General features: G+C 72.7%; 56 protein-coding genes and 1 riboswitch (1 of these 57 only partly in view). Of the genes, 28 read left to right on the top strand and 28 right to left on the bottom strand.

Features of this window, described 5'->3' with window-relative positions; all coding sequences use genetic code 11:
* Positions 1-40: 40 nt before the first annotated feature.
* Together IE311_RS25800 and IE311_RS25795 are read left to right on the top strand one after the other, a co-directional pair.
* Complete coding sequence (locus tag IE311_RS25800; RefSeq protein ID WP_189834195.1) at positions 41-862, top strand: DeoR/GlpR family DNA-binding transcription regulator; 822 nt, start codon at positions 41-43, stop codon at positions 860-862.
* A gap of 178 nt (positions 863-1,040) precedes the next feature.
* Positions 1,041-3,065: a phosphocholine-specific phospholipase C gene (locus IE311_RS25795; RefSeq protein ID WP_189834194.1), complete on the top strand. Its 2,025-nt coding sequence runs from the start codon at positions 1,041-1,043 to the stop codon at positions 3,063-3,065.
* 60 nt (positions 3,066-3,125) lie between these two features.
* Here the strand turns inward: IE311_RS25795 and IE311_RS25790 are convergent, their stop codons facing one another.
* On the bottom strand, positions 3,126-3,794 hold the full coding sequence (locus IE311_RS25790) for a DUF6197 family protein (protein WP_189834193.1): 669 nt from the start codon (positions 3,792-3,794) through the stop codon (positions 3,126-3,128).
* 342 nt (positions 3,795-4,136) lie between these two features.
* A riboswitch (cyclic di-AMP (ydaO/yuaA leader) is annotated at positions 4,137-4,320 on the top strand.
* Between the two features lie 4 nt (positions 4,321-4,324).
* Here IE311_RS25790 and IE311_RS25785 point away from each other — a divergent pair.
* Entirely contained in the window at positions 4,325-5,215 is an 891-nt protein-coding gene (locus IE311_RS25785; RefSeq protein ID WP_189834192.1) for a LysM peptidoglycan-binding domain-containing protein, read from the top strand.
* On the opposite strand, the gene IE311_RS25780 is transcribed toward IE311_RS25785, so the two are convergent.
* The 3 genes from IE311_RS25780 to IE311_RS25770 all read right to left on the bottom strand — a co-directional run bounded on the left by IE311_RS25780 (position 5,209) and on the right by IE311_RS25770 (position 8,137).
* A complete protein-coding gene (locus IE311_RS25780) occupies positions 5,209-6,498 on the bottom strand; it encodes an alpha/beta family hydrolase (RefSeq protein ID WP_189834191.1) in 1,290 nt (429 codons plus the stop codon). The two genes, IE311_RS25785 and IE311_RS25780, sit on opposite strands and share 7 nt — an antisense overlap.
* A gap of 93 nt (positions 6,499-6,591) precedes the next feature.
* Positions 6,592-7,188 (bottom strand): LURP-one-related/scramblase family protein, encoded by a 597-nt coding sequence (locus IE311_RS25775; RefSeq protein ID WP_189834190.1) that lies wholly within the window; start codon positions 7,186-7,188, stop codon positions 6,592-6,594.
* A 184-nt stretch (positions 7,189-7,372) separates the two neighbouring features.
* Positions 7,373-8,137 (bottom strand): alpha/beta fold hydrolase, encoded by a 765-nt coding sequence (locus IE311_RS25770; RefSeq protein ID WP_189834189.1) that lies wholly within the window; start codon positions 8,135-8,137, stop codon positions 7,373-7,375.
* A gap of 249 nt (positions 8,138-8,386) precedes the next feature.
* Between IE311_RS25770 and IE311_RS25765 the strand changes: the two genes are divergently transcribed.
* From IE311_RS25765 to IE311_RS25755, 3 genes are all read left to right on the top strand, one after another.
* A complete protein-coding gene (locus tag IE311_RS25765) occupies positions 8,387-10,939 on the top strand; it encodes a SpoIIE family protein phosphatase (protein WP_229902160.1) in 2,553 nt (850 codons plus the stop codon).
* A 111-nt stretch (positions 10,940-11,050) separates the two neighbouring features.
* On the top strand, positions 11,051-11,299 hold the full coding sequence (locus IE311_RS25760) for a type B 50S ribosomal protein L31 (protein WP_189834187.1): 249 nt from the start codon (positions 11,051-11,053) through the stop codon (positions 11,297-11,299).
* A gap of 130 nt (positions 11,300-11,429) precedes the next feature.
* A complete protein-coding gene (locus IE311_RS25755) occupies positions 11,430-12,266 on the top strand; it encodes an NAD(P)H-binding protein (RefSeq protein ID WP_189834186.1) in 837 nt (278 codons plus the stop codon).
* Positions 12,267-12,452: 186 nt separating this feature from the next.
* Here the strand turns inward: IE311_RS25755 and IE311_RS25750 are convergent, their stop codons facing one another.
* Together IE311_RS25750 and IE311_RS25745 are read right to left on the bottom strand one after the other, a co-directional pair.
* Positions 12,453-12,950 carry a peptidylprolyl isomerase gene (locus IE311_RS25750; protein WP_189834185.1) on the bottom strand — a complete coding sequence of 166 codons (498 nt, stop codon included), beginning with the start codon at positions 12,948-12,950 and terminating at the stop codon, positions 12,453-12,455.
* A 122-nt stretch (positions 12,951-13,072) separates the two neighbouring features.
* Positions 13,073-13,288, bottom strand: coding sequence for a hypothetical protein (locus tag IE311_RS25745; protein WP_229902159.1), 216 nt, complete (start codon positions 13,286-13,288; stop codon positions 13,073-13,075).
* 257 nt (positions 13,289-13,545) lie between these two features.
* Here IE311_RS25745 and IE311_RS25740 point away from each other — a divergent pair, with 257 nt between their 5' ends.
* A complete protein-coding gene (locus tag IE311_RS25740) occupies positions 13,546-14,067 on the top strand; it encodes an AMIN-like domain-containing (lipo)protein (protein WP_189834218.1) in 522 nt (173 codons plus the stop codon).
* Between the two features lie 56 nt (positions 14,068-14,123).
* On the opposite strand, the gene IE311_RS25735 is transcribed toward IE311_RS25740, so the two are convergent.
* From IE311_RS25735 to IE311_RS25715, 5 genes are all read right to left on the bottom strand, one after another.
* The gene (locus tag IE311_RS25735) at positions 14,124-14,633 is read right to left on the bottom strand and encodes an NUDIX domain-containing protein (protein ID WP_189834184.1); all 510 of its coding nucleotides are present in this window, start codon (positions 14,631-14,633) and stop codon (positions 14,124-14,126) included.
* 160 nt (positions 14,634-14,793) lie between these two features.
* Positions 14,794-15,474, bottom strand: coding sequence for a response regulator (locus IE311_RS25730; RefSeq protein WP_189834183.1), 681 nt, complete (start codon positions 15,472-15,474; stop codon positions 14,794-14,796).
* Positions 15,471-16,766, bottom strand: coding sequence for a sensor histidine kinase (locus IE311_RS25725; RefSeq protein WP_189834182.1), 1,296 nt, complete (start codon positions 16,764-16,766; stop codon positions 15,471-15,473). The genes IE311_RS25730 and IE311_RS25725 overlap by 4 nt, the downstream gene beginning before the upstream one ends.
* Before the next feature lie 73 nt (positions 16,767-16,839).
* Entirely contained in the window at positions 16,840-17,727 is an 888-nt protein-coding gene (locus tag IE311_RS25720; protein ID WP_189834181.1) for a YhjD/YihY/BrkB family envelope integrity protein, read from the bottom strand.
* 106 nt (positions 17,728-17,833) lie between these two features.
* Positions 17,834-18,307 carry a winged helix-turn-helix transcriptional regulator gene (locus IE311_RS25715; RefSeq protein ID WP_189834180.1) on the bottom strand — a complete coding sequence of 158 codons (474 nt, stop codon included), beginning with the start codon at positions 18,305-18,307 and terminating at the stop codon, positions 17,834-17,836.
* Positions 18,308-18,419: 112 nt separating this feature from the next.
* Between IE311_RS25715 and IE311_RS25710 the strand changes: the two genes are divergently transcribed.
* Entirely contained in the window at positions 18,420-18,947 is a 528-nt protein-coding gene (locus IE311_RS25710) for a PaaI family thioesterase (protein WP_189834179.1), read from the top strand.
* A 13-nt stretch (positions 18,948-18,960) separates the two neighbouring features.
* Here IE311_RS25710 and IE311_RS25705 read toward each other — a convergent pair whose 3' ends face one another.
* Positions 18,961-19,329 (bottom strand): luciferase domain-containing protein, encoded by a 369-nt coding sequence (locus IE311_RS25705; protein ID WP_229902158.1) that lies wholly within the window; start codon positions 19,327-19,329, stop codon positions 18,961-18,963.
* A 137-nt stretch (positions 19,330-19,466) separates the two neighbouring features.
* Positions 19,467-20,633, bottom strand: coding sequence for a PP2C family protein-serine/threonine phosphatase (locus tag IE311_RS25700; protein WP_229902157.1), 1,167 nt, complete (start codon positions 20,631-20,633; stop codon positions 19,467-19,469).
* 182 nt (positions 20,634-20,815) lie between these two features.
* Here IE311_RS25700 and IE311_RS25695 point away from each other — a divergent pair, with 182 nt between their 5' ends.
* From IE311_RS25695 to IE311_RS25680, 4 genes are all read left to right on the top strand, one after another.
* Positions 20,816-21,685, top strand: a complete 870-nt coding sequence (locus IE311_RS25695; RefSeq protein WP_189834177.1) for an AAA family ATPase — start codon at positions 20,816-20,818, stop codon at positions 21,683-21,685.
* Positions 21,686-21,828: 143 nt separating this feature from the next.
* Positions 21,829-23,163 (top strand): VWA domain-containing protein, encoded by a 1,335-nt coding sequence (locus IE311_RS25690; protein ID WP_189834216.1) that lies wholly within the window; start codon positions 21,829-21,831, stop codon positions 23,161-23,163.
* A gap of 147 nt (positions 23,164-23,310) precedes the next feature.
* Complete coding sequence (locus IE311_RS25685) at positions 23,311-23,520, top strand: DNA-binding protein (protein ID WP_073905549.1); 210 nt, start codon at positions 23,311-23,313, stop codon at positions 23,518-23,520.
* Between the two features lie 55 nt (positions 23,521-23,575).
* On the top strand, positions 23,576-24,160 hold the full coding sequence (locus IE311_RS25680) for a nucleosidase (protein WP_189834176.1): 585 nt from the start codon (positions 23,576-23,578) through the stop codon (positions 24,158-24,160).
* A 65-nt stretch (positions 24,161-24,225) separates the two neighbouring features.
* Here IE311_RS25680 and IE311_RS25675 read toward each other — a convergent pair whose 3' ends face one another.
* Positions 24,226-25,479 carry an alpha/beta hydrolase family protein gene (locus IE311_RS25675; protein ID WP_189834175.1) on the bottom strand — a complete coding sequence of 418 codons (1,254 nt, stop codon included), beginning with the start codon at positions 25,477-25,479 and terminating at the stop codon, positions 24,226-24,228.
* Between the two features lie 374 nt (positions 25,480-25,853).
* Between IE311_RS25675 and IE311_RS25670 the strand changes: the two genes are divergently transcribed.
* The 3 genes from IE311_RS25670 (at position 25,854) to IE311_RS25660 (ending at position 28,603) form a co-directional block, all read left to right on the top strand.
* Complete coding sequence (locus IE311_RS25670; protein WP_189834174.1) at positions 25,854-25,994, top strand: putative leader peptide; 141 nt, start codon at positions 25,854-25,856, stop codon at positions 25,992-25,994.
* A 114-nt stretch (positions 25,995-26,108) separates the two neighbouring features.
* Positions 26,109-27,239, top strand: coding sequence for an LLM class flavin-dependent oxidoreductase (locus tag IE311_RS25665; RefSeq protein ID WP_189834173.1), 1,131 nt, complete (start codon positions 26,109-26,111; stop codon positions 27,237-27,239).
* Complete coding sequence (locus IE311_RS25660; RefSeq protein WP_189834172.1) at positions 27,236-28,603, top strand: NtaA/DmoA family FMN-dependent monooxygenase; 1,368 nt, start codon at positions 27,236-27,238, stop codon at positions 28,601-28,603. Before IE311_RS25665 ends, IE311_RS25660 begins: the two co-directional genes overlap by 4 nt.
* A 63-nt stretch (positions 28,604-28,666) precedes the next feature.
* On the opposite strand, the gene IE311_RS25655 is transcribed toward IE311_RS25660, so the two are convergent.
* From IE311_RS25655 to IE311_RS25640, 4 genes are all read right to left on the bottom strand, one after another.
* Positions 28,667-30,586, bottom strand: coding sequence for a CocE/NonD family hydrolase C-terminal non-catalytic domain-containing protein (locus IE311_RS25655; RefSeq protein WP_229902156.1), 1,920 nt, complete (start codon positions 30,584-30,586; stop codon positions 28,667-28,669).
* 237 nt (positions 30,587-30,823) lie between these two features.
* On the bottom strand, positions 30,824-31,939 hold the full coding sequence (locus tag IE311_RS25650) for a PP2C family protein-serine/threonine phosphatase (RefSeq protein ID WP_189834171.1): 1,116 nt from the start codon (positions 31,937-31,939) through the stop codon (positions 30,824-30,826).
* A gap of 1 nt (position 31,940) precedes the next feature.
* A complete protein-coding gene (locus tag IE311_RS25645) occupies positions 31,941-33,410 on the bottom strand; it encodes an MFS transporter (protein WP_189834170.1) in 1,470 nt (489 codons plus the stop codon).
* Complete coding sequence (locus tag IE311_RS25640) at positions 33,407-34,027, bottom strand: TetR/AcrR family transcriptional regulator (RefSeq protein ID WP_189834169.1); 621 nt, start codon at positions 34,025-34,027, stop codon at positions 33,407-33,409. Before IE311_RS25640 ends, IE311_RS25645 begins: the two co-directional genes overlap by 4 nt.
* 298 nt (positions 34,028-34,325) lie before the next feature.
* Here IE311_RS25640 and IE311_RS25635 point away from each other — a divergent pair, with 298 nt between their 5' ends.
* The 3 genes from IE311_RS25635 (at position 34,326) to IE311_RS25625 (ending at position 37,102) form a co-directional block, all read left to right on the top strand.
* The gene (locus IE311_RS25635; RefSeq protein ID WP_189834168.1) at positions 34,326-34,910 is read left to right on the top strand and encodes a TMEM165/GDT1 family protein; all 585 of its coding nucleotides are present in this window, start codon (positions 34,326-34,328) and stop codon (positions 34,908-34,910) included.
* 166 nt (positions 34,911-35,076) lie between these two features.
* Positions 35,077-35,655 (top strand): suppressor of fused domain protein, encoded by a 579-nt coding sequence (locus IE311_RS25630; protein ID WP_189834167.1) that lies wholly within the window; start codon positions 35,077-35,079, stop codon positions 35,653-35,655.
* A gap of 97 nt (positions 35,656-35,752) precedes the next feature.
* Positions 35,753-37,102, top strand: coding sequence for a M20 metallopeptidase family protein (locus IE311_RS25625; protein ID WP_229902155.1), 1,350 nt, complete (start codon positions 35,753-35,755; stop codon positions 37,100-37,102).
* 115 nt (positions 37,103-37,217) lie between these two features.
* On the opposite strand, the gene IE311_RS25620 is transcribed toward IE311_RS25625, so the two are convergent.
* Positions 37,218-38,105: a LysR family transcriptional regulator gene (locus tag IE311_RS25620; RefSeq protein ID WP_189834166.1), complete on the bottom strand. Its 888-nt coding sequence runs from the start codon at positions 38,103-38,105 to the stop codon at positions 37,218-37,220.
* A 123-nt stretch (positions 38,106-38,228) separates the two neighbouring features.
* Between IE311_RS25620 and IE311_RS25615 the strand changes: the two genes are divergently transcribed.
* Together IE311_RS25615 and IE311_RS25610 are read left to right on the top strand one after the other, a co-directional pair.
* Complete coding sequence (locus IE311_RS25615) at positions 38,229-39,497, top strand: MFS transporter (protein WP_189834165.1); 1,269 nt, start codon at positions 38,229-38,231, stop codon at positions 39,495-39,497.
* Complete coding sequence (locus IE311_RS25610; protein WP_189834164.1) at positions 39,490-39,816, top strand: cupin domain-containing protein; 327 nt, start codon at positions 39,490-39,492, stop codon at positions 39,814-39,816. The genes IE311_RS25615 and IE311_RS25610 overlap by 8 nt, the downstream gene beginning before the upstream one ends.
* A 154-nt stretch (positions 39,817-39,970) precedes the next feature.
* Here the strand turns inward: IE311_RS25610 and IE311_RS25605 are convergent, their stop codons facing one another.
* Entirely contained in the window at positions 39,971-40,522 is a 552-nt protein-coding gene (locus IE311_RS25605) for a tetratricopeptide repeat protein (RefSeq protein WP_189834163.1), read from the bottom strand.
* Positions 40,523-40,691: 169 nt separating this feature from the next.
* On the opposite strand from IE311_RS25605, the gene IE311_RS25600 reads away from it, so the two are divergent.
* Positions 40,692-42,356, top strand: a complete 1,665-nt coding sequence (locus IE311_RS25600) for an extracellular catalytic domain type 2 short-chain-length polyhydroxyalkanoate depolymerase (protein WP_229902154.1) — start codon at positions 40,692-40,694, stop codon at positions 42,354-42,356.
* A gap of 45 nt (positions 42,357-42,401) precedes the next feature.
* Here IE311_RS25600 and IE311_RS25595 read toward each other — a convergent pair whose 3' ends face one another.
* From IE311_RS25595 to IE311_RS25585, 3 genes are all read right to left on the bottom strand, one after another.
* Positions 42,402-42,710, bottom strand: coding sequence for a CU044_2847 family protein (locus IE311_RS25595; RefSeq protein WP_189834161.1), 309 nt, complete (start codon positions 42,708-42,710; stop codon positions 42,402-42,404).
* A gap of 16 nt (positions 42,711-42,726) precedes the next feature.
* Positions 42,727-43,965 (bottom strand): L,D-transpeptidase, encoded by a 1,239-nt coding sequence (locus tag IE311_RS25590; RefSeq protein WP_373313968.1) that lies wholly within the window; start codon positions 43,963-43,965, stop codon positions 42,727-42,729.
* 248 nt (positions 43,966-44,213) lie between these two features.
* Complete coding sequence (locus IE311_RS25585; RefSeq protein WP_189834159.1) at positions 44,214-44,699, bottom strand: SRPBCC family protein; 486 nt, start codon at positions 44,697-44,699, stop codon at positions 44,214-44,216.
* A 147-nt stretch (positions 44,700-44,846) separates the two neighbouring features.
* On the opposite strand from IE311_RS25585, the gene IE311_RS25580 reads away from it, so the two are divergent.
* The 7 genes from IE311_RS25580 to IE311_RS25550 all read left to right on the top strand — a co-directional run bounded on the left by IE311_RS25580 (position 44,847) and on the right by IE311_RS25550 (position 50,285).
* The gene (locus tag IE311_RS25580) at positions 44,847-45,458 is read left to right on the top strand and encodes a PadR family transcriptional regulator (protein ID WP_189834158.1); all 612 of its coding nucleotides are present in this window, start codon (positions 44,847-44,849) and stop codon (positions 45,456-45,458) included.
* A gap of 121 nt (positions 45,459-45,579) precedes the next feature.
* Entirely contained in the window at positions 45,580-46,029 is a 450-nt protein-coding gene (locus IE311_RS25575; RefSeq protein WP_189834157.1) for a peroxiredoxin, read from the top strand.
* 233 nt (positions 46,030-46,262) lie between these two features.
* A complete protein-coding gene (locus tag IE311_RS25570) occupies positions 46,263-46,664 on the top strand; it encodes an SHOCT domain-containing protein (protein WP_189834156.1) in 402 nt (133 codons plus the stop codon).
* A gap of 37 nt (positions 46,665-46,701) precedes the next feature.
* Entirely contained in the window at positions 46,702-47,634 is a 933-nt protein-coding gene (locus IE311_RS25565) for a hypothetical protein (RefSeq protein ID WP_189834155.1), read from the top strand.
* 36 nt (positions 47,635-47,670) lie between these two features.
* Complete coding sequence (locus IE311_RS25560; protein WP_189834154.1) at positions 47,671-48,114, top strand: RrF2 family transcriptional regulator; 444 nt, start codon at positions 47,671-47,673, stop codon at positions 48,112-48,114.
* Positions 48,115-48,208: 94 nt separating this feature from the next.
* A complete protein-coding gene (locus IE311_RS25555; protein ID WP_189834153.1) occupies positions 48,209-49,396 on the top strand; it encodes a globin domain-containing protein in 1,188 nt (395 codons plus the stop codon).
* 121 nt (positions 49,397-49,517) lie between these two features.
* Positions 49,518-50,285: a rod shape-determining protein gene (locus tag IE311_RS25550; protein WP_189834152.1), complete on the top strand. Its 768-nt coding sequence runs from the start codon at positions 49,518-49,520 to the stop codon at positions 50,283-50,285.
* 106 nt (positions 50,286-50,391) lie between these two features.
* Here IE311_RS25550 and IE311_RS25545 read toward each other — a convergent pair whose 3' ends face one another.
* From IE311_RS25545 to IE311_RS25525, 5 genes are all read right to left on the bottom strand, one after another.
* Positions 50,392-50,763: a peptidase inhibitor family I36 protein gene (locus IE311_RS25545; RefSeq protein WP_189834151.1), complete on the bottom strand. Its 372-nt coding sequence runs from the start codon at positions 50,761-50,763 to the stop codon at positions 50,392-50,394.
* Entirely contained in the window at positions 50,760-51,503 is a 744-nt protein-coding gene (locus IE311_RS25540; RefSeq protein WP_189834150.1) for a hypothetical protein, read from the bottom strand. Before IE311_RS25540 ends, IE311_RS25545 begins: the two co-directional genes overlap by 4 nt.
* Positions 51,504-51,924: 421 nt before the next feature.
* Positions 51,925-52,710 carry a polysaccharide deacetylase family protein gene (locus IE311_RS25535; RefSeq protein WP_189834149.1) on the bottom strand — a complete coding sequence of 262 codons (786 nt, stop codon included), beginning with the start codon at positions 52,708-52,710 and terminating at the stop codon, positions 51,925-51,927.
* 317 nt (positions 52,711-53,027) lie between these two features.
* Positions 53,028-53,441 (bottom strand): hypothetical protein, encoded by a 414-nt coding sequence (locus IE311_RS25530; RefSeq protein ID WP_229902152.1) that lies wholly within the window; start codon positions 53,439-53,441, stop codon positions 53,028-53,030.
* 50 nt (positions 53,442-53,491) lie between these two features.
* Positions 53,492-53,927, bottom strand: partial view of an ATP-dependent DNA ligase gene (locus IE311_RS25525; RefSeq protein ID WP_189834148.1) — the final stretch only. The gene runs 1,136 nt beyond the window's last position; only the last 436 of its 1,572 coding nucleotides appear in the window; its start codon lies beyond the right edge, outside the window — the gene reads right to left on this strand; its stop codon occupies positions 53,492-53,494.

Genomic DNA, 53,927 nt, shown 5'->3' with positions numbered 1-53,927 from the left:
ATAGAATCGGACGCGCGCACGAGCCCCCGGGAGGGACCCCATGTCCAAGCACGAGCGATGGAACACGCTCCTTGAACTTCTGGCCGCCTCGGGGAAGCTGGAGGTCGAGGAGGCGGCGACCGCCCTCGACGTCTCCGCCGCCACGATCCGCCGGGACCTCGACGAGCTCGCCGAGCAGCAGCTGTTGATACGGACGCGGGGCGGGGCGGTCGCACACGGGGTCTCGTACGAGCTGCCCCTGCGCTACAAGTCGACTCGGCACGCGGCGGAGAAGCGGCGGATCGCGGAGGCGGCGGCCGATCTGATCGCACCCGGCGAGGTCGTGGGTCTCAACGGCGGCACGACGACGACGGAGGTGGCGCGCGCCCTCGCACTGCGCTTCGCGAGCGGCCGGGCCGATACGGCGGGAACGGCCGGGACGGCTGGTACCGCACCCTCGGGGCCCGCGCTGACCGTGGTCACCAACGCGCTCAACATCGCGGGCGAACTGGCGGTGCGCCCGCAGATCAAGATCGTCACCACCGGCGGGGTCGCCCGCCCCCAGACGTACGAACTGGTGGGCCCGCTGACGGTCGGGGTGCTCAACGAGGTCGTTCTCGACGTGGTGGTGCTGGGGGTCGACGGGGTCGACGCCGGGCTCGGCGTGATGGCCCACCAGGAGGACGAGGCGAGCATCAGCCGGCTCTTCGCGGAGCGGGCGAGCCGGGTCGTGGTGGTGACCGACTCCTCGAAGATGGGCCGCCGGGCGTTCGCGCGGATCTGCGGTCTGGACCGGATCGACCTGCTCGTGACCGACACCGGCATCAGCGCGGAGGCGGTCGAGCAGCTCACGGAGGCCGGGGTCAAGGTCCTCACGGTCTGAGCCGGCACTCCCCATTGGTACACAATCGAACCAATCGGGGATCCCATCCAGCAGCCCCCCTGTGGCGCCTCAGGGTGTTAATCCATTAATTACCGCACGGCTGTATACCTTTAAGCTCCCCTCCCCCATCATGTCTCCGACGTGCCGCCCGGGCACACCGCGACAGGAGAGGCGGAGCATGATTCCCATCAGCCGCAGAGGATTCGTCGGTATCGGCGCGGGGCTCGTGGCGGGCGCGGCACTGCCGACCGCCCGGGCGTCGGCCGCCGCGAGGGCGGCAACCGGCACCCTCGCCGACGTCCGCCATGTGGTCATCCTCATGCAGGAGAACCGCAGCTTCGACCACTACTTCGGCACTCTGCGCGGTGTACGGGGCTTCGCCGACCGCGCGGCGGGCAACCTGCCCGGTGGCTGGGGCATGTTCAACCAGCCCAACTGGGGCGGTCGCCAGTACCCGTGGAAGCTCAGCGACACCCCGCCCGCCGGCGGCGTCGACGGCGAGACCCTCGCCCAGTGCAACGGCGACCTCCCGCACAGCTGGACCTCCCAGCACGCCGCCTGGAACAAGGGACGCCTCGACAACTGGGTCCTCGGGGTGGGCAACACGCGCGCACTCGGCCACCTCGACCGCGCGGACATCCCCTTCCACCACGCTCTCGCCGACCACTACACGATCTGCGACGCGTACTTCTGCTCGGCACTGAGCGCCACCGGCCCCAACCGCACCTTCCTGTGGAGCGGGAAGATCGACGGCTCCAGCAAGGACGGCGGCGAGGAGTCCGGGCTCACCTGGGAGACCTACGCCGAGGCTCTCCAGCGCGCCGGGGTGAGCTGGAAGGTCTACCAGAACGCCCAGGACAACTACGGCGACAACGGCCTCGCGTACTTCAAGAGGTTCACCGACGCGCGGCCGGGCGACCCGCTGTACGACCGCGGGATGGGCTCGGTGCCCAGAGTGACCGGCTCGACGCCGGACGACATCGCCGCGGCGATCCGCGCCGATGTCGTCGCGGGCACCCTGCCGCAGGTGTCGTGGGTGGTCGCGAGCGAGGCGTTCTCCGAGCACCCCTACGCGCCACCCGGCGACGGCGCGCACTTCGTCGATCTCGTCTACCGCGCGCTCGCCGCCGATTCCGAGGTGTTCGACTCGACCGTCCTCTTCCTCAACTACGACGAGAACGACGGCTTCTTCGACCATGTACCGCCCCCGGTAGCCCCTCCGGGAACGCCGGGCGAGTACCTCGACGGCGTGCCGATCGGGCTGGGCTTCCGCGTCCCGATGATTGTCATGTCCCCGTGGACCCGGGGTGGCTGGGTGAGCTCCGAGGTCTTCGACCACACCTCCGTGCTGCGCTTCATGGAGAGCTGGACGGCGGCGCTCGGCACCCCGGCCACCTGCCCCAACATCAGCGCCTGGCGGCGGAAGGTGACGGGTGATCTGACCGGCGTCTTCGATTTCGCCCATCCGGTGTACGGGGTGCCGGCGGGCCTCCCGTCCACGGCGAAGGTGATCGGCCAGTCCACCTGCAAGCCCCTGCCGAATCCGGCTCCCCAGAACAACGCCCTGCCCTCGCAGGAGTCCGGCACCCGGCCGGCCCGCGCCGTGCCCTACCAGGTGAACGGCAATCTCGACCGCTTCGAGTTCGGGGCCGCCGGCAAGATCCTGGCCTGGTTCTCCATGACGAACCAGGGCGTGGAGGCCAAGCGCGCCACGCACTTCTCCATCCACCCGCACCAGCACCGCGACACGGCCGCCTGGCAGTACACGGTCGACGCGGGCGGCACGGCGGCCGACTACTTCAACATCGGCCTGGGATCGGGGTCCGGGAAGTACGACATCTCGATGATGGGCCCCAATCGTTTCCTGCGCCGGTTCATCGGCGACGCCTCCAAGGCGGGCAGCGCCGTCGAGGTGACGTCCCGGTTCGCCGTCGAACCGGGGACGGGCCGGACGGCGCTGTGGTTCAGGCTCGGCAACACCTCGGCCGGACCGGTGACGTTCACGATCCGCTCCAACGCCTATCGCACGGACGGGCCGTGGACGTACACGGTGCCGGCGAACTCCGCCCGTGAGGACTTCTTCAACGCGGTGGCCTACAACAACGGCTGGTACGACTTCACGATCCTGGCCGACATCGACGGCACCTGGTCGCGCCGGTACACCGGCCACATCGAGACGGGTGCTCCGAGCATCACCGGCTGAGCCGGCCGCCCGCTACCGGGCGGCGGTCTTCCGGCCGCCGCCCCCACCGGGGAGAGACCGTCAGTGGCCGGCCTGCGCCGCCCGCAGGATCGTGGCATCGAGGAGCGCCACGGCGTCGGCGGCGGTGCGGCCGGGGGCCCGGTTCCACGGCCCGATGAGCTCGCCCCACCCCCGCGAGCGGAGTTCGGTCATGATCCAGGCGGCCGCCTCGTTCATCGTCGTCGCACTGCCGTAGCCGAGGCGGTGGGCGGCGAGCAGGGCGCCGCAGACACACCGGGCACCGCGCGCGTCCCGCAGCTTGTACGGCGCGTTCTGCCAGCCCCACTCCGTCAGCACGAGGCGCGCGTAGCCGAGGTGCACGGAGGGCTTCAGGCCGGGACTGCCGATACGGCGCCAGGCGTGCAGCCGGTCGGGCAGGACGGCCCCGATCCGGCCGGGGAGCCGGCGCTCGCCGGGCAGGGACGGCGGAAGCGCGTCGAGCGCCTCGGCGACCAGCCGGTCCACCGGCACGGAGAGCAGCTCTCTCCAGCTCTCCGCGCCCGGTGCGTCGACGGGCGTCGGCGCGGGCGCGAGGAGGGGGGTGCGCGTGGGGGTGGAGGCGAGGGCGGACACAGGAGCGGGGTCTTCGGTCCAGTCCGTGACGATGCGCTGCCAGGTGGCGCTCTCGTAGAGCGCCACGGCTTCGCGGTCGAGGGTGTCGGGGCTGAGCAGGGGGGCGGAGGGCGACATTCGGGTGGCTCCTCGGTCGGGGTGGCTCCATCTTTCATGACGAATGTCGGTTTTGCGACTTTTGCCCTTGAGTGCACACCCGTCTGATCGGCCCTTTACATCCCACTTCCCTATTTTCAGAATTATGGTGCGGATTCGGACATTGAGTACCTGGTGATGCGACTCACTTTCCCCGGAACACCCCGGCGGCCGCAGTCCGCGCACGCCGGGCGGCGCAAGGAAGTTCAGCGCTCGGGAGATTCGTTCGATCTTGAATTCGGCGAATTCCGTGATCCTTTTCCCGGGCGCCGGGCCGTCGTCCTCTTGTTATCCGTCGCATTACTGGCCTACGGTCACCTCCATTCGAGCGGATCGCCGAATCCTGCCACTGCTCGAAATACCTCCCTTTCACCCGACGGCAGGAGCGGGGGACCCACGAATACGCCGGCCCGGATTCCGGAACGGCTCGGGGTGAAGCCGCGTGCGCGCGGCCGGACATCTCCAGTCCGAACCCGACAGCTCACCCCGAAGGCGCCGGAGAGGAATCCGTCATGCCTGCTCACGGTAAGCACCGCCGCCCCCGCCGCCCCGTCTCGCGTGGACTCGCGCTGGTCGGCACAGGTGGAGCCGCCCTTGCCCTCCCGCTGATCGCCCCGGCCGTGGCCGGCGCCGCCCCGGTGTCCGGTGCCCCGGAAATCGCCGCCCGGGCCGCCGCCGCCCCCGCGTCCCCGGTCGCAGTGAAGGCCGTCCCCCAGGCTCCCGCAGCCCCGGCCGCCGCGCGCACCTACACCGTCGTCGGCGGTGACTCGCTTTCCCTGATCGCACAGAAGAAGGGAATTCAGGGCGGCTGGAAGGGGCTTTACCGGGCCAACAAGAGCGCCGTGGGTGACAACCCGTCACTTATTCACCCCGGTCTTGAACTGACACTTCGTCCGGGTTCCGCGAAGGCCGCCCCCGCGCAGCCGAAGAAGGCCACCCGGACGACCGCCGAGAAGACCTCGACGACCGATCGGGCGAGCCGCTCCGAGCGCCGGAGCGCCGCCGCCAACACGGGTGCCTCCGCCGCCGCTCCCGCCGCGGCCGCCGCGGTCCAGGCCGCTCCCGTCGCCGCCACCCAGTACGCGAACAACCTCGACGGCTGGATCCGGGAGTCGCTGGCCATCATGGCCCAGCGCGGCATCCCCGGCTCCTACGAGGGGATCCACCGCAACATCATGCGGGAGTCCTCCGGAAACCCGCAGGCCATCAACCTCTGGGACTCCAACGCCGTGGCGGGCACCCCCTCGAAGGGTCTCCTCCAGGTCATCGAGCCGACCTTCCTGGCCTATCACGTGCCCGGCACGTCGATGGACCTGTTCGACCCGATCGCCAACATCACCGCAGCCTGCAACTACGCGGCCGACCGCTACGGCTCCATCGACAACGTCAACGGGGCCTACTGACCCCGGAAGTGCCCGGTGAACCAGGAGGTGGCGAGCTCCGCCACCTCCTCCAGGGCGCCCGGCTCCTCGAAGAGATGCGTGGCACCGTCCACGACGGCCAGCCGGCTCTCGCAGCGCAGCAGCGACCGGGCCCGCCGGTTGAGGTCCAGGACCAGCGCGTCCCTGCCCCCCACCACCAGGAGCGTCGGCGCCGTCACCCTGGCCAGGTGGTCGGCCGCGAGGTCCGGCCGGCCGCCGCGTGAGACGACGGCGGCCACGGAGGAGTCGGGATCGCCCGCCGCCCACAGCGCGGCGGCCGCTCCCGTACTCGCGCCGAAGTAGCCGAGTGGCAGTCCGTCGCCCTCCTGCCGCTCGGCCACCCACTCCGTGGCGCGGGTCAGCCTGCCCGCGAGCAGCGGGGTGTCGAAGACATGCGCCCGGTCGACCGCCTCGGCCTCGGTCAGCAGGTCGAACAGCAGCGTCCCCAGTCCCGCCCGGTTGAGCGCCGCCGCCACCGCACGGTTCCGGGGGCTGTGCCGGCTACTGCCACTGCCGTGGGCGAACAGGACGATGCCGAGGGCGCTCTCGGGCACCGCGAGCCGTCCCGAGAGCGCGACACCGGTGGCCATGGGGATCCGTACGGTGGTGTCCCGGACGATCGGATCGCGTCCCGCCCGGTTCCGGTCCAGGCAGGCGACGACCTCCCCGTCCGGCGTCTGCGAGAAGTCCCGGTAGAACTGCCCGATGGCGTAGAACAGCTCCGGCGTGTGGACGCTCACGGTCTCGTCCGCCTCGCCGCCGAGCCGGGCCGTCCAGCCCCGCGGCGCCACCGGCACCGCGAGCACGATCCGTGCGGCGCCCCTGGCCCGCACCACCCGGCAGGCGGCCAGCGCCGTGGCACCGGTGGCCAGGCCGTCGTCGACGACGAGCACCGTCCGGCCTTCGAGGGGCACCGAGGGTCTGCTGCCCCGGTAACGCCGGGCCCGCTGGTCGAGCTCGATGTGCTCGCGCTCCTCGACCGCGGCGAGGTCGCGCGCGTCGACCCCCGCCTCGCGCAGTACCCGCTCGTTCACCACCCGAACGCCGCCCTCGCCGAGCGCTCCCATCGCGAGCTCCGGCTGCTGGGGCACGCCCAGCTTCCGCACGAGACAGATGTCGAGCGGAGCGTCGAGCGCGTCGGCCACTTCCGAGGCCACCGGCACCCCACCCCGTGGCAGCCCGAGAACCACGACGTCATGGCCCTTGAAGTGGTCGAGACGGGCCGCGAGCTGCCGCCCCGCGTCGGTGCGATCGCTGAAGTACATGGCCCGCCGCCCTTCCGCCTCCACGGCCCGGGCGCGGGGAGGTCCGGAGTGCCCCGTCCCCCGCCCGTCTCTCCAGGGTAGGACGGCCGGCGCTCAGCGGGACTGCAGCGCGTCCAGGGCGACCGCCTGGGCTATGGCGAGGCGACGGTCGAGCCCGGGGTCCGCTATGTCGACCACGTACCGGTCACGCAGACCGAAGAGCTTGTCGACGGTCATCACGGTCCGGCCCGAGGCGGTGAAGTCGAAGTGGTACGGCACGAAGAAGGGGACGAAGTCGGTGAAGGGCAGGAACTCCCAGGCGCGTCGCAGCAGCGCCACCCGCTCGTTCCGCTCCTGCCCCGTCATCTCCTCATCGGCGTCCTGTCGGCTCAGGTGCCAGGTGCTCCGGAGCAGGGACGCGCCGAAGTTCTTGCGGAAGCTTCCCAGCCGGCTTCCGGAGGCACCGTGCACGTCATAGGTGGCGCCGAGGTCGAGCACCTGGCGGGCCCGGAAGGTGAAGAGAACCTGGCGCTGGGACTCGTCCGTGTAGAAGGTGACGTGCTCCTTGAGGGCCAGTCTCTTCTGGTGGGCGAAGGCGACGAGTTCGTCCTCCGCACCGTCGGGGCCCATGGTGTGCACCAGATAGCGATTGGCCATGAGCGTCACCTTCTGCCGGACGAGGAAGCGGTGCTGCGTCTGCGCGAGGCCCATCGAACGTGCTCCTGCTGATCGGGGACGGTCGCGGCGGACCGTCCCATGAGGTCGTGAGCACGATGATCAGGTGCAGAGGGGCCGCACCGCTGTCCTCGAAAGTCGTCACCTCCCACGACCTTCGGATGACGGGGCGCGCCGACCCGTCGGAGGAGGCCCCGACCGGCCGGGCGACGCTCCGGCGTCAGGCGGCGAGGAACGCCTCGATGGCCTCGGCGAGGGCTCCCGGGGTCTCCTCGGGCGCGTAGTGGCCGGCGTCCTTCAGGACCTCGAGGCGGGCGTTCGGGTACCAGCGCAGCCAGGTCGCCTCCATCGCCTCGGTGCCGAGCGCGGGGTCGTGGGCGCCGACGACGAGCAGCACGGGGACGGGGTTGTCCCGGACGCGCTCGTGGAAGTCCGTGCGCGACCAGGAGTCCAGGTAGGCGCGGAAGGCCGTCGCGGAGGACCGCCCGACGGAGCGCTCGACGAGGGCGCCCAGCCAGGCGTCGTCGTACCGGCCGCCGGTGGTGTTGTCGATGATCGCGCGCCGGTTGGCGGGCTCCGCGGCGGCGCCGGCGAAGAGCTCCCAGGTCTCTCCGTCGAGGGGGAAGCCGGCCGCCGACACGGGTGAGATCCCGATGATCGAGCGGACCCGGTCGGGGGCGTCGAGGAGCATCAGCTGGGCGGCCTTGCCGCCCATCGAATGGCCGATGACGGAGAAGGAATCCCAGTCGAGGTCGTCGGCGACCGCGAGGGCGTCGGCCGCGACCTCCTCCATCGTGTACTCCCCCGGATGGTCGAGGGCCTCGCCGTAGCCCCGGCAGTCGACGAAGGCGTACGAGCCGGTGGCATCGTTCAGATGGGTGCGCAGCGGGGCGAAGCTGGTGCGGTCGCCGAACCAGTTGTGCAGTACGAGGGCCCGCCGAGGGCCGTCGCCTTGTACGTCGTACGGAAGAACCCGGCCCGTCATCGTGCTCCCTGGTCATGAGGTGGTGGCGCCACGCGCCTGCGGCGCCGGTCGACGACCGAGTGTGACGGTGCGAGCGCGTGCGGTCAACACCGTCGCGCTCCGGGCACCACGACGCGCCCCTCCGAGCCCCCCGACCGGCCCCGGCGGCCACCACGACGCGCCCCTCCGGGCCTCACCGCGCTCCCGTCCGGGGACCGTGGAGCCCGGTCCGGGATGCGGGGCCTTTCCAGTCGGGCGCATCCTGGCTGTGTGACCTCGCACGGCACGCCCGGCCCCGGCCCGGCCGGCGGTACCGGGCGTCCGTCCCAGAACGGAGCCGCCGACGGGCCCGCTTCCGGTGCCCTGACCTGGACTCTCGCGGAGTCGGCGCTCCGGGCGGTCGAGCAGGTGGGCGGCTATGCCGGAGGGGTGTATCTGCGCTCCGGAACGCCCGGGCTGCTACGGCTCGCGGTCCTGGTCGGACTGCCGGGGCCCCTGTTCCGTCCGTGGTGGCGGATGCACACCAACCGGCCGTTCCCCATCGCCGAGGTGCACCGCTCGGGCCAGTCCGTGCACCTCCCCGACGTCGAGGAGGCGATGCGGCGGTTCCCCCAGCTCGTGGCGAGTCTGCCGTTCCCCTTCGCCTCGCTGTACGCCCCGGTCGTCGCGGGCCGCGAGCGCTTCGGGGTGCTCGTCGCGCTGCGACCGCCGACCCCCGGGGTTCCGGTGGACGGCCGGGACCGGACCCTGATGACGCAGGGGGCGCTGAGCCTCGGCGCGGCCCTGGCCGACCTCTCCCGTCAGGGGACGACCGTCGAGTGGCCCGGTGACCCGGTCTGCGTGCAGCAGTCCACCGCGGGGGCGCCACCGGTCCGCTTCGGTTCCTTCGACTGGGACCTGGACTCCGGCATGGTCACGATGGACGCCGGGCTCCTGGGGATCCTCGGTGCCGAGGTGCCCTCGCCCTGCCCGATCGACGTCCTGACGGCGCTCCTGGAGCCGGAGGACGGGTACGCCCTGTGGGCGGCGGCCCGGCAGGCCACGGGACCGGACGGACGTCCGGTGGTACGCCGGATCCGGCTGAAAGGACCCGACGGCGGACTCCACCTGCTGGAGGTCTCCACCCGGGCGCGCAGGAGCCCGTCGGAAGTGCCGAGCGGGAACCACGCGTGGGGCACCCACACGGGTCTGCGGCTCACCTGCACCCTTGTCGACCTCGGCACGGGCCTGATCGGCTCCGACGCCACGGACCGACTGCCGCGGGCGATCCTGGCGATCGACCGGCTCGGACGCGTCACCTACGTCAACGAGCGCACGGAGCGGCTGCTCGGACGCCCCCGCGGGGCCCTGGCCGGGCGCCCGCTGTGGGAGGCGCTGCCCTGGTTCAGCCTCCCCTTCCACGAGGAGCAGCTGCGCGCGGCCCTCATCTCCGGTGAGCCGGCGCGCTTCCTGGCCCGCCCCGAGCAGGGCCGGTGGCTGACGGTCTCCCTCCATCCGGGCCGGGACGGGCTGACGATGGTGCTGGTCCCGGAGGACGAACCGGTGCAGCTCCCGCGGAGTTCCGGAGCCGCCGGACAGAAGGACGACAGCCTGTCCCTGGCCGACGACCGGGTCTCGGCCCTGTACCGGCCGGTGGCCCTGGCGATCGCGCTGTCCGAGGCCGTGACGGCCCGCCAGGTGTCGGCGGTGGTCACGGAGGAACTGCTGCCCGCGTTCGGCGGGCGGCAGCTGGCCATCTACCTGTTGAGCGACCGGCGGTTGTACCTGGCCTGGGAGACCGGCTTCCCGCCGGGTTTCCTGGAGCCCTTCGACGGGGTGGCCCTGGACGAGCATGTGCCCGGGGTGGAGACGCTGACGACGGGCAGGCCGCTGTTCTTCGAGTCGATGGAGCAGCTGAGCCGGACGTATCCGGGTCTGCCGCTGGACGCCCATTCGGGGGCGCGGGCGTTCCTGCCGCTGATCGCCTCGGGCCGGCCGGTGGGCTCCTGCATCCTCGGCTTCGACCGGCCCCGCGGCTTCAGTCCGGAGGAGCGGGCCGTCCTCACGGCGCTCGCGGGGCTCATCGCGCAGGCTCTGGAGCGGGCGCAGCGGTACGACACGGAGTCGGCGGTCGCACGGGGACTCCAGGACGCGCTGCTTCCGCACCGGCTGCCGGTGTGGGAGGGAGTGGACACGGTCGGCCGCTATCTGCCGGGTACGCAGGGCATGGACGTCGGCGGGGACTGGTACGACGTGGTCGAGACGGGGCACGGACGCCTCGCGCTCGTGATCGGCGACGTCCAGGGGCACGGGGTCGCGGCCGCCGCCACGATGGGGCAGCTGCGGAGCGCGGTGCGCGCCTTCGCGTTGGCCGGGCACCGGCCGCAGGACGTGATGCGGGGCACCAACCGGCTGCTGATCGACCTGGATCCCGGGCAGTTCGCGAGTTGTTGCTATGTACTGCTCGACCCGAGGACGGGGGAACTGCGGGGCGTACGGGCCGGGCATCCGCAGCCGCTGCTGCTGCAACCCGACGGGACGACGGAGGTGGTGGAACTCGCGGGCGGGATGGTGCTCGGGATCGACGACCGTGCCTCGTACCCGGTGACGCGGCTCCGGCTGGCTCCCGGCGCGGTGCTCGCGCTGTTCACGGACGGCCTGGTGGAGCAGCCGGGCCGGGACATCGACGAGGGGATCGAGCAATTGCGCCGGGCGCTCGCGGCGACCGGTTCGCTGCCGCTCGCCGAGGCGGCGGACCGGATGACCCGGGAGGCCCGGCAGGCCACGTCCCGCCCTGATGACATCGCCCTGCTGCTCGCGGCCCGCTGGCCGAAGCATCGCTGAGGATCACCCGGTCGGGCCCGTGGCGCTGGTCGGCCGGCGCGGGCGCGGGGAGGCTGGGGGTGCCGTGCCGATCAGGCCGGACGAGTCAGGGCGGGAGCCCGAGGAGGACACGTGCAGCAGGACAAGCAGCCCGAGTACGGCCCGGTGGTCTTCCGTGACCGCACGGCCGGGTACGCCTTTCTGACCCGGTCCACCGCGACCAGCGACCGCACCATCGAATGGGACGACGGCAACACGTACCCCGTGATCGATGTCGAGATCTCCTCCGAGAGCCACCCGTTCTACACGGGCACGGCGCGGACGGTGGACTCGGAGGGCCGGATCGCCAAGTTCGAACGGCGTTTCGGCGAGGAGAGCTGAGGCTGCGGACACCCCTCGGATTCGCCTCGGTGAAAGTGGCCAGAAGATGGCCGGTTCGCCTTCCAGGATGAGGTCATGAAGACGGCGGAGCGCTGGTGCTCCGCCGAGGACTCCCTGGAGGGGAACAGCTGTGATCGTGGTGACCGGAGCGACCGGAAACGTCGGACGACCGCTGGTGGAGCTGCTGGCCGCGGCCGGTGAGCAGGTGACGGCGGTGAGCCGGCGGCCGGCCGCGGGACTGCCCGCCGGGGTGACGCACCGACAGGGGGATCTGGCCGATGTGGACGGCCTGAAGGACCTGTTCGAGGGCGCGGAGGCGGTGTATCTGCTCGTCGGGGGCCTCGGGGACGAGCTGAGTCCGCGGGGGATCGTGGCGGCGGCGGTCGCCGCCGGGGTGCGGCGGATCGTGCTCCAGTCCTCGCAACTGGTGGGGACGCGGCCCGATTCGGTGTCGCACGGGATTCTGCGCGCGTTCGAGACGGCGGTACGGGAATCGGGGGTCGACTGGACCGTGCTGCGGCCCGGCGGCTTCGCCTCCAACGCCTTCCTGTGGGCCGAGCCCGTACGTTCGGCCCGTACGGTGGCGGCCCCGTTCGCGGACGTGGCGCTGCCCGTGGTGGATCCGGCGGACATCGCCGAGGTCGCGGCGGAAGCGCTGCGTGGCACGGCTCACACGGGGCGGATCTACGTCCTGACGGGGCCCGAGGCGGTGTCACCGCGCGAGCAGGCGCGGGCTCTCGCCGGAGCGTTGGGCGAACCGGTCGCGTTCGTGGCGCAGAGCGCGAGCGAGGCCAGGTCGCAGCTGGTGCGATTCCTGCCGGAGGAGGCCGTCGACGGGATGCTGGCGGTGATGGGTGAGCCCGGCACGGAGGAGCGGCGGGTGAGCCCTGACGTGGAGCGGGTCCTCGGCCGGGCGGCGCGCCCCTTCTCGGCGTGGGCGGAGCGGAACGCGCTCGCCTTCGCCTGAGGTCGCGTCGGCCGCCGGTACCGGGGCCTGGGCGGAAGCCCGGTGACCGCACCCGGCAGGCGTCCGGGAATCCGTGGGAGTCCTCGGCGAGGGCGGGGACGCACGTCGCGCGGACGGCGTCCCCCGCCCCGGCCGGGTGGGTCGAGCAAGGGCGCTCGGCGCCCTGGGCTCAGTTCGAGAAGGCGATCAGGCCTTCACGATGCCCGACTCGGAGACCTTGATGCTCGCGGCGGTGGCGCCGGAACGGGAGCCGAGGCCCTCGATCTTCTTGACCAGGTCCTGGCCCTCGACGACCTCGCCGAAGACGACGTGCTTGCCGTCGAGCCAGTCGGTGATGATCGTGGTGATGAAGAACTGCGAGCCGTTGCTGTTCGGGCCGGCGTTGGCCATCGAGAGCAGGAACGGGCGGTCGTGCTTCAGCTTGAAGTTCTCGTCGGCGAACTTCTCGCCGTAGATGCTCTTGCCGCCGGTGCCGTTGCCGCGGGTGAAGTCGCCACCCTGGAGCATGAACTGCGGGATGACCCGGTGGAACGGGGAGCCGGCGTAACCGAAGCCGTGCTCACCGGTGCAGAGCTCGCGGAAGTTCTGCGCCGTCTTCGGGACGACGTCGTCGAACAGCTTGAAGGTGATCCGGCCCGCGGGCTCGTCGTTGATGGTGATGTCGAAGTAAACGTTGTCGCTCATGGGGACATCCTGTCATTAGTCACGCACGGCGCGCGCACGGGCCGCCTCCTCCCGGGTCACGGCGTGGCGGTGCCCCGCGGCCCGTCGGGGGCGCGGGGCACCGGTCGCCGCGCGGGGCATCGTCAGAGCAGGCCGCCGGTCCCGGGAGCCGGGAGGGCGCCTTCGGCTCCGTGGACGGTGTCGTGGACGACGGTCTCGACGCCCTGGTCCTCCTGGAGGAGACCGGTGGCGCCGCCCAGCGGGCTCTCGGCCGCGCTGGCCTGCGGCGGAGGGGTGACGAGGGCGGTGACGACGCCTGCGGCGAGGGAGGCGATGGCGAGCATGCTGCGCTTCTTCATGACCGGGTCAACTACTGAGCGGCCGGGGAGTTACGGCCATCGCGGGATCCGCCTCGGCGGATCCGGTCGGCCGGCGGCGGTCCCGGGTCCCCGCGGTGCGCCCACCGCCGTTCGCCTCGCGCGAACCGCCACCCTCCCCCACCCCCCTGCCGCATCATTCGCACATTTACCCCATATCGGATGGAACCATATGGTTGTGGTGGATGTCTCTGTCAGTGACAGCACTGTCCCCGGAGCAGGAGAAATTGGGGGACGTCATGCATCACCGTCACACCCTCGCGGCCGTCGCCGCGGGAATCCTGTTGACCGCCGGCATCGGCGCCACGATCCCGGCCGGCGCCGCCCACGCCCCCTCCCCGAGCCCGACGACCCCGGCCACGGCCCTGGTCGTCAACGCCCGCTGGGGCGGCCACGCCACCTTCGACCGACTGGTGATCGACGTACGGGGTGTCATGCCCCCGGTCACCGTGCACCCGGTCACCACACTGCGCTACGACGGCTCGGGGCAGAAGGTCCCGCTGGCGGGGAAGTACTTCCTGGAGATCCGCCTCTCCCCCGCGGCCGCCCACGACGACGCCGGAAAGTCCGTGTACCAGGGACCCCGGCTGCTGAAGATCCATCTGCCCACGCTCAAGGGGGTCGCCCTGACCGGCGACTTCGAGGGCGTGGTCTCCATCGGAGCCGCCTTCGACACCAAACCCGCCTACAAGACCTTCCGGCTGCACTCCCCGGAGCGCTTCGTGGTCGACTTCGCCCACCCGGTGGGCTGTCGCGTCTGAACGACCGGGCACGGGGGCGGGTGTCGTTCCGAGCGGCGGCACCCGCCCCCGTGCCTCTATGCCCGGTCTCCGTCGGGGCCGGTCTCCAGGTACAGCGGCCTGCCGGTCCTGCGGGCCCGGTCGATGCCCGCGAGGCGGGCGAACTCGCGCGGCTCCATCTCCCGCTCCCACTCCTCGAGCGTGCGGATGCTGTACGCGCTGTGCTCCTCGGGGTCGAGGACGACACCGGCGATCTGCTCGTCCGTCAGCTCACCGCCGTCGAAGACGAAGCCGATGTGGTTGGCGGGCCAGTCGTCGCCGCGGTCGGTGACGAAGTGGGTGCCGAGGAGCCGCGGTTCGCCGGTGAAGCTGATCCCGGTCTCCTCGCGGCACTCGCGCACCGCCGTCTCCCAGGGGGTCTCCCCCGGGTCCATGTTCCCGCCGGGCCACTGCCACAGCTCGGCGCGGTAGCTGGCCCGCAGCTGGAAGGGGCGGCCCCCCGTGTCGGTGAAGTAGAGGCAGGCGTACGCCGTCGCTCTCGGCAGGGTCGCGACGTACTCGACGGGCGGCAGCCAGATGTTCGCCATGGGCGGCTCTCTTTCGACGGGCCGATGGGATCACCCACATCCAAGCGGTCGGGGGGACGGCTCCCGGCCTCTCGTGGGCGGATCACCGGATCGTGTGATCACTTTCCCGCCGGGCACACGCCGTCGCTGCCCGCGCGCCCGTCCCCACCGCACTCCGCCGTCAGGCAGCTGAGACCAGGCCCGCCTCGTACGCGATGATGACCAGCTGCACACGGTCGCGTGCGTCCAGTTTGGCGAGCAGCCGGGTCACATAGGTCTTGGCGGTGGCGACACTGATGTGGAGTTCGGCGGCGACCTCCGTGTTGGAGAGACCCCGCCCGACCAGCGTGAGGACCTCGCGCTCGCGGTCGGTGATCCCCTCGGCGCGACGTCGGGGCGCCGCGGGGACGGACTTAGGCCGGTCGGTGAACTCCTTGATGAGTCGCCGGGTGACGCTGGGGGCGATCAGGGCGTCGCCCGAGGCGACGACACGGACCGCGGCGAGGATGTCGTCCAGGGCCATGTCCTTGACCAGGAACCCGGACGCGCCCGCGTGCAGCGCTCCGTACACGTGGTCGTCGTCGTCGAACGTGGTGAGCACGACCACCCGGGCCCCGCTGGAGCCAGCGGTGATGAGGCGGGTCGCCTCGATGCCGTCCGTACCGGGCATGCGCAGGTCCATGACGACGACGTCGGCGCCCGTCTCCTCGACGAGACGGACGGCCTCGGCACCGTCCGCCGCCTCGCCCGTGACGACGAGGTCGGTGGTGTCGGTCATGACCATCCGGAGCGCTGTGCGCACCAGGGGCTGGTCGTCGGCGAGGACGACCCGGACGGTGGGCTCGGTGGTATTCGTGCTCATCGGGTGACGGCTCCTGCCGGGAGGGGAAGGCGGGCGGTGACGCGAAAGCCGCCGCCGGGGCGGGGTCCCGCGGTGAACTCTCCGTGCAACAGGGTGACGCGCTCCCGCATCCCGACGAGACCGTAGCCCGATCCGCCTCCGGAGGGGACCCGGTCGCGGTCCTGGTCGTGGGCGCGGTCACGGCCGCCGTCGCCGTCCCGGTCCCGTTCGCGTCGAGGGCCGGGACCGTGGTCCTCGACGGTGACGACGAGGGCTCCGGGGTCCTGCTGGTCGACGGTGACCGTGCAGGAGTCGGCGCCCGAGTGCCGTACGACGTTGGTCACGGACTCCTGGACGAGACGGAAGGCGGAGAGGTCGATGTCCTGCGGGAGCGGGCGGGGTTCGCCGACGCGCCGGACCGCGACACGGACACCGGCGGCCGCGGTGACCTCGGCGAGCCGGTCGAGAACGGCGAGGCCGGGCATCTCGGGCAGCCCCGCGCCCTCGGCGGGTCGTGTGCCGGGGTCGCCCGGCTCGTCGGTGCGCAGCGCGCCGAGCATGCGGCGCAGTCCGGCCAGGGTCTCGCGGCTGGCCGTCTCGATCTCGCCGAGGGCCTGCCGGGCCTGCTCGGGCTGTGTCTCGATGACCCGGCGCGCGGCGCCGGCCTGGAGGGCGACGATGCCGATGCTGTGGGCGACCGAATCGTGCATCTCGCGGGCGATCCTGAGCCGTTCGGAGGTGACGGCCTGTGCGGCGCTCTGAGCACGGGTCCGTTCGGCGTGCACCCGGCTCTGCTGCTCCGAGCGGCCGAGCAGCCAGGCCACGACGGCGGTGAGGGCGACGGCCAGCGCGCTGGTGGTGGCGACGCTCCAGCCCGCGAGCAGGCGGACCGCCAGGTGGCCGAAGAGGACGCCGAGGGAGAGCAGGAGCGCCCTGCCCGCCTCACGGGGCGGGCGGGCGGCGGCGATGGCGTAGAGGGCGACGTCCACGGCGAGGTACTGCGCGGCCGGGATGGCCATGACACCGAGTGGGTTGCTGCCGAGCACTGCGGCTACCAGGAGGTACCTCAGGGCCGCTGCCGGACGGCTGGTCAGGAGCGCGCTGCCGCGCAGGGCGAGGGCGGTGGCGAGGAACAGCATGAGGAGGCCGTCCCAGCGCACGATGACCACTCCGGGCATGACGTCCGCCTCGTCCTGGCCTGGCAGTCGGATGCGGAGGAGTGCGGTGAAGACCATGCCCGCGAGCCAGGCGATCGCGGCCCATCCGTCGGGGGTGACTCTTCTGAGGAACGGAGCTGACGGGGTGACGGACATGCGGTGATCGTAAAGGGCGGCCCGCGTCCGGGGCATCGGACCCGGGGTGTACGACCCGGGGTGACAGCCGTCGTCACCGGAACCGGCGGGACCAGGTGACGGTGACGCCTTCGCGGCGCATACGGCGCCGGAGGAGGTGCTCGTGGACCAGGCGGCCGACGAGGGCACCGCCGTACACGACGAAGCCGACGCCGACCAGCCAGGACTGGAGGACGAGGACGGTGCCGAACTGGCCGTACGTCACCGCGTTCGAGGCGATGAGCGGGGAGAACACCAGTTGGGAGAAGATCCGCAGCCCCAGGAGGCCCAGCGCCGTGAGGGCGGCTCCGGGCACGAGGGCTCGCCAGCGGATGCGCCCGCAGAGCAGGAAGCGCTGCGACCACCAGAAGAAGAAGAAGGTGCCGACGAGGTCGGCGAGCGCGACGACGCCGGTGACCACTGCGGGCGCGTCGGCCGGTGCGGGATTGGCCACGAAGACCAGCAGACAGGCGATGAGGACGGCCAGCCAGACGACGTGCCGCCACATGGTGTGCCAGCGGGCGGTGGGGAGGTCCCAGACCCGCTCGTACCCGGTCTGTACGGCGGATCCGAAGGTGACGCCGAAGGCGGCGAGCGCGGCGAGGCCGAAGGCGGTGGTGCGTTGCAGGGCCTGTCCCGGCTGGCCGAAGAGCCGTTCGACCTCCTCCTGCGAGACCTCGGAGACTCCCAGTCCCTGCACGAGCCAGCGGGCGAATCCCTGGCCGCTGGCGAGGTCGGCGGCGGCCACGACGATGAGCAGGGGCACGAGGGTGAGCAGGCTGAGCGCCGCGAAGCCCATGGCTCGGTGCATGAGTTCCATGGCGCGTCCGCGGTTCCACGCGAGCCCGACGGGCGAGGCGAGGACGCGGGCGTGGAGCCGTTGGAACCAGTGGCCGTGTTCGGTGGGGGCACCGTCGTGCGGCGGACCGGGTGTGGAGGGCATGCCTCGTGAGGTACCCGGCCGGACGGCGGGGCATCGCAGACGTACGGCCGAACGGGTGCCTGGCCCGTCCGGTCCGAGGCGTCGGACGCCCTCCCGATGATCGGTCTCAGGGGTGGATCGGCCGTGCTCCGGGGCCGGGGCGGACGGTGACCTCGCGGGCGCTGAGCGTGGCCCGTTCCTCGTCCTCGCACTGGACGACGACGCGGACGGGGGCTCCGCAGTCCGTGTGCCGGATGTCCAGGACGGGGCCCTCGGGTTCCCCGGCGTGGGTGTCGCCCCACTGTTTGAGGGCGAGGAGCACGGGCCAGAGGTCGACGCCCTTGGGGGTGAGCCGGTACTCGTACCGGGTCCGGGAGCCGGGTTCGCGGTACGGCTCCGCCCGCAGTACACCGGCCGAGACCAGCTTGCGGAGGCGGTCGGCGAGGACCGCCTCGGAGAGCCCGAGGTGCCGGCGGATTTCGTCGTAGCGGCGGACGCCGTTGAAGGCGTCCCGCAGGATCAGCAGGGACCACTTCTCGCCCACGAGGTCCAGGGCGCGGCGAACCGGGCAGTTCTCCGTGTCCGTCTCCAGCCAGTTCATCGTCACACTGTAGCCACCTGACTGCGTCGTTGACAGTCAGCTTTCGGGACGGCTAGCTTCGCAGTACAGAGCCAGCTGGGAGTCAGCCGGCCGCGGCGGGTGGAGAGTGGTCATGGGGCGGTCGCGCACGGTTGAGTGGGAGGACGCCGGGGCCACCGCGCGGGCCGCCGGCAGCATGGCGGGGCTCGACTTCCTGCGGGAGATGGTGGCCGGACGGCTGCCCGGTCCCCCGATCGCCGCGCTCCTCGGCTTCGGCCTGGAGGAGGTCGAGGAAGGACGGGCGGTGTTCGTCCTGGAGCCGGGCGAGGAGCACTACAACCCGATCGGCAGTGTGCACGGCGGCGTGTACGCGACCCTGCTGGACTCGGCGGCCGGCTGCGCGGTCCACTCGACCCTCCCGCAGGGCACGGCGTACACCTCGCTCGACCTCTCGACCCGCTTCCTCCGGCCGATCACGACCGATACCGGCAAGGTGCGGGCGATCGGCACGGTGCTGTCGCGGGGGCGCAGGACCGCGCTCGCGGAGGCGGGCCTGTACGACGCCGAGGACCGGCTGCTCGCCCACGCGACCAGCACGTGCATGCTGTTCCCCGTCCCCGGATCGGGTCAGGGAGAGGGTTCCGGAGGCACGCGCGCGTAGGGGCGCGCCCGGCTCAGCGGATGATCCCCGTGACCGGGCGGGTCCGGGTGCAGCCGTCCGGGGCGACGTCGGGAACGCCGTTCGCCTGGAGGGCAGCGCTCACCAGGGTGGCGAGCAGATCGATGTCCGACCCCATGTCCAGACGGACCGTCACCCAGCCCGAGCCGGCCCGGAGACGGACCGCGCTCGACCCCAGCAGCGCCGGACGCAGTTTCGCGACCATGGCGCGGGTGAGGTGGACGTCGGCCTCGTGTTCACCGTGGAAATGCACGATCTCCTCCGTCGCCGTACCCAGTCCGATCTCTGCGCCGCAATGGGCGCGACCGGGGGTCAGCGAGGGCCAGCTCATCAGACGTTCACTGGCATGCCTGGCCGTGTTCATACGGAGGAGCGTGCCGGGCCCGGGGGCCGCGCACAAGCGTCCTGCGGGAAGAATCCCGCTCAGGCGTGAAACACGCCCCGAGCAGGGGCGGTGTGACCGTCTGTCACGGCGTTCCGTGGGGGTGATGTGACCCGTTGTCACTGTGGGGCGCGTGCGCGGATGCGGGCCGCGAGGACGGCCACGTCGTCCTCCGCGTCGTGTGCGCCGAGGTGGTGGAGCACCTCGTCGACGACCTGTTCCGGTCCGGAGTCCGGGGTGAGCCGGAGCGCGGCGAGGCGGCCGAGGGAGACGTCGATGTCCTCGCCTCGCCGCTCGACGAGCCCGTCGGTGAAGATCAGCAGAGTGTCGCCCGGACGGAGCGGGCGGGTGGTCGGTTCGTACCCTCCGACGCCGGTGCCCAGGGGTGGGCCCACGGTGAGGTCGACCAGCTCGGCCGAGCCGTCCGCGCCGAACACCGCGGGCGGCAGATGTCCGGCGCTGGCGAAGGTGGCGGTGCTGCGCGCCGGGTCGACCCGGACGAGCAGCACGGTGGCCGGGCGGCGGGCGTCGTCCTCGGCGACCACGGCGTCGAGGTGGCGCAGCACCCGGTGCGGCGGCAGGTCGGTCGCGGCGACCTCGCGGAGGGCCGTGCGGTAGGCGTTCATGTCGACGGCCGCGTCGAGACCGTGCCCCATGACATCGCCCACGACAAGCAGGCTGCGGCCGAAGTGGAGCCGTACCGTCTCGAACCAGTCGCCGCCCACGAGGGCGCGGGGCCCGGCGGGGAGGTAGCCTCCCGCGATCTCCAGGTTCGGGTGCGGCCGGCCGGGCTCGGCCACGAGGGCGCGCTGGAGATGGAGCGCGGTGTCCTCGGTGGCCGCCAGGCGACCGGCGTGTTCGAGGTGACGGGCCGCGAGCCGGGCCGCGTACCGGAGGAGGGCCACTTCGTGGTCGGAGAAGGGCCCGCCGCCACTCCGGGTGACGCCGACGGTCCCGAGCGCCCCGACGGTCCCGAGCGCCTCCGCGCCGTGGACGGCGAGGGGGACGGAGAGGCGGTGGGTGGCGGGGGTGTGGGCAGCCCGGTCGTGGGGCGTGGGACCCCGGACCGCGGCGCCCGGGGCGGAGGCGGCACGGCGGGGCCGAGCGCCCTGTTCCGTCACCAGGTCGACCTCGGTGGAGGCCCGCAGATGGCGGGCGAGGAAGCCGGCGAGCTCGCGGCAGGTGCTCGTCTCGTCGAGCGTCGTGCCGATCTCGCCGATCGCCTGCTCCATGGCCCGCACTCTGGTCAGGAGGGCCTCGTCCCGTCCGTCGTCCCGTTCCGCCACGACACCTCCACCGCCGCGCGGTCCCCGGGTGGCACACCCGGTTCCCCCCATTGCACCAGCGGGTGGCGCCGCGCGCGCGGCACGGACCTCGCGCGGGACGGTTGTGCGGCGGTGCCTGATCTGATCAAGTACGAGCTGAGGCTACTGGCCAGTACAAGATTCCGCTCCCCGGGGGGACAGCCATGACGACCGGTTTCTTCAGCTCCGTCGACGACGTCGCCGAGCGACTCGCCACGACCGGCTACCTCGCCTCGCCCGCCGTCGCCACCACCGTCTTCCTCGCCGACCGGCTCGGCAAGCCCCTGCTCGTCGAGGGCCCGGCGGGCGTCGGCAAGACGGAGCTGGCCAAGGCCGTCACCGAGGTCACGGGCGCACGACTCGTCAGGCTCCAGTGCTACGAGGGCGTCGACGAGTCCCGCGCGCTGTACGAGTGGAACCACGCCAAGCAACTGCTGCGGATCACCGCCGGGCGGGGCGAGTCCTGGGACGAGACGCGGACGGACATCTTCGGCGAGGAGTTCCTGCTTCCCCGGCCTCTGCTCACCGCGATCCGGTCCGAGCAGCCCACCGTGCTCCTGATCGACGAGACCGACAAGGCGGACGTCGAGGTGGAGGGCCTGCTCCTCGAGGTGCTCAGCGACTTCCAGATCACCGTTCCCGAGCTCGGCACCATCACGGCGACCCGGCGCCCCTTCACCGTGCTCACCTCCAACGCGAGCCGCGAGCTGTCCGAGGCACTGCGCCGGCGCTGCCTGTTCCTGCACATCGGTTTCCCCGAGGAGGAGCTGGAACGCCGGATCGTCACGCTCAAGGTCCCCGGGCTCGACGCCGCCCTCGCCGGCTCCGTGGTGCGGCTCGTCGGGGCGCTGCGGGCGATGGACCTGCGAAAGGTGCCTTCCGTCTCGGAGACGATCGACTGGGCCCGTACCCTGCTGGCGCTCGGCGCGGACCGGCTGGACGAGCGGGTCGTACGGGAGACGCTGGGCGTCCTCCTGAAGCACCAGGAGGACATCGTGAAGGCCGCCGCCAAGCTCGACCTGGACGCGGTGTGAGCCCCGCGGACGCCTCCACAGCGCGCGGAGACCTCACGGACCCCTCGACCACGGCACCGGGAGATCCCGGCGGCGCCGCCACCTCGCCGGGAGGGCCCGCAGCCGCTTCCCCGGGAGCGGCCGCGGCACGGCTCACCGGTCTCGTGGCCGCGCTGCGCGCCCACGGCTTCGGGATCGGGACCGGCGAGACCGTGGACGCCGGGCACGCCGTGGAGGCGGTCGGGTTCACGGACCGCGAGCGGGTCCGGGAGGCACTGGCGGCGACCCTGCTCCACGGCGAGGGACAGCGCCCGGTGTTCGACCGGGTCTTCGACCTGTACTTCCCCCTGGGCCACTCCGCGGCGGCGGAGACGTACACGAACACCCCGGCGGATCTCGCCGCCCTGCGGGACCGGCTCGCGGACGCCCTCACCGCGGGTGACGGAGCCGCTCTCGACCGGCTGGCCGCCGAGGCGGTCGGTGGATTCGGCGGCTACGGATCCGGTCCCCGGTCGGACGGCTGGTCCTCGTACCAGACGCTGTCCCGGCTGCGCCCCGAGACGCTCCTGGCCCGCGTACGGGAGCGGCTCAGGGCCGCCCCCGGGGCGGAGGAGCCCGAGTTCACCGACCGGCTGCTCGACGACGAGATCCGGCGCCGGATCGAGGAGTTCCGCGAGCGGGTCGCGACCGAGGCCCGGCGGCGCGTCGCGGAGCGGCAGGGCCGGGACGCGGTCGCACGCCGCGCCGTCGCGGGGACGGCGGACACCGTCGACTTCCTCCTCGCCGGGCGGGCCCAGCTGGACGAGCTGCGGCGTACGGTACGGCCGCTGGCGCGGAAGCTCGCCACCCGGCTCGCGGCCCGCAGGCGCCGGGCCTCGCGCGGGGAGATCGATCTGCGGCGGACACTGCGTCGTTCGCTGTCGACCGGCGGCGTGCCGGTCAGGCCGGTGCTGCGGCGGCGCCCTCCCCGGCGGCCGGAGCTGGTCCTGCTGTGCGACGTCTCGGGGTCGGTTGCCGGCTTCGCGCAGTTCACGATGTTGCTGGTGCAGGCTCTGCACGACCAGTTCAGCCGGGTGCGGGTGTTCGCGTTCGTCAATCGGGTGGACGAGGTGACGGGGCTGATCGCCCGGGGTTCGGCGGATCCGGCGGGGCTCGGCGACCGGATTCTCGCGGAGGCAGAGCTGACCGGGTGGCACGGCCAGAGCGACTACGGGACGGCGCTCGGGGAGTTCGCCGACCGGTACGCGGAAGCCCTCGGCCCGCGCACCGTGGTCTTCGTCCTCGGGGACGCACGGACCAACGGATCCGACCCGAACCTCGCGGCTCTGCGCCGGATCGCGGACCGGGCCCGCAGGGTCCACTGGCTCAACCCCGAACAGCCCTCGCTGTGGGGCACGGGCGACTCGGTGGCCCCGGCCTACGCCGATCTGGTCGAGATGCGGCCCTGCCGGAACGCCCGCCAGCTGGGGTCGCTGATCGGCCGCCTGCTGCCGGTGTGAACCGTGCGACGCGCAGTGAGCCACCGGTGTGACGAGCGGCACCCCCACCGGTGCGAGGAGCCGTTCCGGAGGAGGGCGGCTCGTGCACGGGGCGAAACGCGGGGAGGGAGTGGGGCCGGGCCCTCCCCCGCGTGGCACGATCGGTCCATGGCCACCGGATCCGACCGTCCCGAGACGGAATTCCCCCGCGCCATCGGCGCGCCCGCCACCCGCGCGCTCGCCGCGGCCGGATACACCCGGTTCGATCAGCTCGACGGGGTTCCCGCCGCCGAACTCGCCGCCCTGCACGGTGTGGGCCCGAAGGCACTGCGCGTCCTCGGCGAGGAGCTCGCGGAGCGCGGCCTGTCGCTGCGCTGAGCCCCCGGTGGCCTCGGCTGTACGGCGGAAGGGGCCGCGAACTAGCGTGACCCCCATGGAACTCTTGGGAAAGATCACCACCGACCGTCCGCTGCTCGTCCTCGCCGTCAAGGAGGAGGCGCAGTTCCTTGAGACGGATCTGCCGGTGCTGCTGACCGGCATGGGCAAGGTGAACGCGGCGACCGCGCTCGCGATCGCCCTCGGCCGGGGCCCGCGGCCGTCCGGGATCGTGAACCTGGGGACGGCGGGAGCGCTGCTGCCCGGCATGAGCGGAACGCATGTGATCGGCACCGTGGTGCAGCACGACTTCGACGGCCGACTGCTGGCCACGTTGACGGGCGAGTCGTACGGCGCGCCCCTCACGCTCCCGGACGGCGGTGACACGGTTCTGGCGACCGGGGACACGTTCATCTCGGACGAGACCGCCCGCGCCCGGCTCGCGGAGCAGGCCGCTCTCGTCGACATGGAGGGGTACGCCCTCGCGCACGCCGCCGCGATCGCGGGGGTCCCGCTGCGGATCGTGAAGCACGTCAGCGACGAGGCCGGGGAGGGCGCCGCGCGCACCTGGCGCGAGTCGGTCGCCGAGTGCGCGCGGGCGCTGGCCGAGTGGGCGGAGGCGCATACCCCGTACCGCTCCTGAGCGGTACGGGGTGTTCGCGTCGGGCACACCCCTTCCGGGGTCCCACCGGTCGGCCGGCGGCCTGGTCAGCGGTGCTGGAAGTGGACCTCCGGATTCGCCGGGGACGGACCGTCGAGAACCGGGCGGGCGAGGCCGCGCAGGTGCTGGTCGAAGAACGCGGCCACATACGTCCGGGTGACGGCGACCGCCCGGTCGGTGGGCAGTTCGGGCTGCGGGAGGCCGAAGTGGCGTGAGATCACGGGGCCGTCGGAAAAGGTGAAGTGTTCGGAGCCGGCCACCGTGACCCAGCGCTTCCACCCGTCGAGCGCGGTCCACGCCCGGTCCCAGCTGGTGTCGATCCCCCCGGGCAGGTGCATGTCGTCGTGGGTGCCGAGCATCATGAACGGACGGCCCCGCAGCCCCTCGGCAGGAAGGTCCTCCCAGAACGAGCCGTCCATGTTGATCCCGGCGTCGACGCGCCGATCCGCCACCATCGTGCCGGCGGCGCTCGCCCCGCCGATGGAGTGGCCCGCCATGCCGATCCGCCGGGCGTCGATCACGTCGGCGTGCTTCCAGACGGGCCGGGGCCCGGTGAGCCGGTCCAGGACGTAGCGCATGTCGGCGGCGCGGGTCGAGGTGACCACGCTGCCGTGCACGCCGCCCTCGTCGAGGGCCGTGCAGGCGACACACGTGAGGGTACGGCCGCCGGGAAGGCTGATCCCGTAGGACTCGTAGGCGTGGTCGACGGAGGCCACGACGTAGCCGCGGGAGGCGAGGTCCTCGGCGAGGTGGGTGAGCGTCCAGCGGGAGACGCTGAAGCCAGGCGAGAGCAGCACCAGGGGGCGACGGCCCGGCGCGGGCCGCGCGTCGGTCCTGCTGTGGGTGCGCGTCCGGGCGAGCACGTCGCCGGAGACGCCGGGGCCGAGCTGCTCGGCGAGCAGCCGCGCCTCCTCACGGGTGGCGTACGGCGCGGGGCGCCCGATCCCGGTGCGTGCGGCCGGGTAGTGGAGCGTGACCATGAGCGCGCGTCCGTCGGCGGTGGGTACCCACGGGTCGGTGCGGGACCGGTCGACGAGCGGCAGGACGGTGCTGCCGACGGAGTACGGCCCGGTGGGCGCGGGCAGCTCGGCCCGGACGACGCCCGGCGCCACGTCCTGAGCCGTGTTCGTCGGGGCCGATCGCCACGCCGCTGGGACGAGCGGGGACGGCGACGCTTGCAACGCCGAGATGATGTCGGGTCCGGCCGAGGCCGTGGCCGGGCCCGCGGTGGCCAGAGCCGCAGGTAACGCGAGGGAGCAGGCGAGGAGAGCGGCCGAGGCCGCCCTGCTGAATCGGATCATGAGGGCACGCTAGAGGTCGCGGACGGACCGAGGCGTCCTGCTGCGGGCCCATGTCCCGTCAGACCAGGGACGGATGCGGGACGGTCCGCGCTCCGCCGTACGGCGTGCGGGACATCCCCGACGCCCGCGCGTGCGGTGCGGTCGGGACCGGGATCCGTCATGACGACCCCGCGCGCGGGACCGCGCCCCATGAGCAAGTGCGCACGTGCCGACCCCACTTGTCGGTTCCGCCGGCGAACCCCCCTCCTGGCGGGCCCGTCCGCCCGACCACCTCGCGGGACGGCCTTGACAGTGCGGAAGGCGCCCTGCCTAAGCTGAGGCGCTCCCCTCCGGACGTGGACGGGATCTGGGCCCGGACCTGCGGGGAGGCGGATGTGCGCGCATCGACCGCGGCGCCGTGCGAGCCCCGTACGAACCTCTCCGTCGGCCTCCTGGTGAGTGCGCCGCTCGTCTGCCGGCGGCACGTCGACCTCTGCCGTACCTCCTCCGCCATCTGTCCTTCCCTCCGCGCCTGATCCCGCCCCCGCGGGTCCGCGCTCTCCCCGACATCCCGTGGCCCGGCCCTCCTCGGCGCGTCTCCGCGCGCCCGTGGCCCGGCCGCGTGCTCCTGTCTTCCGGAAGGACTTCCCATGCCCCGCCCTGCCCTGCGCCTGGCCGTCGAGATCGACGGTGACGGTGCCCATCCGGCCGCGTGGCGCCGTGCCGCGCACTCCCCCGGCGAGCTGCTGACCCCTCGTCGGCAGGCCCGGGTCGCGGCCGTCGCCGAGAACGCCGGTTTCACCCTGGTCACCCTGGACGACTCGATCCTGCCGCCGGGGTCCGGCGCCGATCCGGTGGGCCGGATCGGCGCGGTGGAACGGGCCGCGTTCGTGGCCGCGTCGACGAGCGTCCTCGGGGTGGCGCCGGTCCTCGCGACCACCTACGCCGAGCCGTTCCACGTCTCCTCGCAGCTCGCCTCGCTCGACCATGTGTCGGCAGGTCGGGCCGCGTGGGTGGTGGGGGTCGAGGACGACCCGGCCGCCGCGCGCGCCTGGGGCCGTCCACCGGTCGAGGGCTCCGCCGCACGGGCCCGCGAGGCCCGTGACGGCCTCCGTGTCGTACGGGACCTGTGGGACTCCTGGGAGGACGACGCGGTGATCCGGTCCGTGGCCACGAGCCGCTACCTGGACCGGTCGCGGCTCCACACCGTCGACTTCACGGGTGAGACGTACTCCGTGAGAGGCCCTTCGATCGTGCCGCGCCCGCCGCAGGGAAGGCCGGTGGTCCTCGCCCCCGCGGGTCTCGTGCCGGCCGATCTGGTCGATGTGGCACTGGTCGGCGGGGCCACCCCCGCCGAGACCGGCGAGGCGGCCGCGGCCGCGACCTCCGGCGAGGGGGCGTCGCCCCTCGCCTTCGCCGAGATCGAGGTGGCCCTGGACACCCCGGGCGGTACGGCGCGGGAGCGGATCGCCGACCTGGAGCGGTACGCGCCCTGGACCGCCCGCCCGGACCGGCTGCGGTACACCGGCCCCGCGGCAGGACTGGTCTCCCTGCTCAGCGAGTTGAACGGCCGGGTCGACGGGGTGCGACTGCGTCCCCTCGTCCTCGACGAGGACCTGGCCGTGCTCTCCCGGCTCGTGCTGCCCGAGCTCTTCGTCCGCCGGATCGCGGCCCGCCCGCTGCCCGGCACCACGCTGCGTACCGCCCTGGGCCTCGCCCGGCCCCTCAGCCGCTTCACGACCGAAGGCGCCGCCGCTCTCGCCCGGGAGGAGACCCGATGACCCGCACCGACCCGACCGACGTCCCCCGCCCCGACGCCCGGCTGCACTTCGGGGTGTTCTTCCAGGGCGTCAACCACTGGACGATCTGGTCCGACCCGTCGAGCGGCTCGCAGATCGATCCGGCGTCGTTCCTCAGAGTGGCGCGCACCGCCGAGCGCGGACTCTTCGACGCCTTCTTCCTCGGCGACGGCCTGCGGCTGCGCGAGTCGGAGGGCGGCATCCACGAGCTGGACGTCGCCGGCCGCCCGGACTCGATCACCCAGCTGTCGGCGCTCGCCGCCGCGACCGAGCGGATCGGGCTCGTCTCCACCTCCAACACCACCTTCAACGAGCCGGGCGATCTCGCCCGGCGCCTCGCCGGTCTCGACCTGCTCTCGGAAGGGCGGGCCGGCTGGAACGTGGTGACCACGCACAACGCCTGGACCGGGGAGAACTTCCGGCGGGGCGGTTTCCTCGACCACGCCGACCGCTACCGGCGCGCCGAGGAGTTCCTGGCCGTCGCACGCGCCGTATGGAACGGCTGGGCGGAGGACTCCGTGGCCGGTTCCGTCGAGGCCCGTTCCTGGTCGGTGCCGGGCGCCGTGGGACGCGTACGGTCGCGAGGGGCCCAGTTCGACGTCGACCTGACGCCGACACTGCCGCGCAGCGCCCAGGGGCATCCGGTGATCTTCCAGGCGGGCGACTCGGGGGACGGCCGGGAGTTCGGCGCCCGGAACGCCGATGTCATCTTCTCCGCGCACGGTACGGACTTCGACGACGCCCTCGCCTTCGCCGAGGACATCCGGCGCAGGCTGCGCGCCGCGGGACGGGCGGAGGACGCGCTGCGCATCCTGCCCGGCACGGAGATCGTCATCGGGGCGACCGAGAAGGAGGCCGAGGAGAAGGCCCGCTGGGTCCGGCTCTCGCAGGTCACGCCCGCGGTGGCGCTGGGCATCGCGAGTCGGCTGTGGGGCATCGACCTGTCCGGGCGGGACGCCGACGGGCCGCTGCCCGCCGAGGATCCGGTGGTCGCCCGGGACAAGGGGACGTTCGGGACCCGCTGGGTCGAGGACCCCCGGGAGGTGGTGGCCCGGTGGCGGGCGAAGGCCGGGGCCAACGGCTGGTCGCTGCGCGAGGCGGTCATCGAGCTCGGGCCGCAGCAGCGCGGGCACGTGGGCACTCCGGCCGGGCTCGCCGAGAAGTTCGCCCGGTTCGTGCGGCACGGCGCCGTCGACGGCTTCAACGTCACGCCGTACCTGGTGCCGGACGGGCTCGACGACATCGTGGAGCTGCTCGTGCCGGAACTCCAGGAGCGGGGGGTGTACCGGACCTCGTACACGGGCACGACGCTCCGCGAGCATCTGGAGCTGGCCCCGGCGGTGTGACACGACGGCGGACGGGTCCGCGCGCGGGGAGCCGCGTACCCGTCCGCCGTCCGGCCGGGGAACTCAGCCGAGCGGCAGTTCCAGGAAGGACGGCTCGTCCTCCGGGGATCCGACGACGGTCTGCGTCCAGGTGACGGAGGCGTCGCCGTACAGCGGGTCCTTGCTGTCGACGACCAGCATCAGCCGGTGCCCGGAGGCGATGTCGTAGGCGGCCGCCTGGAGCTTCCAGGTGACGGTCGTGTCCTGCTCGGGCGTCAGCCCGTACACGTTGAGCGGTTCGTGGCTGATGATGCGGGCCGTGTCGTCCTCGGCGACGTCCAGCAGATGGGCGTAGAGGCTCGCGGAGGTGGCGGTGGAGCGGACCGTGAGGCGCACCCTCGGGATGCCGCGGACGCGACGGGCGGTCGCCTCGCCGCCGTCGGGCGAGATCAGCGGCTCGGTCGTCCACGCGACCGCGTGCCGGCGGTCGATCTTGCGGGTGTCGTAGATCTTGGGGTTTCCGGCCCACTCCGCCCGGCCGGTCTGCATGATCGCGTCCATGGCCGTGGCCTCGGTGTCCACGCCCGCGAGGAACGCCCGCCGCCAGCCGGTCTCCTCCGCGGACGGCCCCCCGCCGGGGGGAACGAGCCGGCCGTCGGTGCCGCCCCCGCCGTCACCGGTGAGGCCGAACACCTCGGTGCCGTGGGTGACCTCGCTCCAGCCGGTGGCGGTCTCCCTGCGGGCGGGGACGACGATCCGGTTCTCGCCGGTCGGCTCGCCGGTCTCCGGGTCCCGGATCGGTTCCGTCACGTACGTGAACATCACCTGGCTGGAGACCTCGGGCCAGTCCTCCACCCCGTTGTGCTCGCCCTTGAGGTGGTGGTCGAGCCAGGCGTACGCCTCCGCCATGGGGAGGTTGTACTCGCCGGGGACGGCGGGCGGGCCGATGAGCCCGGGGCCCTCGGGAGCGGCGTGGTCGCCGATCCAGAGGTTGAGCCGCTTGGGCACGTCGAGGCCGTTGAAGGTCTCCAGGGTCTGGTTGACCGCGAAGAGGCTCTCGTGCCAGGTGTTGGAGAAGAAGGTGGGCGTGCCCTTCTCGTTGGTCTGGGGGAGGTAGGACTCGGGGGCGCGCTTCAGCCCCCACTCGACGACGCCGTCCAGGTTCCGGTCGGCCTGGAAGTCGGCGAGGATCCGCTGGTTCTCCTCGTCGAACTTGCTCTCCACGGGCCCGCCGGTGAGGCCGAGGAGCGCCTTGACGGCCGCGAGGTGGCGGGTGTTGTTGTCGTAGAGGCTGGTCGCGAGGTTGCCCCAGGTGCTGAGGGCGACGACGGCGGCGACGCGGTCGTCGTGGGCGGCGACGAGCTGGCTGATGCCGGAGCCGTAGGACTCGCCCATGAATCCGATCACGCTCGGGGCGAAGTGATCGACGGCGAAGTCGATGACGGCGGAGCCGTCGGCCCAGTCGTGGGGGCCGGCGACGTCGACGCGACCGCTGGAGGTGGAGGGCAGGCCGGGGATGCCGAGCCCTCGCGGCGTGTAGGCGAGGACGTGGTAGCCCCTGTGGGCGAGGACGAGGTACGACCAGAGGAACAGGGGCCAGCCGAAGGGGGTCCAGCCGGCCGGAACGACGACGAGCGGGTGAGGGCCGGGTCCGATCTGGCGGAAGCTGAAGGCGGAGAGCCGGACGTTCTCCGCGCCTCCCTCGCTCTCCGCGGCCCCCTCGATGCGGTGGTACGCGGGCAGTGCCAGACCGCGTACCTCCTGGACGTACGCCGCGAGTTCGGCGGGAAGCAGCGCGTCGACGCCGTCGGTCGTCCCGCCGAGGAGCGCTTGGGCGAGGGTCTGACCCAGCCGGACGGCGCCGGGGTCCACCGTTCCGTCGGCGGCCCAGAGGCCGCGCCCGGCGATCCGGGAGGTCTCGGCGGAGGTCAGGGCCGCCGTGATGCCCGGAAAGCCGGGAAAGTGTTCGGACGAGCCGGTGGCGAAGGGGTTGTCCTGGGGCACGTGCACCCGTTTCTCTCGACTGGACTGGTCACTGTCCGCGACGCGGACCTTCGCAAGCCTCACGCATGTGGGGCGGGAGCGGCCAGAGCGCACGAACAGCGCACGTATCACGCAACCGTGCGGGAACGACACAAGCCGCCCCGAAGTCGATGTTTGGGGACGACGGGGACGGGGTTCAAGCAGGTGGCGACGGGGTTCGAGGCTCACGGACACCCGTTCGAGGATGACCGGAGGGGGTCACAGGGAACGGATCTCGGACGGGTACACCACGAGCAGGGCGGCGACGTCGTCGTCGAGGCCACCGGAGCCGTAGCCGGCCAGATCCTGGTGGAGCAGCGCCGGAACGTCCTCGGCCGGTTCGCGCGCCCAGCCGCGCAGGCGCAGTTCGAGCGGGTAGAAGGTGCCGGCCCGGTCGCGGGTCTCGCTGACGCCGTCGGTGAACAGGAGCAGCCGGTCCCCCGGACCGAACCGCACCTCCTCGATGTGGTGGCGGGAGTCGGCGAGGCCCGCGAGGTTGACGGGAAGTGACGGGTCGTCGAAGTGCACGGACTCGACCTCGGCACCGCGCTGGAGCAGCGGGGCGGGGTGACCGCAGCTGAGGAGCCGTGCGACGTCCTCGCCGTCGGGGAGTTCCACGAGGACGACGGTGGCGAAGCGTTCGGCGGCGTCGGAGTCCGGGTCCCAGGCGCCGTAGCGGGCGAGGCCTTCGTCGAGCCGGTCGGCGAGGACGGCCAGGTCGGGGGCCTCGTTGACCGAGGCGCGGAAGGAGCCGAGGAGGACGGAGGCCGTCTCGACGGCCCCGAGGCCCTTTCCCTGGACGTCACCGAGCATGATCCGCACCGCGCCGGGAACCCGTACGGCCTCGTAGAAGTCGCCGCCGATCCGGGCCTTGGCCGCGGCCGCCACGTACAGCAGATGCAGGTCGAAGCGGCCGAGGCGGGCGGGGAGCGGGCGCAGCACGACCCGCTGCACCACCTCGGCGACGGCGGTGAGTTCCCGCATGTCCTGCTCGTAGCGGCTGCGGACCCGGCTCACCCATGCCGAGGCGGCGGTGACCCCCGCGATCACGGCCTCGTTGGCGACGATGTCGGGAACGAGAGGCTCTCCCCGGATGAGGCCGAGGACCAGCCGGGCGACCATGGCGAGCAGCCCGATGCCGATCGTCCCGCGCACGCTCCAGGTGACGGCGGCGAGCGCGGGTGCGGCGACCAGGAGCCGGTCGAAGCGCTCCGGGTCGGGGGTGATGAGATCGGCGGCGAACGTCAGGATCAGGATCAGGAAGGGCAGCGCGCGACCGAGGTTGAACTGAGTGCGCGTTACGGTGCCGGGAGGGCCCTGGTGACCAGAGGGCATCTCATGATCGTACGTAAGGTCGCCGTCCGGGCCGGGGTGGCGCCGCTCCCGGGCGTGTCCGCCGCCGGTCCGCCCCGGGCAGGGCGAGGGCGGCGGGGACCGCGAGACCGGCGACCGCGGTGAGGGCCGGGACGACGACGCCCTCGGCGGGAACGAATCCGCCGAGCGGGACGAGGGCGACGAGAAGGGTCGCGGCCGCGACGCCGAGCACCGGTCCGATGTTCATCACGGTCTGCTGGAGGCCTCCGGCGACTCCGGCGTGGGCCTCGGGAGCCCGGTGCACGACGACCGAGGTGGCGGTCACCATCAGGGTCACGAACCCCGCGCCGAGCAGGGCGGCGGCGAGGCCGACGGGGACGGCGCCGGCCGTCGCGTCGAGCCGGGAGAGCTGGAGCATCCCCAGCGTGAGGAGCGTGGCGCCGACGGTCGCGGTGCGCCGGGGGCCGAACCGGCGCTGGAGCGGCGCACAGAGCGGCGCGCCGAGCACCATGAGGACGGCGAGCGGCAGCACGCGCAGCGCGCAGTCGAGGGGATCGAGTCCCTGGACGTCCTGGAGGAAGTACGTCGCCACGAAGAGCGAGCCGAACAGGGCCGCCGAGGCGGCGAGGAGGACGGCGAGACCCGCGACGACGGGCACGCTCCGGAGCAGCTCGGGGGGCAGCAGGGGGGACGCGGCACGGCGCTCGTGCCGGGCGAAGGCGAACCCGACGGCCACGGCCCCGCAACAGGCGAACAGTCCGGCGAGGGTGCCGCCCGGCCGGGCGGTACCGACGAGGCCGTGGACGAGCAGCCCGAGCGAGACGGCGAGCAGCAGGGCACCGACGGGATCGAGCGGGGACCGCGGGGCGGGATCCGACGCGCGAGCCGGTTCCGACTCGTGCCCGGGAGCGGTCTCGCTCGTACGGTCCGGCCCGTTCCCGGGCTCCCGGGTGGCGAGGGCGACCAGGCCGATCGCGAGGGTCGGGGGTACGCCGAGGAGGAAGACCGCGCGCCAGCCGTACGCGGAGACCAGTGCGCCGCCCACGATCGGGCCGGCCGCGGCGGCGAGGCCGATGACGGCGGTGCGCACGGCGATCGGCGTTCCGAGTCGTTCCGGCGGGTAGGCGGTGCGCAGCATGCCGAGCGTGGCGGGCTGGAGCAGCGCTCCGCACACGCCCTGGAGCACGCGCAGCGCGATCACCGCGTCGATGCCGGGAGCAAGGGCGATGCCGGTGGAGGCGGCTGCGAAGCCCAGAGCGCCTGAGGCGAAGACCCGGCGGTGACCGTAGCGGTCGCCGAGCCGGCCCGCGAAGACCAGGAGGCTCGCGACGGCGACGAGATAGCCGGTGCTGGTCCACTGGACCTGACCGACGTCGGCGTGCAGATCGTGTTGGAGCGCGGGCTGGGCGATCGTGAGGACGGTGCCGTCGAGCGCGACGACGGCGGCGCCGACGACGCTGCACGCGAGGACGGGTGCGCGGCGCGGGGTCACTGGGCGGGCTCCGCGGGGCCGAGATGGGCGTCGAGCGCGGCGGCGAGGAGCGGGGCGGGGTCGTCGCCGCCGGTGGCGAGCCGGAGGCTGCCCCAGTGCCAGAGCTGGGCGATGCCGTGGAGGTTGGCCCAGAGCGCGCCGGCGAGGACGGCGGGGTCGGCGGGGTCGGCGGGGGGCCGGACGCGGGCGACGAGCCCGGCGAGACGGGCGAACAGCGGCAGGCTCGTCTCGCGCAGCCCGAGGCGGCCGCTTTCCAGCAGGTCGTGGCGGAACATCAGCTCGTACATGCCGCGGCGGGTCCCGGCGTAGTCGAGGTAGACGCGGGCGAGGAGCGCGATCCGTTCGCGCGGCGCGGCGCTCTCCACGTCCTCGGCGTCGACGCGGGCGGCCAGTTCGGCGAAGCCCCGTCGGGCGATGGCCGAGAGGAGGTCGAGATGGGTCGGGAAGTGGCGGCGGGGGGCGCCGTGGGAGACACCGGCACGGCGGGCGATCTCGCGGAGCGAGAGGGCCTGGACGCCTTCGGCGTTCACGAGCTCGACGCCGACGTCGACGAGCCGGGCCCGGAGCCCGCCGTCCTCGGCTCCGGATTCCTGATGATCTTCGATTCCGTCATGCATGGACAGTGTCTACCAAGCCCGAGTAGACACTGTCTACTCGCACATGTGCGCTGGTCGGCTACACTGAGGGACAGCGAAGGGGAGTAGCCCTGCAAACCGGTCGTCGACATACTGGAGCCCTCGGGTTCCCGGTGACCGGGTCCGCGTTCGACGCGGACGGGCGAGACCTTCGGCCAGGCATCAACCGCGTCCACACATCCGTGGGCGTGGTCCTTCATGCCGGGCCGAGTGGTCCTTCCGTCGCCCTCCGAGGTGCCGCGCCGAGTCCACGGGCCCGGACCGAGCAGAGAGCCCCGGTATGCACCTCGACCCCTTGGCGATCCTCACCGCCTTCGGGCTGATCTTCCTCGCCGAGCTTCCCGACAAGACGATGTTCGCGTCCCTCGCCATGGGCACGCGCATGCGTCCGCTGTACGTATGGATCGGCACCTCGACCGCCTTTCTCGCCCATGTCGCCATCGCGGTGGGAGCCGGCAGCCTGCTCGGTCTGCTCCCCGGCTGGTCCGTGAAGCTGGTCTCGGCCCTGCTGTTCGGCTTCGGCGCGTTCATGCTGCTGCGCAGCGGGGGCGACGACGACGAGGCCGACGCGGGCGGCAAGACCGTCACCGGCTTCCTGCCCGTCTTCTCGACCGCGTTCATGGCCGTCTTCATCAGCGAATGGGGCGACCTCACCCAGATCACCACCGCCAACCTGGCCGCCACGAACGGCACCTGGTCGACGGCGATCGGCTCCCTCGCCGCCCTGATGAGCGTCTCCGCCCTGGCCCTGGTCGCGGGCCGCTTCATCGCGAAGCGCGTGCCGCTCAGGACGGTGCAGCGCATCGGCGGCGTCTGCATGGCGGCGCTCGCGATCTGGTCCCTGACCGAGGTCTTCACCGGCTGACACCGACGACGTCTCCGAACGGCCGCACACTCCCGCGCTTCACGGCCGGGGGCGTGCGGCCGTTCGTTCGTCGGTCGCTGGATCCGTCGGCATCGGCGTGTCCGGGCGGGGCGGCGGGGCCGCACCCGCCCGACGGGTTCCGGGGACCCGAAGGCATCATGACCGGATGCCGAACGCCGCAGCACGCACCGCACTCCTCGACCACCTCCGCAGCACCCTTCCCGGCCGGGTCATCGACGAGGTCCCCGGCGCCGAGGGGCCGATCGAGGACCGCGCGCCCGGGTTCCGGATCTTCCGGATCCATCCCGCCCACCCCGGGGACTGGTGGCTCTATGTGACGTCGGGTTGCTGGGAGGCGACGCAGCAGGACGGCCACGGGACGGAGTTCTTCCTCGCGGCGCCGCGTGACGAGTGGACCAATCTGGAGAGCGTCACCATGAACGCGTACTACCACTGCGGTCCTGTGCGGCAACGACTCGACGTCGGGCACACCGTCCCCATCGGTCGACCGTGGCTCGACGACTCGGCCTGTGACCACTACCTGGTGAGCCTGCCCTACCCCATGGGACCCGAGTTCGAGGTCTACACCTGGGAGGGGGGCGACCACGCCCGGATTCTGTGGCTCCTGCCGATCACCGAGGCCGAGAAGGACTTCCGGCGGGAAGGCGGTCTGGAGGCACTCGAGAGCCTCTTCGACGAGCACGAGATCGACCCGGTCGACCCCGGGCGGGCTTCCGTCGTCTGATCGGCCCTGGCGTGCTTCCGTCGTCTGCTCTGCCCCGGAATCGGCCTTCCGGGCGCTGCCGGAACGGTGCCGGGTTCCGTCCCGGGTGGGAGCCTGGGTGGAGCACGTACCCCGTGACGACGGCGCCGGCCGGAACGAGAGGGAGTCCCCGTTGGGCAGCGAGGCGATCCACGACGAACTGGACGAGCGGGCGGCCGGGGTGGCGCGGCAGGTGGTGGCCTGGCGGCGCCATCTGCACCGGCATCCGGAGCTGTCCAACCGTGAGGTGAACACGGCCCGCTTCGTGGCGGACCGACTGCGTGTCCTCGGCATCGACGAGGTCCGTACGGGGATCGCCGGGCACGGGGTGGTCGGCGTCCTGCGCGGCGGGATGCCGGGCGAACGGGTCGTGGCGCTGCGGGCCGACATGGACGCGCTGCCGGTCCGGGACCTGTGCGGGACGGACTTCGCCTCCGAGGTGGTCGACGGCGACTACCCGGGCGGCCCGTTCCCCGTTTCGCACGCCTGCGGGCACGACTGTCACACGGCGGCGCTGCTCGGCGCGGCGACGGTGCTCGCGGGGGTGCGTGACCGGTTGCCGGGCACCGTGCTCTTCGTCTTCCAGCCCGCCGAGGAGGGTCCTCCGGTCACCGAGGAGGGCGGGGCGCGGGCGATGGTCGAGGCCGGAGCGTTCGCCGACCCCGTGCCCACGATGGCCTTCGGGCTGCATGTGACACCGCACCCGAAGGGGTACGTGGGATATCGCGTCGGCAATCAGTACGGCGCGTCCAGCCTCGTCCGTATCGTCGTCACCGGCAAGCAGACCCACGGCTCGACGCCCTGGGAGGGCGTCGACCCGATGCCGGCGGTGGGGGCGGTTCTGACGGGCATCGGCCAGCTGTACCGGCAGGTCTCGGCCTTCGACGCGGTCACCGTGTCCATCGGGCACGTCGAGGACGTCGGCCGGTTCAACATCGTCGGGCAGACGGTGACGCTGTGGGGCACGGTCCGCTGCGCCGTCGAGTCCGACATGGGCCGGGTCCAGGATCGTCTGACGACGCTCGCCGAACACTCGGCCGCGGCGTACGGGGCGACGGCCGCGGTCGAGTACCTGCAGTCCGTGCCGCCCGTGCACAACAGCGGGCCGTGGGTCGAGGCGGGGCTTCCGACCTTCCGCAGGGTGGTGGGCGAGGAACGGGTGCTGGAGGCGGGGGCGACGCTCGGCTACGACGACGTCTCCGAGTTCGTGAGCAGGTTCGGCGGCCTCTACGTGATGCTCGGCGTCCAGGACGCGATCCTGGACGCCGCCGGGCGCCCGGTGCCCGAGCCGGGCGGCCGCGGTCTGGTGACCAACCACAACCCGCACTTCTACGCGGACGACGACACCCTCGTCACCGGCGTACGGCTGCACGCGCACGTGGCGTACGACCATCTGACGGGCGCGCTCGTCCCCCGGGACGGCGCGTGAGACCTCCTGGACCATGGGTGAGGCTTCCGCAACCGCGGGCGAGGCTCCGGGACCGCGGTCGCTCCCCGGCGACTGCGGCCGGTTCCCCGGTCCGTCCGTGGCGCACCCGTCGGGTTCAGGGACCCTGCGAGCCGACCGCTGCCGCGAAGGCCCTGATCAGGGCCGAGTCCGCGGCGGTGCGCCAGACCAGGCCGTACTCCAGCGGCGGTGCGTCCCTCAGGGGGACGTAGGCGATCCCGGGGCGGGGGTGGTAGCGGGCGCCGCGGGCCGCGCCCGGGGCGACACCCCGGCCGGCCGTGACGTGGGAGAGGACCTCCTGCCAGGTGGCGGCGACCGGGCCGCGTCCGATGCGGGCGCCCGACGGGGTGCGCCGGGGGTAGTGGTGGTCGAGCCAGTGGCGGGGGTTGGCGCCTTCGGTGGTGATCAGCGGAAGGCCGGCGAGGTCCTCGAGGCCGAGGGACGGCCGGCCGGCCAGCGGGTGCGCGGCGGGCAGCAGCAGCACGCGGTCGTCCCGGAGGACGACCGGGCCCGTGGTGAGCTCCGGCTCGCGCACCGGGAAGGCGGTGAGCTGGATGTCGAGTTCGCCGTCCTCGAGGGGCCGGACTCCGCTGTCGAGGGAGACTTCGCGAACGGTGATCTCGCAGCCGGGGTGGCCGGCGAGGAGGGCGTCGGCGGCGGCCGTGAGCAGTTCGCCGCCCCAGGGGGTGGCGAAGCCGGTACGCAGCCGCCCGTGGATGCCGCGTCCGGCGTCCATGGCGCGTTCCAGCGCCGTCCGGAGCTGCCGGTGCACGGGCAGGAGGTCCTCGTACAGGCGCCGACCGACCGGGGTGAGGTCGACGGTGCGGCTGGTACGGGCGAACAGTGGGGTGCCGATGCGGCGCTCCAGCTTCCTGACGGTCTGGCTGACGCGCCCGGTGGAGACACCGAGGCGCTCGCCGGTACGCCCGAAGTGGAGCTCCTCGGCGAGCGTGAGGAACGTTTCCAGTTCGTACCGTTCGAGCACCGGGAGCCCTCCTCGCGTTCGTTTAGCGTGACTCAACGCCGGTTCGATGATCTCATCTTGCTCGACCGGCTCGACGGCGAGGAGCCTGGGGGGCATCCCCCTCCGCCTTCCGGAAGAGAGTCCGTGGAACCGAGCCCCCGCGTCGCCCCCGATCCCGACCGGCCCGTGAACGTCCCGCTCTTCGCCGTGGCCGGCGCGGTCACCGTGGCCAACATCTACTTCCCGCAGCCGCTCCTCGCCGCCGTCGCCCGTGGTCTCGACGTCTCCGAGCGGACCGCCGGCCTGATCGCCCCGGCCGCCCAGATCGGGTACGCGCTCGGCATCCTGCTCCTCGTGCCGGCGGCCGACACCGCGCGGCTCCGCCGCCTCACGTCGGTGCTGCTCTCACTCACCTGCGTGGCGCTGCTCGTCGCGGCGGCGGCGCCGGACGTGGTCACCCTGGCCCTGGCGACCCTCGCGCTGTCCACGACGACCGTGCTGCCGCAGATCCTCACACCGGTGGCGGCGGTGCTCGCGGGACCCGGGAGGCAGGGCCGGGTCGTGGGCCTGGTCGGTCTGGGGCTCACGCTGGGGTCGACCCTCTCCCGTACGGTCTCGGGCGCCGTGACCGATGCGAGCGGCAGCTGGCGGGTCGCCTACGTCGTGGCCGCCGTCGCGACGGGAGCGCTCTTGTTCGTGTTGCCGCGGAGGCTGCCGGTGCGGCTCGGGGCGCGGGGCCGGACCTCGTACGCCGGACTCCTCGCCGGACTGCCCCGGCTCCTGGCCGTGCACCGCGACCTGCGGGTCTCGGCGTTCCTCGGCGCCTGCGTGTTCGCCGCGTTCAGTGTCTTCTGGACGGTGCTCGCCTTCCATCTGGCGGCGCCGCCCCTCGGGTACGGGCCGGGTGCCGCCGGCCTCTTCGGGGCCCTGACACTGCCCGCCGCGCTGCTGTCGGCGACGGCCGGGCCGCTCACCGACCGCTACGGGGCGTCCGCGGTGGGCGCCGGTGGGCTGGTGCTCGCGGGACTCGGTCTCGGCGCGGCGGGGCTGGCCCCGCACTCCCCCGTGGCCCTGGTGGCAGGGGCGAATCTGCTGGTGGCGGGGGTGAGCTCCTGCCAGGTGGCCAACCAGGCGCGGATCTTCGGGATCGGCCGGGCGGTGGCGGCGCGGGTCAACACGGTCTTCATGCTGGCCACGTTCGGCGGCGGGGCGTTCGGCGCCCTCGCCGGGTCCTGGCTGTACGCGGCGCACGGCTGGTCGGCCGCCCTGCTCGCCGCCGGGGTGTTCGTCGCCGCCGGCGCTCCGGTGGCGCTGTGCTCCGCACGACCGGCGGTCCCGAGTTGCGTCCCGGACGGCAGACGGGAGGCTGGGGGTATCCGCCCGCGCACCCCGCAGGGAGATCATCATGCGTGACCGCGCCGACCTCACCGCCCTCGCCGACGAGCACCTGACCGCTGCCCGCACGGCGCCGCACGGGCGCAGCGCCTATCTGGTGATGCACGACGGGGTGCTCCGGCAGACCGTGATCGCGCTGACGGCGGGCACCTCCCTCGACGAGCACAACGCACCACCTGCCGCGAGTCTCCAGGTGTTGCGGGGCCGGGTGAGCCTGACGGCGGCCGGGAGGGCGGAGGAGCTGGCGTCGGGCACTCTGCTGATGATTTCCAAGGAGCGGCACGGGCTGACCGCGCTGGACGACGCGGTGGTGCTCCTGACGGCGGTGAACGACTGAGGTCCGGGTACGGCGGACGGGCCGGTAGGGCGGACGAACCGGGTGCCGGGGAGGGTCCGAACACGAGCCGCGCCCGGCCACGACGGAGAGGCCCGGCGCGGCTGGGGGGTCGGGCTCGACCAGGGGGCCGGGCGCGGCCGGGGCTCCTCTCGTGTCACTCGGTCGCGTCGAGGTCCCCTGCGTAGTGCTCGATGGCCCGGCGGTACGTCCGCACGGACGGGTCCCCGCTGGTGGCGGCGAGCAGCCGGAGCAGCAGCCGGGTCGACTCGTGGTGCTCGCCCGTGTTGTAGAGGGCCATCGCGAGGAAGGCCCGCAGAGCCCCCTCCTCCGGGAACTCCTCGACGGCGCCGGTCAGCAGGGCGACGGCCTCCTCGTAACGGCCGAGGACCCGGTAGGTGCTGCCGAGACCGAGGAGCGCCCCACGCCGGTCCTCGGAGCTGAGCCCGGTGCCCGCGAGGGCGCTTTCGTAGTACGACACGGCCTCCGCCTCCAGGCCGAGGACGTCGTGCGCCCAGGCCGTCTGATAGGCGGTCTCCGCGTCTTCCGGGTGCTCGGCGGCGAGTGCGACGAGCTTCTCGCGGGCCTCCTCGCGCCGGCCCGCTTCGCGCAGTGCCACCGCCTCGGCCAGGCGGCCGCGCTTCTCGCCCTTCCTGTCGGCGTTCTTCTCGGCGTTCTTCTCGGCCTTCTGCTCCTCGTGATGTCCCATGACGGCATCCTCGCAGTTCGCACCGGGACCCTCCGTGGCGGCTGCCAGGTGACGGGCCGCCATACCCGGCGGGCCGGATTGTGGCGTCCTCACCCATGGAGGACGACTCCGGACCGCCCATAGCCTCCCGGCCGAACCTCCGTCAGGAACGAGCCATCCGGGAGACCCCATGCGTTCACCCCGTCCCACACGTCCATTCCGTCTGCCGCGTCCATCGGGCCCCGAACGTTCATCCCGTCCCGCCCTGCTCGGCGGGCCCCGCCGCCTCGCGGCACTCCTGCTCTGCGCCGCCGCGGTCCTGTTCCCCACCGCGCCCCCCGCCGCGGCCGCCGCTCCCCCGCCCGTGCCCGGCACGCTCCAGGGGTACGACATCGGCTCCGTGTTCAGTGCGGGGGTGTCGTCCGGCGGCTACATGGCCACCCAGTTGCACGTGGCCTACTCGGGTACGTTCGAGGGTTCCGCGGCGTTCGCCTCGGGGCCGTACGACTGCGCGCGCGGCCAGCTCGCCACGGCGCTCAACGCCTGTATGGACACGATGCAGAACCTTCAGCTCGCCACCCTGGAGCAGGCCACCCGCGACCGGTCGGCGCAGGGCCGGATCGACCCGGTGGAGAACCTGTCCGGAGACCCGGTGTACGTGTTCAGCGGCTCGGGCGACTCGACGGTGAAGCGCCCGGTGGCGGACGCGCTCGCAGACTACTACGGCCGTTTCGGCGCCCGCGTCCAGTACAACCGCTCCACGGCGGCGGGCCACGCCTGGATCACTCCGCTCGGCCCCAACTCGTGCACGGTGACGCAGACTCCGTTCCTCAACAACTGCGGGATCGACGCCGAGGGGCAGTTGCTCGGACACCTCTTCGGGCCGGTCGCGGCCCCGGGCTCGGGCACCGGCGGCTCGCTCGTCCGCTTCGACCAGAACACCTACGCGCCGGGCGGCTCCGCGGCGGCCCTCTCGATGGGCGCCGAGGGTTTCGCGTACGTCCCGGCGTCCTGCGCCCAGGGTGCGCGCTGCAAGCTGCTCGTGGCCCTGCACGGCTGCAAGCAGGGGTACGCGTACCAGGGCTTCGGCACCCGCTTCGTCGAGGGCGCCTATCTGAACGAGTACGCCGACACCAACGACATGATCGTGCTGTATCCGCAGGCGGCACCCACCACGACCCTGGAGAACCCGAACGGCTGCTGGAACTGGTGGGGCTACCTCGGTGACACGGCCTACGCCCGGCACGGCGGGAAGCAGATCGAGGCGATCATGGGCATGGTGCGCGCCCTGCGCGGCACCGGCACGCCGCCGCCCGCCTCCGGCCGGACCGTCCTCTCCAGCACGGACGCCGAGGACGGGTACGTGAAGGCCGCGGCGGACGGCTCGGGAGCGGCGGTCGGCACCCTGGAGGATCTGTCCGGGCTCGCGCTCGGCCGGGGCACGGACGGCAAGGTGAATCGTTCGGTGGTCTCCTTCGACACCTCGAAGATCCCGGCCGACAAGGAGATCACCCGGGCCTGGCTCACCGTCAGCAGGTCGAGCGGCTCGGGCGACCCCTGGGCCTCCCCCACGGGCAACCGGCTCCAGGCGGACCTGCGCACGGGCTGCTTCGGAGCGTGCTCGGTGGAACCGGCGGACTGGTCGGCGGCGGCCACGGTGGCGGGCGCGGCACGGATCGACGCGTTCTCCTCCGGGAGCGCGGTGTCGACGGACCTCTCCGCGGAGGCGCTCGCGGCCCTGAACCGGGGAGGGGTCACACAGTTCCGGCTCGGGTTCACGACGGCTCCGACGGGGACCGCGTACCTCTTCGTGAACCGGGACGCACCGGTGACGCTGACGGTCGAGTACCGGTAGGCCGGGGCCAGGACGCGATGGCCCGGGGTCCGAGGCCGGGGCGGCTCAGTGCGGCGTCTTCGTCCATTCGAGGGTGACGCGCAGACTCGCGTTGGCGCTGCCCTGGACGACGAGCGCCGTGAGCTTGCCGGCGTCCAGGCCGAGCTGGCAGCCGAACTCGACCGACGCGCGGTCCGGGGCCGCACGGTGGAGGGCGTCCCCGATCTGTCCGGCGAAGGAGGAGAGCGCCTCGGTGACCGCCGAGAGGTCGGGCAGTCGGCCGCCGAGCCCTTCGAGTTCCGAGTCGGGGCCGAGTCGCCGTGCCTCCACGAAGAGGGTCCCGTCCCCGACGTCGACCCGGGTGATGTCCGTCATCGCAGCTCCTTGCGGTTCACAGGGCCGGGCGCAGCGCGGCCGCGGTGGTTCTCCAGCGGGAGGGGGCGGCGCTCGGGTCGAGGGCGCTCCCCCGCCGCCACTCGGGCCAGCTGAGGTTCCAGTCGCCGAAGCCGTTGTCGAAGGGAGTCATGGGCTCGCCGTATCCGTTGATCACGCGGACGAGGTCGCCCTCGCGGACGGTGCCGAAGAGCCAGGCGGCGTCCTCGGTGCTCATTCCGGTGCAGCCGTGGCTGACGTTCTCGCTGCCCTGGGCGTCCAGCGACCAGGGAGCGGCGTGGAGGTACTCGCCGCTCCACGTCACCCGGGTGGCCCAGCGCACCTTCAGGTCGAAGTAGTCGCGGCTGCCGCGGGCGATGCCGATGGAGTCGCCGCGCATACGCACGAGCGGTTCCTTGCCGAGGACGACCTTGGTGCCGCCCCGGGTGCGGTAGCCGGGCTTGCCGGTGGTGACCGGGAAGGTGCGGAGCGGTTCTCCGTCGCGGAAGACGGTCATCCGCAGGGCGGAGACGTCGGTGACGGCTTCGATCCGGGCGCCGGTGGTGAAGGTGAGGGGCCGTGAGGGGCCACCGAGGAGACCTCCGGTGACCGGGACCCTTTCGAGCCCGCTGTGGACCCGGACCGTGGCGTGGGTGGGCCAGTAGCCGCGGGGCCGGTAGTGGAGGGTGTCGGAGTCGACCCAGTACCAGGCGCCTTCGACCCGGGGTTCGGACCGCACGATCAGGGAGCGTTCGACCACCCGCCGGGTCTCCGGGGCGTCCGCCGGCACGGGGTGACTGAGTTCGGCCGTGATCGGCCGGCCGACGCCGTAGGTGCCGCCGTCCTCCGGGCCGAAGGCGACGGTGAGCCTTTTCCCGGCGGGGACCGCGACCGTGCGGAAGTCCAGCCGTGCGACATGACGGTCGGGGCCTGCCGCCCCGACGCGCTCGACGACGAGGCGCGCGGCGTAGCGGGACCCCGCCGGCAGGGGCGCGGAGCTGGTCCACCGGGTGCCGTCGGGGCTCGGTGCTCCGGCGACGCGGCGGCCCCGCTGATCGGTGACGGTGACGTCGGCGAGGACCCCGGGGGTGCGCAGCACGAGTTCCATCGGCCCGGAGACCTGGCTGTCGAGCGTGAAGGGGCGGGCGGTGAGGACGGGCGCGCCGCTGAGTACGACGGTGTGATGAGGGGCGGAGCAGAGGCCGTCGGCGGTGGCGCAGCCGTCCACCGTGACCACGGTGGCGGGTTCCGGAGCCATGCCGGTCCGCGCGTCCGAGTCGGTGGGCGACTGGGCCGCCGTACTGACGAGGACGACTCCGACGGCCAGGGACAACGCTCCCCACCCCCGTACGTATCTGCGTGACGACACGTCGGACACCCTCCCCTTTCCTGACGACGGTGCCGGCGGGCGATGCCGACCGCAGCATCAAATCGGATGAAAGGAGGATCGGATGATCAAGACACCGGGCGTGGCGGCGGAGTGGGGGACGAGACGACTCGAATGGGTCAGCGCGGAGGCTCCGGGAGTTCCTCTCCCGTCTCCAGGAGGGACTTGAGGCTGGAGATGAGCGCGGGCCACCCCTCTGCGATCATCCCCTTCATCAGACCGTCGGGTTCCAGGTCGCCGTGCGTGACCGTGAGCTTGACCGTGTCTCCGGAGGGCTCGATCACAAAGGCCACGCGGGACCTGCGCTCGCGGGCGAGCCGCTCGTACACGTCCTGCCCGAGGTGTACGGCCTCCGCCCAGGCCGGGGTGAACGAATGCCAGGTGTACGAGAGGAGGCGGCCGGGTTCGGCCTCGAGGACGACCTGTTCGGGGTCGACGGTCCTGCGTCCGTTCTCGTCCCAGACCATGGAAGCGCCGGTGGTCCACTCGCTCTCGAAGGTCACGCCCCAGTACCGGCGGGTGGACTCCGGGTCGGTGAGCGCCTTCCAGAGTTCGTCGGGGGTGGTCCGGATATAGGTGGTGTAGACAAACGTGTGGTGGTCCATCGCGCTGCCCCTCGGATCTGCCGTCCCCTCCTTCCAGCCTAGGCAGGCGCCGGACGGACCTGCCAGCGAGAGGGCCCCGTCCGGCCCGGGGATCGCCCGTTGAATAGGTGCGGAGGAAACTATTCAACGTGCTGCTAGCGTGGCCGGATGTCCCTCAAGCACGCCGTCCTCGCAGCTCTCCTGGAGGGCGAGGCCTCCGGATACGACCTGGCCAAGATCTTCGACGTGTCCGTCGCCAACTTCTGGGCGGCCACGCCCCAGCAGCTCTACCGCGAGCTGGACAAGCTCGCCGAGGCCGGCCTGATCACGGCGCGCGTGGTGCAACAGGAACGCCGCCCCAACAAGCGGATGTTCAGCCTCACCGAGCCCGGCATGCGGGACCTGGCCGCCTACACGTCGACGCCGCCGCGGCCCAGCGCCGTCCGTGACGAGCTGATGGTGCAGGTACAGGCCTGCGACGAGGGCGACACGACAGCCGTCCGCGGGTTCGTGGCCCAGCGCATGGAGGCGTCCCGCGCGAAGCTGGCCCGCTACGACCGGCTGCGGGAGTGGATGCTCGCGGGCCGCGACGAGGACACGTACCTCGACGAGGCGGAGCGGGTGGGACCGTACCTCACGCTGATGCGCGGCCGGTTCTTCGAGGAGGAGAACCTGCGCTGGGGCGAGCGCGCCCTCGCCGTGCTCGACCGGCGCGCCGCGGCCCGGAGCGCGGCCCCGGCCCTGAGCGAAGCGGCGGAGGCGGCGGCGCACGGGGGCTGAGAGCGCCCCGAGGGTGAGGGGCGTGCGAGGGGTGACGTCACCTCCTACTCTGCGGTAACGTCACCGGCCGGCCACCGGACGCTCCGGTGACACATCGGGTACGGATCGGGGACGGGCCTCTATGAACGTCGGTGACCTCGTCGAGGACTTCAGCCTTCCGGACGAGACGGGCGCCCCGCGCTCCCTCACCGGTCTCCTTTCCGAGGGGCCGGTCGTCCTCTTCTTCTACCCGGCGGCTCTCACCCCGGGCTGCACCGCCGAGGCCTGTCACTTCCGCGATCTCGCCGCCGAGTTCCGCACCGTCGGCGCACAGCCCGTCGGGATCAGCACGGACGCGGTGGAACGGCAGCAGGAGTTCGCCGAGCGGCACTCGCTCGGCTATCCCCTGCTGTCCGACCCGGACGGCGCCGTACGCGACCTGTTCGGGGTCAAGCGGGGATTCTCGCTCGCTCCGACGAAGCGGGTCACGTTCGTGATCGGCCAGGACCGGCGGATCCGGGAGGTCGTACGCAGTGAGCTGCGCATGAGCGCCCACGCGGACCGCGCGCTCGCGGCCCTGCGCGACTCCTGAGCGGAACCCTCCACACCCCGGCCGGCCCGATGACGGGCCGGCCCGGCGAAGGCGTCGCCCGGCCGCGTGACGCCCCGTTCCTCGCATGCGGCACACTTCACGGCCTCCGTCCGAGCACGGCCGCGGGCGGTCCGCGGCCGGAGCGGTCACGACATGCGGGTGCGCCGAGGCTGGGTGAGACTCGCTCCAACACCTGGCCTCTCCCGGCCGGTGCCGGAACGGAGTGTGCAGGCATGGACGACTACCCCCTCCTCAACGTCTTCTGGACCATGCTGTGGTTCTTCCTCTGGATCATGTGGCTGTTCCTGCTCTTCAAGGTGATCACCGACATCTTCCGGGACCACTCCCTCAACGGTTGGGCCAAGGCGGGCTGGCTGATCTTCTGCATCGTGCTCCCCTATCTCGGGGTGCTCGTCTACGTCATCGCCCGGGGCAAGAGCATGGGCGCGCGTGACGTCAAGCAGGCCAGGGAGAGCGAGGCCGCCTTCCAGGACTACATCCGCAAGGCCGCCGGGACCCCGGAGGGCGGTGGCGGCGGTGCCACCGCCGAGCTGGCGCGGCTGGCGGAGCTGAAGGAGAAGGGCGCGATCACGCCCGAGGAGTTCGAGAAGGCCAAGGCCAAGGTCCTGGCCTGAGGGCTGGGAGAAGTACGCACAGAGGGCGCGCGCGGAGGTGCGGAAGAGGACGCGGGCGGCACCGGCCGCCGGGCTCGCCGGTTCCCTGCTGAGGGAGGTCCTGGCGGAGCCCGGCAGACTTCCGGAGTCGCTCGCGTCCTTCGCGTTGCGCCACCTGGGGCCGCGCGCCGGACCGACCGTCGAGCGCCTCCGGAAGGACCACCCCGACGCGGACGCGGCCGCCCTGCGCACCATGGTCGTGACCCGTGGACGCCGGCTGGTGACGACGGAAGGCGCCTTCGTCGGTGGCCCCTTCCTTCTCTTCATCCCGCTGGCCTTCTGCGGCGCGCTCCTCTCCCAGGTGCACACGGTGCTCGAGATCGCCGCCGTCGAGGGACGGGACACCACGGACCCGCAGCGAGCCGCCGAACTCCTCGTCCTGCAAGGGGTGTACGGAGACACCGAGACCGCCCGGACCGCGCTGGACCTGACCGGCCCCCGGCCGGGAGCCGGAGCCGGCCGGGGGCACCTGGCGGCCTTCCGGGAACTGATCGCGCGGATGGCCCGGCTCCTCGGACTGGTCACGCCGGGCGACGCGGCGAGCCGCTGGGTCCGCCTCGGCCGGTGGTCACTCCTCGGCGCCGTGTTCCTGGTCGGCCTGGTGGCCCCACTGGTCTGGCTGCCCTACATGGCCTTCCAGTACTACCGCGGCACCACGCGGCTGACCGACCGGGCCACCGTCTTCTATGTCGGCTCCCTCGATCTCCGGCCCTCACGCGGCGCCCGGATCGACCCGGCCCTGGCACGGGCGGGGTTGCGCGCGGCCGGTTCCGTCCTGCTGCCGACGGTCGCCCTCTTCCTGGTGATCGTCACGGACATCCGGATCGCGGACGGGCGATGGCCGGTGGTGGGGATCGTGCTCACCGCCAGCTGCCTGGTCTCGGGCGGCTGGTGGCTGTGGCGGCATGTGAGGCGAGACCCCACCCCTTAATACGTATGCGGGATACCGCTTTGATACGGTCATGGCGTGAGGCTGACGAAGTTCACCGACCTGGCACTCCGCGCCGTGATGCGCCTTGCAGTCACCGCTCCGGAGGAATCCGTCACCACCCGCGAGGTGGCGGAGTCGATGGACGTGCCCTACGCCCACATGGCGAAGGTGGTCACCCGGCTCCAGCACCTCGGCGTGGTCGAGGCGCGGCGCGGCCGTGGCGGCGGCCTGGCCCTGACGGAACGGGGGCGACGCTCCTCGGTGGGCTGGCTGGCCCGCACCCTGGAAGGAGAGGAGGAGGTCGTCGCCTGCGAGGGCGATCCCCCGTGCCCGCTGCGCACCGCCTGCCGCCTGCGGGGAGCGCTGCGCGAAGCACAGGAGGCGTTCTACCGCGCGCTGGACCCGCTGACGGTGGCCGAGCTGGTGAAGTCACCGACCGGCCCCCTGCTCCTCTCCCTCACCCCACGCCCCACACCCTGAGCCGTCGACACCCGACCGCACACCCGCCCCCGTACACACCCTCACCCACGCACGTCCTTAAATACGCAGATCATCTACCAGATTGCGAGTTCTCATGCTGTCCGAGCAGTCCCTCCCGGTCGTCCGCGCCACCCTGCCCGCCGTCGGCGGCGCGCTCGACCGGATCACCGAGCGGTTCTACGGTCGGCTCTTCGCCGCCCACCCCGAGCTCCTGCGCGACCTGTTCAACCGGGGCAACCAGGCCGGCGGCGAGCAGCGCAAGGCGCTCGCCGGTTCGATAGCCGCCTTCGCCGTCGCCCTGCTGGAGAAGCCGGACGAGCGCCCCGACGTGATGCTGTCGCGGATCGCCAACAAGCACGCCTCGCTCGGCGTCACCTCGGCGCAGTACAAGACCGTGCACGAGCACCTCTTCGCCGCGATCGTCGAGGTCCTCGGCGAGGCGGTGACACCCGAGGTCGCAAGGGCCTGGGACGAGGTGTACTGGCTGATGGCCAACGCGCTGATCGCCGTGGAGGCCCGGCTCTACCAGGAGGCCGGCGTCCCCGAGGGGCAGGTCTGGCGGTCGATGGAGATCGCGGAGCGGCAGGAGGAGACGGCCGACACCGCCTCGTTCGTCCTGCGCCACGCCGACGGGACCCCCACGGCCACGTTCCGTCCGGGCCAGTACGTGAGCGTCCGGGTCACACTGCCCGACGGCGCCCGGCAGATCCGCCAGTACAGCCTGTCCGCCGCCCCCGGGCACCCGCAGTGGCGGATCACGGTGAAGCGGGTCGACGGCGACCCGGCGGGCGAGGTCTCCTCCTGGCTGCACGCGCACGCGCGCGCGGGCGACGCGGTGGAGGTCTCCGCCCCCTTCGGAGACCTGGTCCTGCCCGAGGGCGACGGCCCCCTGCTGCTCGCCTCCGCCGGAATCGGCAGCACCCCGATGCTGGCGATGCTCGACCACCTCGCCGCCACCGGCTCGACCCGCCCGGTCGTGGTCGTCCACGCCGACCGCGGCCCCGCCTCCCACGCCCACGCCGACGAACTGCGGCGCCTCGTGAGCGCGCTGCCGCAAGGAACGCTGCACCTCTGGTACGAGGAGCCGGGCGACTCCGGAGCCCGGCCGGGCCGCGCGGACGTCACCGCCGTCGACCTGCCGACCGGCGTGACCGCCTATCTGTGCGGGCCGCTGCCGTTTCTCCGCGCGGTCCGGGGCGACCTCATCGGCAGGGGCACCGCCGCGGCCGACATCCACTACGAGGTGTTCGGCCCCGACCTCTGGCTGGGCGCCGACAACTGACCCGACCTCATCGAGGCACCTTCGATCCAAAAGGCCCATAGCGATCCCGCCAGGGATACTGCATAGTGAAGTCCCGTACTGGCCTCGTAATCAGCGGGTCCGCAGCGATTGGACGGAAGCGATGGGATCGTTCGGATCTACAGGCGGCGACCGGGGCCCGGGGAGGCCCGTGCGCGGGATCGCCCTCGACATCGGCAGCTCCAGGACCCGGGCCTGGGCGCCGGGGGCGGGCGTCTTCGCGGACGTGCCCAGTGGTCCGGTACGACGCGGGCGCGTGACCGACGCGGCCTCACAGCTCCGGCTGCTCCGACGTCTCACCGCCTCGGCCCCGGGTGACGGCGGGCACGACACCGTCGTGATGCTGACCCACCCGGTGCTCGCCGCCCCCGAGGAGCGGAAGGCCGCACGGCAACTGGTGGACGCGCTCGGCCCGGCCCGGGTCATCGCCGTGGACAGTGCCCGCGCCGCGGCGGCCTACGCGGCCCCGCCGGGCGGCGGTCCGCTGCTCGTCGTCGACCTCGGCGCGCAGCTGACCGAGGTCACGCTCGTCGTGGACGGCCTCGTCCAGGACGCCCGGCTGGCGGAGGTGGGAGTCGACGACCTCCCGGCGTCCGGCAACGCGCCGGACTCGGTCGCGGGGACGGCCGCCGACATGGTGAGCGACCTGTGGCGGCACGATCGCACCGGAGCCGTGCGCGGGGCACTGCGGCGCGGCGTCCTGGTGACCGGCGGCGGAGCCCTGTGCCTGGAGGTGACCGGTCGCCTCGCCCACCTCCTGCGCGCCCGCATCCGGCTGGCCAACGACCCGTCGACCAGCGTCGTCCGCGGCGCCGGCCTGATGCTCGCCTCGGCCCTCCGCCACCCGACGGGCGCCTTGGGCCGCGGCTGAGGCGGGGCATCGTCGAGCGCGCTGGAGACGGGGGCTGCGTCAAGGCTGACGCAGCCCCCGTGCCGTCCGCGGACTCAACGGTTCCCGGAGGGGTCGGGGAGCCCTGTCAGCAGCCCATCGACCAGATGTGGGAGTCACCACGGTCGTTGGCCGCGCCGTTGTAGCCGACCTCCTGGCCGGGGGCGAGGCAGACGGTCATGCTGCCGCCCTGCCAGGCACTCTCGTAGACCTTGACGTGGTCCTTGATGCCGGGACCGGAGATGCCGTGGTTGGCCCAGGAGGAGTCGGTGTCGGAGATCCAGCTCTCCCACCAACCGTCGTCTCCGCTCCAGTTCGCGCGCTGGCCGCCGAAGTTGGAGTCCTGCCAGACGCAGAACTCTCCGCTCGGGCATTCGGCCGCTCCCGCGGAGGTCGCGAGGGCGAGGCCGGCGGTCGCGGCGAAAAGGGCCGCGGCGGTGGTGACGAGAAATCGCTTCACGAGTGGGTGGGGCCTTTCTGCGGTGGGACGGTCGCGGGCAGTTCGACTGCCCGCCGCAGTGCGCGGTCGCGCAGCTGCCGGTACGTGGCGAGCTCGTCGCGGCGCAGTGCGCGCACGGTGACCAGCTCGGTGGCTTCGAGTCGGGCCCGGACCTCGTCGAGGCCGCTCTCGCGGGAGCAGCGGACGGCGACGGCCGGGTTCGGACGCTCGGCGCGGACGGGACGGCCGGGCCGGTCGGAGTGCGGAGTGCCGCCCGGCGGGGTCGCACACCGGGTCCAGCGGGCGAGCGCGGCACGGTGGGTGGGGTCGGCGCTCACCCGGGCCTGCGCCTCGGCGCGGAGGTTGTCGACGACCACCTGGGCCCGGAACCAGCGGCGCTGGTCGCCGTAGAGCCGATTCCGGGCCCCGGCGAGACACCCGTCCGTGTGGGCGGTGACGGTGGCCCCCGTGGCCAGGGTGACGGAGAGTTCTCGGGGGCCGGCGCCGAAGAGCGCCGCCCGGAGGGTGCGGTCGTCGTCCGGGGCGCGGGGCCTGGACGTCAGCGAGAGGCCCTGGCCCTTCAGACAGTCCACGACGAGCCGGTGCTCGGCGGCCTTGAGGAGCGCGTCCTGGGCCGCCGCACCGGAAGGGAGGCCGGATGCTTCGGACGGTCCGGGTCCGACCGTCGCGCAACCGGACAGCAGGAGCGCGGCGGCCGCGGCAAGGAGGGCGTGGCGCGTGCGCGCGGTGATGCGAAGCATGAGGTCCCCGTTCGATCGTCCCTGGTCGGACGGCCGGCGAGTGATCGACTCGGCGGCTCGGGATGATCACTGCCCGAGGGCGGGGCCCCCATGCCGCGCCTCACTCGAACGGGTCGAACGCGCCGGAGCGCGCGCCCCTCGAGCGCCTCGATCGTGCCGTGCTGGAGGGTGCCCCGGCTCTGCGGGAGGTGCCCAGCGCTGTGCGGCAAGGCGTCCGGGAACGACAAAGCCCCGGTTGGACGGGGGATTCCAACCGGGGCCGATCGCCGTGACACGAAGAGCGGTCACCTCTGGTGGGGGGACCTTGGGGACCGGGCCCCTTCGCAGTCACATAGGTATGAACGGCCATTCCTTCCAGAATGTTCCGAGCATGCCCGCATGGGCGGTGTGAGTCACCTCACCCGGTTTTCACCAGGTCTCGTCAGTCCCTCTCGGGACGGTAGACGGCACCCGGTTCGGCCTTGCCGGGGGCGAGCAGCTCCGGCACCGTCACGAAGGTGAAGCCTCGCCGCTTGAGCTCGTCGATGATCGGGGGGACGGCCGGGACCGTGCCGTCGTAGATGTCGTGGAGCAGGATGATCCCGTCACCGTGCGCCTGGTCGAGCACGCGCTGCTGTATGAGGGCGGAGTCGGTGGTGTCGTAGTCCTTGGCGGTGATGCTCCACAGGATCTGGGCGAGCCCGAGGTCCTTGCTGACGTCGGAGACCGTGCCGTCGGTGCGCCCCTGCGGCGGGCGCATGAGGGTGGGCTTGCGGCCGGTGATCTTCTCGACGGCGTCCTGGGTGCGGGACAGTTCGTCACGCACCTCCGACTCGTCGAGATCGGTGAGGATCCGGTGGGTCCAGGTGTGGTTGGCCACCTCGTGCCCCTCGTCGGCTATTCGCTTCACCACCTGGGGATAGCGGTCGACGTGCTTGCTGCCCAGCAGGAAGAAGGTCGCGGGGACCTGCTTCTCCTTGAGGATGTCGAGGAGCCGGGGGGTGTCCTTGCCCGGTCCCGCGTCGAAGGTCAGCGCGATGCACTTGACCTTGGCACAGTCGACGCGGCGGGCCGTGGCGCCCGCCTTGTCGTCCGTTCCGCCCTCCGCCCGGGCGTCCTGCGGAGTGACGGGATCGACTCCGCAGCCGCCGAGCGTCAGCATCAGCGACGCCGCGGCGAGCAGGGCGGTGGCCGTCCCCCTGCGTCGGCCCAGCCTGGATCGGAACATGATGGAACCCGCTTTCCCCGGTGCTGTGTTCGATTCGGCCGACAAACCACCTGGTCAGAGCGGTGATCACGGCCGACGCAGCACTCTACACACGGTGTATACCGAGGGTGTCGGCGGGGTCCTTCAAGCGCGCGGGCGAACGCCCTGGCGCGCGGGCACATCCGAGGAAGGTGGGAGCGGGCATCCGTCCGGGGCGGGCGGGCGTCCGCCCGAGAGCGGCGGGCATCCGTCCGGGGCGGGGGGTGTCCCGACGCATGGGCAGACGTCAACCCCGGACGGCGCCCGTCCGCTCCGTCCGGGGAGTTCGTGCCTCCGGCTCAGCGGGAGGCGAGCAGCAGTCGGGCCTCGGTCTCCTGGTCACCGGAGACGTACTGCAGGGACTGGATGTCGAAGCCGGCGGCGAGCACCTTCTGGACCTCGTCGACGGCGTGGTAGCCACCGCTGAGAGTGGCACCGACCGGGGAGGTCAGGTGGGTGGGGCGCACTTCCTGACGGCGTCCGCCCGCGGTGTCGAAGATGGCCGTCCAGACGGTGGGGGAAGGCCCCGTGGCCGCCTGTGGTGGGGCCGTCATGTCCTCCACCTGGTAGACACCGTCGAGGACGTCGAAGACGGCCTGGGCGTCCTCCCGGCAGCAGTCGTTGAGCTGCACGGTCACGTCGGTGTCGATGTGCAGGTCGTACACGTCGCTCATCTCCTCGCGGGCCCGTCGCTCCCGGCGCCTGGCGCGCATCGCGCCGACGCTCGTCGTGCCATGTCTCCAGCATCCCTCGCGCGACGATGTCACGCGAGGCCCGCCGGTTCCCCTCGGCCCCTGCCGACGATCTCCTCCACGGTGTCCGCCTCGGAGGCCGGCTTGTCGGGACGGTGGCGCAGGACGCGGGCGAAGCGGAGGGTGACACCGGCCGGGTAGCGCGTGGAGGTCTGGAGACCGTCGTAGGCGATCTCGACGACAAGTTCGGGCCGTACTCTCATGGTGAATCCGTCGTCCTCCACGGCGAGTTCACCGAGCCGCTCGGTCTGCCAGCGCAGCATCCCGTCGGTGAGTCCCTTGAAGGTCTTTCCGAGCATGACGAAGCCGCCGTCGACCGTACGGGCTCCGAGGTGGAGGTTGGAGAGGAGACCGGTCCTGCGTCCGTGGCCGCGCTCGACGGCGAGGACGACGAGGTCGACGGTGTGGACCGGTTTCACCTTCAGCCAGGTGCGCCCTCGCCGCCCC

Source organism: Streptomyces zaomyceticus (assembly GCF_014656215.1).
GTDB classification, from domain to species: Bacteria; Actinomycetota; Actinomycetes; order Streptomycetales; family Streptomycetaceae; genus Streptomyces; species Streptomyces zaomyceticus.
The sequence above is the reverse complement of the archived record's forward strand: the minus strand, read 5'-3'. Positions and strand labels throughout refer to the sequence as shown.

What these genes read in the sequence shown, in the direction of transcription:
- IE311_RS25800 (WP_189834195.1), top strand. Translation starts at nt 41, where the DNA reads ATGTCCAAGCACGAGCGATGGAACACGCTCCTTGAACTTCTGGCCGCC.
- IE311_RS25595 (WP_189834161.1), bottom strand. Translation starts at nt 42,710, where the DNA reads ATGACGGACATCACCCGGGTCGACGTCGGGGACGGGACCCTCTTCGTG.
- IE311_RS25685 (WP_073905549.1), top strand. Translation starts at nt 23,311, where the DNA reads ATGGCCACCGGATCCGACCGTCCCGAGACGGAATTCCCCCGCGCCATC.
- IE311_RS25785 (WP_189834192.1), top strand. Translation starts at nt 4,325, where the DNA reads ATGCCTGCTCACGGTAAGCACCGCCGCCCCCGCCGCCCCGTCTCGCGT.
- IE311_RS25705 (WP_229902158.1), bottom strand. Translation starts at nt 19,329, where the DNA reads ATGAACACGGCCAGGCATGCCAGTGAACGTCTGATGAGCTGGCCCTCG.
- IE311_RS25770 (WP_189834189.1), bottom strand. Translation starts at nt 8,137, where the DNA reads ATGACGGGCCGGGTTCTTCCGTACGACGTACAAGGCGACGGCCCTCGG.
- IE311_RS25640 (WP_189834169.1), bottom strand. Translation starts at nt 34,027, where the DNA reads ATGCATGACGGAATCGAAGATCATCAGGAATCCGGAGCCGAGGACGGC.
- IE311_RS25535 (WP_189834149.1), bottom strand. Translation starts at nt 52,710, where the DNA reads ATGTTCCGATCCAGGCTGGGCCGACGCAGGGGGACGGCCACCGCCCTG.
- IE311_RS25675 (WP_189834175.1), bottom strand. Translation starts at nt 25,479, where the DNA reads ATGATCCGATTCAGCAGGGCGGCCTCGGCCGCTCTCCTCGCCTGCTCC.
- IE311_RS25720 (WP_189834181.1), bottom strand. Translation starts at nt 17,727, where the DNA reads ATGCCCTCCACACCCGGTCCGCCGCACGACGGTGCCCCCACCGAACAC.
- IE311_RS25725 (WP_189834182.1), bottom strand. Translation starts at nt 16,766, where the DNA reads ATGTCCGTCACCCCGTCAGCTCCGTTCCTCAGAAGAGTCACCCCCGAC.
- IE311_RS25795 (WP_189834194.1), top strand. Translation starts at nt 1,041, where the DNA reads ATGATTCCCATCAGCCGCAGAGGATTCGTCGGTATCGGCGCGGGGCTC.
- IE311_RS25660 (WP_189834172.1), top strand. Translation starts at nt 27,236, where the DNA reads ATGACCCGCACCGACCCGACCGACGTCCCCCGCCCCGACGCCCGGCTG.
- IE311_RS25710 (WP_189834179.1), top strand. Translation starts at nt 18,420, where the DNA reads ATGGGGCGGTCGCGCACGGTTGAGTGGGAGGACGCCGGGGCCACCGCG.
- IE311_RS25580 (WP_189834158.1), top strand. Translation starts at nt 44,847, where the DNA reads ATGTCCCTCAAGCACGCCGTCCTCGCAGCTCTCCTGGAGGGCGAGGCC.
- IE311_RS25695 (WP_189834177.1), top strand. Translation starts at nt 20,816, where the DNA reads ATGACGACCGGTTTCTTCAGCTCCGTCGACGACGTCGCCGAGCGACTC.
- IE311_RS25790 (WP_189834193.1), bottom strand. Translation starts at nt 3,794, where the DNA reads ATGTCGCCCTCCGCCCCCCTGCTCAGCCCCGACACCCTCGACCGCGAA.
- IE311_RS25715 (WP_189834180.1), bottom strand. Translation starts at nt 18,307, where the DNA reads ATGAACTGGCTGGAGACGGACACGGAGAACTGCCCGGTTCGCCGCGCC.
- IE311_RS25585 (WP_189834159.1), bottom strand. Translation starts at nt 44,699, where the DNA reads ATGGACCACCACACGTTTGTCTACACCACCTATATCCGGACCACCCCC.
- IE311_RS25680 (WP_189834176.1), top strand. Translation starts at nt 23,576, where the DNA reads ATGGAACTCTTGGGAAAGATCACCACCGACCGTCCGCTGCTCGTCCTC.
- IE311_RS25600 (WP_229902154.1), top strand. Translation starts at nt 40,692, where the DNA reads ATGCGTTCACCCCGTCCCACACGTCCATTCCGTCTGCCGCGTCCATCG.
- IE311_RS25730 (WP_189834183.1), bottom strand. Translation starts at nt 15,474, where the DNA reads ATGAGCACGAATACCACCGAGCCCACCGTCCGGGTCGTCCTCGCCGAC.
- IE311_RS25555 (WP_189834153.1), top strand. Translation starts at nt 48,209, where the DNA reads ATGCTGTCCGAGCAGTCCCTCCCGGTCGTCCGCGCCACCCTGCCCGCC.
- IE311_RS25610 (WP_189834164.1), top strand. Translation starts at nt 39,490, where the DNA reads ATGCGTGACCGCGCCGACCTCACCGCCCTCGCCGACGAGCACCTGACC.
- IE311_RS25630 (WP_189834167.1), top strand. Translation starts at nt 35,077, where the DNA reads ATGCCGAACGCCGCAGCACGCACCGCACTCCTCGACCACCTCCGCAGC.
- IE311_RS25550 (WP_189834152.1), top strand. Translation starts at nt 49,518, where the DNA reads ATGGGATCGTTCGGATCTACAGGCGGCGACCGGGGCCCGGGGAGGCCC.
- IE311_RS25665 (WP_189834173.1), top strand. Translation starts at nt 26,109, where the DNA reads ATGCCCCGCCCTGCCCTGCGCCTGGCCGTCGAGATCGACGGTGACGGT.
- IE311_RS25735 (WP_189834184.1), bottom strand. Translation starts at nt 14,633, where the DNA reads ATGGCGAACATCTGGCTGCCGCCCGTCGAGTACGTCGCGACCCTGCCG.
- IE311_RS25530 (WP_229902152.1), bottom strand. Translation starts at nt 53,441, where the DNA reads ATGCGCGCCAGGCGCCGGGAGCGACGGGCCCGCGAGGAGATGAGCGAC.
- IE311_RS25575 (WP_189834157.1), top strand. Translation starts at nt 45,580, where the DNA reads ATGAACGTCGGTGACCTCGTCGAGGACTTCAGCCTTCCGGACGAGACG.
- IE311_RS25775 (WP_189834190.1), bottom strand. Translation starts at nt 7,188, where the DNA reads ATGGGCCTCGCGCAGACGCAGCACCGCTTCCTCGTCCGGCAGAAGGTG.
- IE311_RS25740 (WP_189834218.1), top strand. Translation starts at nt 13,546, where the DNA reads ATGCATCACCGTCACACCCTCGCGGCCGTCGCCGCGGGAATCCTGTTG.
- IE311_RS25605 (WP_189834163.1), bottom strand. Translation starts at nt 40,522, where the DNA reads ATGGGACATCACGAGGAGCAGAAGGCCGAGAAGAACGCCGAGAAGAAC.
- IE311_RS25750 (WP_189834185.1), bottom strand. Translation starts at nt 12,950, where the DNA reads ATGAGCGACAACGTTTACTTCGACATCACCATCAACGACGAGCCCGCG.
- IE311_RS25570 (WP_189834156.1), top strand. Translation starts at nt 46,263, where the DNA reads ATGGACGACTACCCCCTCCTCAACGTCTTCTGGACCATGCTGTGGTTC.
- IE311_RS25540 (WP_189834150.1), bottom strand. Translation starts at nt 51,503, where the DNA reads ATGCTTCGCATCACCGCGCGCACGCGCCACGCCCTCCTTGCCGCGGCC.
- IE311_RS25745 (WP_229902159.1), bottom strand. Translation starts at nt 13,288, where the DNA reads ATGAAGAAGCGCAGCATGCTCGCCATCGCCTCCCTCGCCGCAGGCGTC.
- IE311_RS25635 (WP_189834168.1), top strand. Translation starts at nt 34,326, where the DNA reads ATGCACCTCGACCCCTTGGCGATCCTCACCGCCTTCGGGCTGATCTTC.
- IE311_RS25650 (WP_189834171.1), bottom strand. Translation starts at nt 31,939, where the DNA reads ATGCCCTCTGGTCACCAGGGCCCTCCCGGCACCGTAACGCGCACTCAG.
- IE311_RS25780 (WP_189834191.1), bottom strand. Translation starts at nt 6,498, where the DNA reads ATGTACTTCAGCGATCGCACCGACGCGGGGCGGCAGCTCGCGGCCCGT.
- IE311_RS25590 (WP_373313968.1), bottom strand. Translation starts at nt 43,965, where the DNA reads ATGGCTCCGGAACCCGCCACCGTGGTCACGGTGGACGGCTGCGCCACC.